Source organism: Novipirellula herctigrandis (assembly GCA_007859835.1).
Classification (GTDB): domain Bacteria; phylum Planctomycetota; class Planctomycetia; order Pirellulales; family Pirellulaceae; genus Novipirellula_A; species Novipirellula_A herctigrandis.
Genome location: SJPJ01000001.1, coordinates 7,514,147 through 7,571,817, shown reverse-complemented (window position 1 = coordinate 7,571,817; position 57,671 = coordinate 7,514,147). Strand labels below are relative to the sequence as shown.

Below are 57,671 nucleotides of genomic sequence, written 5' to 3'. Positions count from 1 at the left end.
AAAATACCAAACAAAGAGAGAGCAAGGGTGTGTTAGCGGATGACCTAGACACTGTTTCCATGAAACGACTCTGGCATCCAAACTAACGGACCACTTCAATGATCGTTTCGATATAAACCAGACGCCCCAAAAAAATTCGCAACTCAGGGAGAGGAAATGGGACAAGTGAGCTCACTCAACTTCAACGTCCGGGATTCAATTGGCTGATTGTCGATGTTGACGATGGTAAAGGCGACAAACGGATCCTCTGATGTCGTATCGAATTCCATTTGCCCAAACGAACATTGGTCATTATAGCCAATGATGAATTCCGAGCCTTTGGCATCCTGCAATAGATTGTGGGTATGCACATTGGTGAGCCGCGAGCTCATGACCTCATAGAGAGCGTATCCATTCGGACGTGGTATCCTGCGCATATCCGAGCGATGTCTGTCCGCAGCCATCAGGATTACGCCGTTGATTTGATGCTCTTCAATGAAGGCGAAAATCGATTCTCGTTCCGATGGAAAACCATCCCAAGTATCTTTGCTTCCTGGTTTTACGCCCGGAGAAAAAGGAACCGGGGAAGCCAGCACCTTGAACTTTCCGGTTGATGATTTCAACGTTTCCTGAAGCCATTTCTTTTGAACGGGCCCTAGCATCGAACCGCCTTTGAGGTCGCGGTAATAACGGCCGTCTAACATGATGAAGTGAATGTCTCCGATGTAAAAGTCATACCAGCAGCCCGGCTGTTCAACACCATTGCCGTAGGCGGGATTGACCCAGTTCTGAGTGAACGTATTCCAAACCTCGCGTTTCCATTCTGGCTTTTCAACATGCGGCCCCGGAACGCAATCGTTTTCGGCAAAATCATGATCATCATAAATCGAAAACACGCCGACCGAGGCAACAAGACGCCTCCAATCGGGCTGGCTTTGACGTCGGTAGTAGCAGTAATGCCAAGTGCCCGAATGCGTGGGATCATCGACATAAACATTGTCGCCCAACAACAACATCGCATTCACGTCACGGCTCTTCAACGTCTTCCACATCGATTCATATTGCGGTGTAAATCCGGCGCCACCACCAAACGCAATCTTCACGCGACAAGGATTTCCCTGCTGAGGAAAGGTACGGAACTTGGCCGACGGGCAAACGTTTTGGCCGTCTATCAGCACCTCGTATTGGTACTGCGTATCCGGCGATAATCCTGATACCGAAATTGTCGTGGTGAAGTCCGATGCTTTTGACGTTTGCCCCGTCCCCTTAAATTCTTTTGTCTCAGACACCGTTTGCACGACAACATCGACATTCAGCTCGTCCGCCGTGCGAACCCAAAACTTTGCGGACGTATCTGTGATCGATCCCAACATCGGTCCATGCAGCAATCGTTTCTTTTTAGAGGCAATCCATTCGATATAGGGAGGGTGCGAAGCAAGAGGTTCAAGAAATTCTCGTGGCCCTGCAAGCAATCGTTCCATAGGCAACCCTTGGTTGATGGCCTGTTGCACTAAATCAAAAGCTTCGTCGAGATCACCTTGTCGACAGGCAATCATTGCCAGTACGAAACAGCGATCACTCTCGCTGATCGGGCTGTTCTGTTTGCGGGGCTCTTTGCCAACAAGTTCGATTGCCTCATCGAATTGATCTTCCGCCAATAGTCGTACTGCATTGCGTCCTGGGTCGTGTTGCGCAAACGCGTGCCCAGACAAAGCGACAAAGATAAGTAATGTGTTTAGTCTTGTAGTCATTCTTGTTTCTTCAAAGGCAGTTTCGTTGCGACTTGAATCTTCATTGAATTCTAAATGATAACGCATGAGAACCGGGGTAAGGACTGCGGTCAAGAGAGGCCGAGGTTGTCAACGAGACTAACCGCGAAGTACAGGATATGCACATCTAGGATTCTCTTGACGGATTGAGCATCCAAACAGCTTCGATTTGGCTTAACGCCCAAGTATTCCGCTGTCGCGCCATTGCCAAGTCGCGAGACACGTTAACGAGCCTCGGCCTGTACTGGAAAATCCCGAAAGTCTCGATGACGTACGCCACCACTCCGAGTTTGTAATCGAAGGCGAGAAGGAAGACTAAAAATCGTCGATCATCCTATCTCAGTGACTGCAGGGATTCTCGACAGGCCTAACTGAGTGCTAGTCTAGTGTCCGTCCAAAAATTGAATGGCCGCATAAACTGCGATGTTTTTTGAGAAAAAGCTCCCCGAAGATCGAACCCGCAAGCAGGTTCGGGCGTTGGAATTGTTGACTAAAAGCAATTTCAAACGCAAATCTTCGAGGAGTGAACGTGGTCCGAAAGCACTATCAATCTCAGCATCGCTTCGATTGCAGCCCTGTCGCACAAGTACAACTCAACTTGGAATGCCGCGACGAAATCGTTCCGATCCTCGCGGGTCTGCAGTTCCTTTATACCAACAACAAGCTTCGTCACAAAGCTGTCAAGTTAGTCGCAGCCGATCTCAACGAAGACTCTCGTCGAGATATCGGCAGGCCCGGCATGGATGACTGGCACGTCGTTGTTTTGGCGGCTGTTCGGTTGGGGTGCAACTTCGATTACGACAAACTCCAAGACCAAGTCGAGAACCATCGCTCGCTCAGAGGCATCATGGGAATTGGCGATTGGCAGGACGCCGACGAATTCACCTTCAGACGCATTCGCGACACGTTGTGCAAACTCAAGCCTGCAACGATCGAGAAGCTTAATCAAGTCATCGTCACCTCCGGACAGGAGATTGCACCTGAGGCTGCCGCTTCGGTTCGTGCCGATTCGTTCGTTGTCGAAACCAACATTCATCATCCGACCGAAAGTAGTTTGATCTTCGATGGGGTACGCAAGTTTGTTCCGCTCTGCGCTGACTTGGCTGGCATGCTTGAGATTGATGGCTGGCGTCAGTCCGATCACTTGACGAGGAAGATCAAGAAGCTCAAACAGAACATGGGACGCATCGCCGCGAGCAAGAGTCAGGTCAAGAAAGACGCATTGCAATCGCTCTACATGGATCTGCTTGTCCGAACCGAGCAGTTGCTCACGCGAGCCGACGAGTTGGTAAAAACGGCGAAATCGGAGTTGTTCTCGACGGCGATTGTCTCCAAAATCGCGGCAATCGAGCGATGGATCCAACTAACTCGGCAGGTCTGCGACACCGCTCGTCGTCGCGTGCTCCTTGGCGAAAGAGTTCCCAATAGCGAGAAGCTGTTCAGTCTTTTTGAAACTCACACGCAGTTGTACCGTCGCGGTAAAGCTGGGCAACCGAATCAGTATGGACGCTTGGTCTTGGTCTACGAAGACGCCGCAGGATTCATCAGTCACTATCATTTGATGGACCGCACCAGCAAAGACCAAGATGTTGTCGTTGAGCAGACACGAATTGCTCAGCGAAAACATTCGGGTCAGATCGAAACGGCGTCGTTTGACCGAGGCTTTCACAGCGATGAAAATGAGACGGCATTGCAAGAGATCGTTGATGACGTTTGTGTTTTACCACGTGCTCCCGATCAGTACGCCGAACGATTGAAAAACGGAAGCGTGAAGTTTCATCAAACACGTCTACGTCACAGCGGTGTGGAATCAGCGATCGGTGCTTTACAGCGAGGCAACGGGCTGAAACGTTGTCGTGATCGTAGTGAGATCGGCTTTGAGCGCTACTTTGGTTTGGCGGTACTTGGTCGCAACCTACATACGCTTGGCAAGTTGTTACTTGCCAAGCATCATGCCATTAGCGCCTCGGCACAGAGTGATCGCCAAGCGGCGTAGGCAAATACTCCTTTGGAATCGGAGCAACGGAAGGCTATCGGTCTGCGCGCCAGGCGAAAACGGCGTAGAAAACGAGCGTTGTTCGCCACTAAAACCGCCCCAGAGCTAAATCTTCGAAGTACTCAGCGGACGTGAAATCCGCTAAAATCAGCCACTCGAGCAATTTCCGGACGGACACTAGTCTAAACGCATTGTTGTGATGTTGAAACGCGCAGAGAGCTGAAACGACCGGAGAACCGCGACCGCAACAGAAGCGATGCGATCCCCCCCCTAAGCGTATCTCCAAAATCATGGCTGGTATCGAAAACGGTGTCGTCCTGTACGTGTCTGACTAATACCTCTGGCGCGAAAGCTGGGCAAGGCTCATAATATAGGGAAAGTTCAATTCTCTTTTTGTGAGGTACCGGTTCGATGGAAAGTTCAAAAATTGATCGCGATGCTTTGAGAGCGAAGTTGCAGGTGGAGTTTGAAGCAACGCTCAACGCAGTCGCCGATTCCGTTGACAATGCGCGCGATGGCGTTTGGATCGAAGACAGCGAAGGCATCAGTCGTCAAGTACTTGATCGCTTCAGACAACAGGTTTACGAAGCAACCATGCAAGCGAAAATCGATGCGGCGGAAGCCGCTTTTTCCCCCTCCGAAGAGCACGACGGGAGTTCGCGCTCGGAATAAGGGTAGGCAACTTCGCAGCGTGTTGACCGAAAACGGTCGTGTACAATTCAAGCGAGTCCGATGGGCAATAGAAGATCAAGGATGTTCCGTTCCGATCGATGCTTTGCTTGATGAAGCTGAGAAAAGTTTTACACGCGGTGTGCGTGAGATGCTCTGTCGGTTGAATCAAAGTTCGTCAAGCTTTGCCAAGACGGCGGAGAATATGTTTCGTTTAGCATCGATCGACATCAGCGGAGAAAGTGTGCGTCAGATCGTGGAGTACGAGGGACGTATGATTACCAATCAACTGACCAGTGGCCGCATCGATCCTGGTTGGTCCTCGGCAGATTGTGTGATTGACGACAAGCCACTTTCTGACTTGGCCGTCGACGCATCAGAACGGGCAGAACAATCGGAAGCCCCCGGAAAACCTCGGAAAACTCGCGTCTATATTGGATGTGATGGTGTTAAAGTCCCCGTCGTGACTGACGCGGAAAAGAGAAAACGACGTGCAACAATCAAATTCAAACGAAAACGCAGTGGCAAGAAATGCCGCCCGCTACCAAAGCTTCGTAACGGATCGGATCAACAATACAAAGAAGCAAGAATTGTTGTTGCGTACGACGAACAACAGACGCATCGTCTTGTAATCTCGACGCGAGGTGACTGCGAAGTCACCGGGCGATTGCTGCAAACGTTGTCGACGACGATCGGACTGAATCAGGCCACTGAATCGATTGCCAATATCGATGGAGCTCCTTGGATACGCAATCAACTTGAGTTTCATCACCTTGTCGACGAGATCAACCTGGACTACTACCACTTGAAGGATAACGCCCAGAAGGCGCGTCGTGAAATGTACGGCGACGACGAGGCAGGAGCGAAGTGGCTTGACTCGTTGATGGACGTATTGATGAATCGAGGGATCGACTCGCTGCTGAGTGAGTTAGTCGCTCAGAAAGGTGACTGCCGCGGTCGCAAGCTCGAAGCGTTGGAACACCTAATCGGCTACGCTGCGGAGCGTCGAGCCATCATTCGTTACCGAGAGTTTCGCGAGCGGGGGATCCAAATTGGAAGTGGTCCTACTGAGGCACAGTGCAAAACGACGACTCAGCGAATCAAAGGTCGCGGTCGCCGCTGGGACTTTGCGAATGCCGAGTATCTGATGAACATTGCCGCCCTCGATGCGAGTGACCTATGGGAAAAGTATTGGGAAATACCTGCAAAAATCGCTGCTTAGAATCGTCCAGAAAGTTTGGTCAGACACTCCTGTACCGAATGCTTGAAACTTCACAGTTCAGCGACTCTAATGGTTACGATAGCCATGCGACTACTTCGCGTGGTTCCCACCAAAATGTTCTTTCAACGCGTCCAAGCGAATAATCCCCTCCGTTGATCGGCCGCTTCCGAAGAAGCTCTTGCCCGATCCCCCGCCAATTCTCTCGAAGGACAAACACAATGCCACAAAAGTCGCCTCTTTCGCGCCGCCAATTCCTCAAGACGACAACTGGCGTAAGCGCCGCGGTGGCCGCGCCCTATTTCGTTCCCGCTTCCGCGCTGGGCAATGGAGGCGCGGTGCCGCCGAGCGACCGAATTGTTGTTGGCGCTATCGGTATCCAACATCGTGGCATGCACGATCTGCGATGGCTGATGCGGCAACCAGCCGTTCAATTTGTCGCTATCTGTGACCTGCAAAAGAAACAGCGATTGGCAATCAAGGATCATGTTGACAATGAATATGGCACAAAGGATTGTGCGATGTACCCGGAAATCAATGGTTTTCTTGATTCGCGTCCCGACATCGAAGCCGTGCTTATTGCCACGGGCGATCGCTGGCACGCGTTGGCTTCGATTTTAGCGATGCGCAGCGGTAAAGACGTCTATACCGAAAAGCCCTCGTGCATGACGGTCGCAGAAGGACGATCCGTCGTGGAAACGGCCCGCCGCTACGGTCGCGTCTATCAAACGGGCACGCAGCGATTGAGTGAACCGAACCACGTGTTCTGTATCGAAATGGCCCGGAGCGGTCGTTTGGGCGAGATTCATACGGCCTACGCCCATATTGCTCCTTGGGATGCGGCCGAGATGCGTCACGATTGGCTGCCAGCCGTCGCCCAGCCCCCCAAAGAAGAAGTCGATTGGAATGCTTGGTTAGGCGCATGCCCCTGGCGTCCCTACAACCCCGAGTATGTTGCGGGCGGTTGGCGAGGCCATTACGATTTCCACACCAGTTGCATCGGAGAATGGGGAGCACATACGTTCGCTCAGGCGCAGGCTGGACTCGGATGCAGCGAATTGTCGCCGATCGAGTACGAATATGTCGCCAATGACAGCGGCGATGGAATGGTAACTCACTTTGCCAATGGCGTGCGTATGATCCTTTCTCGCGGGAACAAGTATTGGCACGGTTCCTGTGGCGAACGGTTTGATGGAACCGAAGGATGGGCCGCAGCCGCCGACGGCTATTCGCAGCCCGACGTCTCCTCGCCGGGCCTACTTGGTGAGTACAATCGCGTCATTGGCGAGTACGTTGGCCGGACAGGGCGTTCCCTCGACCATATGCAAAATTTCCTTGACTGTGTCCGTAGCCGCGAACGCACCGTTGCCAATCCCGAAGTCATGCACCATAGCATGACGACCGTGCACGCCGCCAATATTTGCATGTGGCTCAAACGTAGCCTTAAGTTCGATCCCATCAAAGAAGAATTCGTTGGTGACGACGAAGCCAATCGCCTTCGCTCACGAGCCATGCGGGAACCGTATGTGATTTAGCCCTGGCCCAAACTAAACGTGGGATAGGTCCAAGTCGGTTCAATCGAACTCACCCGCCTGTTGTCCGATCCCATGTGTTGACTGCCATTGCTCCTGCCTCTTTCCTTCCCCCCACCCGTCATTCGGAATTCCCCCAATGTGGAACAGCACTCTAAACAAATTTTTGCTTCTCACCGCCATTCTCTTGGCCAACGCCTCGACTTTATCCTTCGCGCAACAAGATAAATTGCTCGCCGTGCTCGACTCCAACGCGACGCTGCAAGAAAAGTCTGCTACGTGCCGCGAATTAGCACGCGTCGCGACGAAGGATGCGGTTCCCACATTGGCGAAGATGCTGGGAGACGAGAAGCTCTCACACATGGCACGATACGCCCTGGAAAACATCCGCGATTCATCGGTTGACGATGCGTTGCGAAATGCACTTGGCGAGGTCACGGGCCAACCGCTACTTGGCGTGATCGGCAGCCTCGGTGCCAGGCGTGATACGGAATCGGTAGTCGCTTTGGCCGCCTTGCTCAACGAGCCCGGCGTCAATCAGGCCGTCAATCAGGCCGCCGCCCGAGCGTTGGGTAACATCGGTACTCTCAAAGCCAGCGAAGCTTTGGAAAAGGCATTACCGGAGGCCTCCGATTCCAACCAACGTGCCATCTGCGAAGGGCTTCTTCGTTGTGCCGAGGCATTGCAAGCAACCGAACAAAGTGAGGCAGCAAGATCCATCTACGATCGTTTGAGGGATCTATCGAACGCACCGGTCCAGGTCCGTGCGGCGGCGTTACGAGGCGCGATCCTCTCACCCGACAGCGATGGTATTGCACTACTGACCGAGGCAATCAAAGGGTCGGACGAAGCACTCGCTGCGGCGGCCGTACGTGCTGCGATGGAATCAAAAAATGCAGGGGTAACCGATGCAATCTTGGCAGAACTTTCCAACGCGTCGCCAAAGCGTCAGGGACTGCTGATCATGGCACTCGCCAATCGTGGCGAAGCTCGATTGTTGCCAGCCGTGCTCCAGGCAATGCAAAGCGATGACGAGCAACTTCGCATCGTCGCATTCCGAGTCTTAAAGCGTGTCGGCGACGAGTCGTGTGTTCCCGCGCTGCTAAATGCAGCAGTGGAGGGAAATGCTGAAATATCTCAAGCCGCGATTGAATCACTGGAAATCCTGCAAGGCAATTCCGTTGACGATCAAGTCGCCGGTCGATTGTCCGAGGCCCAAGGAAAAATGCGGATCGTGCTGATCGATTTGGCCGGCCGTCGGCGCACTGCTGCTGCAATCCCGGCGCTTTGGAAGGCTGTGGACGATGACGATTCTTCGGTCCGTACTGCTGCCTTGGCCAGTCTGGGTGCTACAATCGACACGGCTAATTTGCCAAAGTTGATCGCGCGGCTGGGACCTGTCAAAGACGACAAGGAAGCCGCTGCTTTAGACAATGCACTTCGTGATGTTTGCCTGCGTTCGGTCGATCGAGAAGCCGCCGCCGCACAACTTGCCACGGCGCTACGTACAGCCGACGGGGACGTGAAGGGTAGAATCCTTGATACGCTGAATGTCGTCGGCGGGGCATCGTCGTTAAAAGCGGTCACCGCCGCAGCCCGATCCAACGACACGCAACTCCGCAACGAAGGATTCCGCGTCTTGGGACAATGGAAATCGGTGGACGCCGCACCGATCCTTCTCGATCTTCATAACTCCACCGACGATGGACGACTCAAGATCCGATCGATCCGAGCCTACATCCGGATCGCTCGACAATTTGACATGCCCGCTGAACAACGGACTGAGATGTGCCGCACGGCGTTGAAAACCGCCACTCGCGACACAGACAAACAGTTGGTTCTCGAAGTGCTGCTTCGTTATCCCAGTGAGGAGATGCAAGCGATCGCCTTGGAGGCATCCAAGGTCCCGGCTCTAAAAGACCAAGCCATGTTGGTCGTGTTGGCAATGGCCAGCAAAGACATCAACCGAGCGGACCTTGGTAAAGCACTGGCGCAAGCTGGACAAAAGCCAGTCAAGCTTGAGATTGTCGAGGCTGTTTATGGCGCTGGCACCAAAACCAAGGACGTCACAGCGACCCTAAGCAAATACGCCAAAAACTATCGCATCATCTTCCTGCCCAGCACCAGCTACAACGAAAGTTTTGGCGGCGACCCAGCTGATGGAATCGTGAAGCAGTTGAAGATCAAGTATCGCATCGACGGCAAACAAGGCGAAGTTTCGCTAGCTGAGAACGCTACGATTGTGCTGCCTGTGCCGAAATAAAACGGACGCATTCGAGACGCCGGTTGACTCTTTCCGTCCACCGGCGTCCTTGGCAATCATGCCCAATGCGTGTGTGCCCGATGGGAAAAGACTGGAAATGCACCGAGCCGTTCGTTACCGATTTGCCAACAATATCCGCATAATCCTACCAATTCCCCGATTGGCAGGCACCTCCAATGCCGATGATTCTCAATGAGTCGTTTGACAATTGGAGAGAAAATTGCAGTGCAAATCCGTGATCAGCCCACCAGCGTGATGACGCTCCAGCAAACTCGTCGTGCACAGGACAAGAACGTCCAAAATGTTTTTAGTGAGGTACTGCGAAATGCGGGACGGCAAGGCTATGCGTCTGCCGACATTACTGCGTCCGCCGAGATCACTGACACGTCCGAGCCATTGAACATCCGTGTTCAAGAGTCGTGGAACCGTTGGTATCAAACGGAGCAACTTGGACGATACGCCAGCGACGAAGCCCCCCGCGACCTTGGAGAAAATTTTGGCAATGTCTTGAAGAAGGCATACGACGAAGGCGCGTACGTTGATCCAAAATCGTTCCTCAGCGGCATCTCCGAAGACGAACTCAAAGCAGTTCAAAACGCACATTGGCTTGCCGACCCTATCCGAGTTGACTCACTCACCGAAGAGGGTGCGTTGAATCTATTGATTCCGCCCGCAGCTCAAGTTGACCTTAACAAGGATGGTTTGACCCAGTCGGGTATTTCCTATGGACTGCGTTTCCCGGATAGCACGACGCCTACGGAGGTTGCATTGGCATGGGAACAGGCGACCGACGGAATGCCAATACAAGAGCGGATGATCTACGAACTTGAAATGAAACTACCCGTTCTGACGTCGAACATGGTTTTCGATGCCGATGGTAGATTCTCGCACGCACGCTCGCCAGGCGATCCGGATTTCGTCAACCCGATGAACGCCGAGGACTACTCGTTCGTGGAAGTGACCCAAAACTGGATGGACTATTTGGACTACTTCAAGAACCAAATGGATCCCGATCGGTATACGAAAGACATGGAATTTTGGAGTACGTTCCAAGAGAAACTCCGCGATAATGGCGCTGCCTAATCCCTTTCCGGTACAGATGCGGTCGGCCGGTTCCTGCTAGATACTGCCCTGCAAATCAATAAAGAATCCGGACGCGAACAACGATTTCGACGTGCCGCTATCGATCGCGTGTAACCACGTTCTTTACCATCCACTCGCGGATTTCCCCGTGATACTCCGCCGGCATTTTGTGACCCGTGTCTTTAAACAGCAAAAGTTGGAAGTCAATCTCCGCTGCACGGGCCTCCTCTTCGAGCTTCTTGAAGTTCGGGAGTCGTTTGTCGTTCTCTCCCATTAGGGCCAGCATCGGTCGGCCCTTGATCGTCGCCAACCCACCCATCGGCCAACCTGCTCCACCTGGCATAAACGCAAAAAAGTAGTCTTGAAATGACTCTTCGGAGTTTCCGATTTGGTACATGATCGCGGCACCGCCTGACGAGTGACCGCCGCAAACGCGTCGCTGGGAATCGATGTTTGGGACAATCGATTCAAGTTTGTCAAAAATGGTTTTGTAAAACGACCATGGCGTCTGCCAACCGCCACTTTCCCCATCATCATCGCTCCTATACGGAACGGCTAAGCACACAAAACCACTACCACCTGTGATCGCAATTGCCTTTTTTGGATCATCTGTTCCTGCTCCACCGCCAAACCAGACGAACAAGGGAAACTTTTTTTCAGAAATATAATCGTCGGGGATGTAAACGCCCGCCTTCGTGGACTCCCCTCGCCACGTCTTGCCGAGTTTTGGGAAATCCAACGAGAACGTCGCACCAGGATCTAAGCTTGGTTTGTCATGGTTCGTTTCAGCCGGGGTCTCCACATTCGCATCCAATGCATCTGCGAGTGTTTTTTCAAATGCTTCATCGTTTGGCAATCCTTCCCAAACCAGCTTTCCATCGCGACCGATCAAGAACAGATGCGGAAGTCCCTTCACTCCGAATTCAGCACCTAGTTCGCTGCCGACTCCTACGGGGTAGTCCATTTTCACGTTCTTCTGGAACTCTTCGATGCCTTTTCGGCTTTGATCGGTAAATCCGATAATTTGAAGTCCCTCATCTTTGTGCTTCTCGTAAAGTTCATTCAGATGCGGAATACCTGCAACACAGGGAACACACCAAGTCGCCCAAAAGTCGATCAAGACTACCTTTCCCTTCAGACTTTTTAGCGTCGGTGCGCTGTCTGTATTGAGCCACTGCTCCGCGGTAAGCGCGCCAGGAACGGCACCGATCTTCAATAGCGGTTTCACCTTTGGCTTCTCGGCTCTCTTCTGGTCTTTGCGACCTGAGGGGACCTTGCTCACATCGATTGACTCTGCACCTGAGACCAAGGTCACTACGTCAAAGTCTTTGTACGGAAGATTGAACGCATAGTATCGCTGCCGATCAGTCGTAAAGTCGATTGAGTTCACGATGAATTCAGGAGACGCCGAAGTGGCCATGAAGGCGATGCCGATAGGCTTTCCCGTTTCGGCTTTGATTTCGGCGAGCGGAATCACGTAGGAATCGACCCGGACCTTTTTGCCATCCGAAACGGTGACATAGCGAATCGATCCATGTCCTTTTGAATCGCCGAGAATATGAGACGAGCCTTGCTTGTAGGGAATCGTGTATTGAAGGCCGGGCCTTACAGGCCACGGATTAAGAGAATAGGTTCGATCAAGCTCCGCGGTTTGCTTTTCATCGAAATCGACATCGATCAATAGGCTAGAGCGATCACCGATCGCGCGTCCGTCACTTGTTTCACCCAATGCGTCACTACTGTCTTTCCAAACGATGGCCTGAACCACCAAACTCTGCTCATCGTTGCAAACCTGAACGCGTAGATCGTCGGAATCGCAAAGTGTCGTTGCCAAATTCGCTGGAAAACCAAACGCTCCTTCCGTCCGAAGGTTTTCAATACTTGCCGTTTGCGCATTTGCACGTTTGCCAGTCATAGCAACACAGGACATCCAACATGCCAATGTGACTGACAACCACACACCGAACCTTTGATTCCGATTTCGCATTCGCTTATTTCAATTTCAAGGTGACTTCAATTTCAAGGTGACTTCAATTTCAAGGTGACTTCAATGACCACAAACCGCTGCGGTCACTTCGTTGAATTGACGGTGTAAATTTCGCCGACGTTGGTTTTTGGTTGCCGCATCTTGAACTCATTTGCCTCGCGCACGCACAGCGGATTGCCTAGCAAGGATTTGATTTCTGCACGAATGAGTTTTCCATTTTCCCAGTCGATGGAAACTTCGAAACCGCCGCGTGCCCGTAAGCCAGAAATGGAACCCTCCGTCCACGCCGATGGAAGGGCGGGTAGTAGGTCGATAACAAAGTTCCCTTGTTCGTCACGCATGTGCGATTGCAGCAGCGCCTCACTAATCCCGGATGTCAGGCCAAAGTTACCATCAATTTGAAACGGCGGATGAGCATCAAACAGGTTGTTATAAAAGCCCGCTTTCCCGTTCACGCTAGTGTTCTGAAAGAAACCGGTTAGAACGCGATTCATGTGGTCGCCATCGCGCAGTCGAGCCCAAAAATTGACCTTCCAAGCACGCGACCAACCGGTGCCTTCGTCGCCTCGAAATTGGAGAGTTTTCTTACAAGCCTCAAACAACTCAGGTGTATCGGGAGTGATTTGCGTTCCTGGATGAAGTCCCCAAAGGTGAGAAACGTGGCGATGGTTCGTCTTGGGCTCTTCTTTGTAAAGCCATTCCCTCAACTGTCCTTCAGAACCCACTTGGTTAGGTGCGATTCGACTAACCTGTGTACGAAGTTTTGCTGCCCATTGTGCATCGCAGCTAAGAACGTCAGCCGCATCAGCCGTTGCCTGAAGCAAATGGCGGATGATTTGGTGATCCATCGTCGGCCCCATTACCATTCCACCTCGCTCGGGCGAATTACTCGGGCCACTCACAAGCCATCCGTTTCCATTCACCGGGTCTTCCATCAAATAATCAAGAAAGAATTCCGAAGCACCCTTCATGAGTGGGTACGCCTGCTCTTGAAGAAACCGTTTGTCGCCGGAGAACAGATAATGTTCCCATAGATGAGTCGTTAACCACGCGCCACCAACCGGCCATACTCCGTGGTTCGAATGATTAATGGGCGCAGCACCGCGCCATGCATCGGTGTTGTGATGGGTTACCCATCCATTCGCAGCATAATGGTCTCGCGCCACTTCCGTTCCCGTAATGGATAGGTCACTAACAAGATCAAACAACGGTTCATGGCATTCGGATAGGTTGGTCAATTCTGCCAGCCAATAATTCATTTCAGTATTGATATTGATCGTGTACTTCGAGTCCCATGACGGAATCTTTTTGTCATTCCAAAGTCCCTGCAGATTGGCCGCTTGCGAGCCCGGTCGGGATGACGCAATCAGCATGTAGCGACCATATTGGTACAGCAGGGTAACAAAATCGGGATCAGGATTGGCCTGGTATTGACTCAACCGTTCGTTGGTAGGCAAGTCGCGTGAATCGCCGCCACCCAAGTCGAACGTCACTCGCCTAAACAACCGACGATGGTCCGCTTGATGGGCGGACAGAATCTCTTCATAAGACTTGTTCTTAATCTGCTTAAGTGTATTGCCGCATTGTGCTGCGGGGTCGGCATCTAAGGATTGAAAGTTTTCGTAACTTGTAGCCGCCGCTAAATAGAGGACGACGGAATCCGCTGCTACCACTTCGATACCTGCATCCGTTACCTCGACGGAACCCCCATCGGCCGAAGCACAAAGCCTGGATTCGAACTTCACTTTGCCTTCATAGCGGGTTTCTCTATTCTGCTTGGTGACATGGAAATCATCGACCACACCGGACATTCCGAGTGTGCGGTCATCGACCTTTTTGATCATTGGTGATTTTTCATGCGGGGTGGTGAGCTTCGCAGTGAAGTTCACCTTCCCGGGTTGATTCGCCACGATCCGAACGGCAATGACCCCATCCGGGAAACTAGCGATGACCGAACGCGAGTAAACGACACCGGCGGATGTGTATTGAGTCGTCGCCAAGGCTCCATCCAAATCCAAATCACGGTGATAATTGGAGACTTCTTCAACATCAGGAAACTCAAGAACAACATCTCCGAATGGTTGGTACGGAGCTTGGCGAAGCGGAATCGACATGAAGTGTTCCATGGCCAAATCGTGTGCTTCGTTTTGCTTTCCATCGAACAGCAACTGTCGAATGCTCGATAGGTAGTCAGAAGCTCCTTGATGCGAATAGGATTGCGGTTGGCCTACCCACAACGTGTCATGGTTATACTGAATTCGCTCTTCGCTTGTGCCCCCGAAAACCATCGCTCCCAAAGATCCATTTCCAACCGGTAGCGCATCGGTCCATCTTTCCGCAGGTTTGTCATAGCTTAACCGCAGATGGTTTTGTTCCGGTGCAGCCGCCTGCACTTTCGCAGTCGCCATCGATAGCATCCATAATGCCAGGCAACTGCCGACCAACAATTTAAGAGTGAAATTTCGCATCCGAATTGGGCTCATTAAAGAGAGGGATTTTGAGATTTGTGGGTAGTGGGACTTGGTGTTTTTGATGCCCTTATGCCTTTCCGATAGTTGTAGCCAACTAACGATAAGCGCGGCAAGCAAATCTTTGGCTGACCCTCCGTAGCAAAACGACCAACACCAAAATGCAGCTTTCAGATTTAAATCGTAGTTGGGACGCCGGTTTAAAGGGCTTCGAGGGCGGCTTGTGATCGAGGTAGGGTTGGCTGCTTGATTCCCTAATCAGGCGAAATTGACAATCGGTGGAAAATTTTTGGTTCCGAAGGGACGCTCACACGTCGCACGCTACGATCCAAATTGATTTCACAAACATAGTCTAACGAAATGAAAGACCTGTGTGGGCAAACAGCTTGAAATCATTCATCGGAACGCATTTCCAGAGAGAAACAAGCGATCCGAGAGAACGGGAACAACACGCGCGCGATACGGGGTTGTAAAATAGCGCCGCCGATGGAACGGGGCCGTATTCAATCTAAACCCTCAGAACGGATCGCTCGCATCGGGATTCCGCCAATCTACGATGCACTGTTTTCGTTCGTTGATGCAACGCTCTCCGTTCTCTCTCCCCAAAAATGCTGCGGATGAACGGGTGGTGGTCACAATGTTGGATTACGGCAAGAGAAAGTCTGGAAATACCAAACAAATTGCGAGGTAGCCCTTTTGCACCGAACCCGATGCAAAGTGGAATCGACCGACAAAGCGATGGCTGGCGAGTTACAAAAACGGCGATGACGAAAGTCGTTAGGGCCAACGAATTACGAAAGATTCAATCAACCAACAGGTACAATGAGACATGAAACCTCCAGCCGTTCGGACTTTGCTGTCGATCATAGTCGTGATTCTTTTTGTGGTCTTCATGACGTCCGTTGAAACGACTCTCGCAGGCGAAGATGACAACCGGAGTGTTGCGAACATCCAGCGGACGTTTGCCAAAATGGCCGCGTCCACTCCAGAGAATTCTGTCACCGTGCGATGGCAATTCTATGGGCAATCGATTACGGCACAACCTTGGACCAAGCTAGTTGAGAAGGACCTCGTCGAACGTTTTCCGTCGGTCAACTTTGTTTTCCAGAACCCTGCGATCGGTGGGTTCCAATCACCATCGTTGATGCGCACCGCTGAGCATGATCTTTATCCTTGGTATCCCGATGTCCTTGTCTTTCACGTTTATGGTCCAGTCAACCAATACGAGGAAATCATCCGTAATGTCCGCTCCCGAACCACGGCTGAGATCGTTCTTTGGACAAGCCATCTAAGCGCCGATGAACTTCTCGATACGAATCCCAACGCAGACCCACGGACAATCGCGATCCGTGATATTGCCAAGCGATATGACTGTATGCTGATTGACGTGCGAGAAAAATGGATAGCATACCTTGAAGAAAACAAACTTGATCCATCTGCATTGCTAAACGATAGCGTGCACCTCAACAACGATGGTGTCAAATTGCTGGCAGAATTTATCGCCGAGGAATTGATTTATGCATCCTCGCTACAAACCAGTTTGCTTTCCGGCGAGGTCACGGAAATCCCGCTCGATTCGCAATCCCTCTTGAAAGACGGCGATGAGACAACACTCAATTTCACCGGCAATCGCGTTGTCGCAATTTCCGATGGAACGGAAACCGGCAATCTCGACGTAATACTCGATGGAATTGACATGTCTGGGCAAACAGAACTTTGGGCTGCAAGCCGACCAAGTAAGGCTCCGCAAATGTGGATGCCCGCAATCAAACAGGTCTCCTGTGAAAATGCTCCTGTGATCGAGGACTGGACTCTTACCTGCTTGCCCGACTCGACACCCAATGCTAGCCGCGTGCATTTTCGAGTCACCGGTTCGATCACGGGTGACGACGGCGAAGGTTTTAGCGATGAGCGATTTGTTTCCAACTCGGGCCGCGTCCTGATTGAACCATCCGACTGGCATTTGGCATGGTGTCTTTCATACAAAAAGATCGCATTGCCCGAAGGATTTCAGATCACCTGGAAGACTTACCCGTTGTTTACAGCCAAGTATGAATCACAGCCCACCGGATCGGAAACCGTTTTGATCCAAAATTGCTCCAACGGAAAGCACCGCCTGACACTGCGTGGCTCCGTCGTCGGATCTGGCATTACGTCGTTCCGCGTTTATACTCCTAGCTCACGCAGTGAGCAAATCAAGTAACGTGCTAGCCCCATTCCCTATCCGAGGATTTCGCTGAGATGCAACTCCGAATTTTTTGTGCGTGTATTTTCACCTTCTGTATATTTGCGAACTCGCTGCGATCCGAGGATGTGACGAGGCCGAACATCGTCTACATCATGGCAGACGATCTAGGATGGGCCGATGTTGGCTACAACGGAGCCGAATTCTACGAGACCCCAAATATCGATGCGCTTTGTGCTTCGGGAATGAGGTTTACATCCGCCTATCCAGGGGCGTCAAACTGCATGCCGTCTCGGTCATGCATCATGTCGGGGATGTATACACCTCGCACCCAAATGTGGACCCCGGGCAGAATGGCCAAGGGCAACAAGGCAAAAATGAAATTCCTCGTGCCACGAAATAGCGACCGCCAAGGCGACAAGGTATTTCCATCCTTAGGGGCCCTCGATCCATCGGTCGTGTCGGTAGCCGAGGTGCTAAAGGAAGCCGGCTACAAAAGCGCCCACTTCGGGAAATGGCACCTTGGACCTAATGGACAGGGATTCGATATCAACAACACCAACGGTCTCGGCGCCGGCACCGACAAGCGATTTTACGGTAATGTCGATGTTGCAGAAAACCTAACGACGGCTGCCTGCGAATTCATTGATGATCATAGGGACTCACCCTTTTTCGTCTACCTTTGTCATTGGGATGTGCACACTCCCATCCGCGCTCGCAAGGAGATAGTTTCGAAATATTCAGACAAACTTTCCAACGAAAATTGGACGCGGGATTGGAACCCTACGTACGCTGCGATGATTGAAGCGGTGGACACCAGCGTGGGACGAGTGCGTGAGTCGCTTGAGAAGAACGGGCTTACTGAAAATACGCTGATCATGTTCACGTCGGACAACGGTGGTTTTTCGGGTGCAACATGGTGCGAACCACTTAAAGGCGCGAAGGGTGCATTCTACGAAGGCGGCATCCGTGTTCCAGCCTGTGTGAGTTGGCCCAAAGTGGTCAAGCCTGGCACCGTATGTGACGTGCCAATCACCGGTGTTGATATCATGCCAACATTCGCAGAATTGGCCGGAGCGAAATTACCAACCACGCAACCGGTTGACGGTAAATCGTGGGCGCCCCTGCTTTCGGGAAATGACGTACTTTCGAAACGGGCGATCTTTTGGCACTATCCGCTCTATCTTGCTGGAGCCAAATACAACAAAGTCGTTCCGATTTACGGTACCGATGAAATGTATTGGCGAGCGACCCCGTGCAGCGTGATTCGCGAAGGCGACTGGAAATTGATTCAGTTTTTTGAGAGCGATTCGGTGCAACTCTATAACTTGAACGATGATATTGGCGAAAAGAACGATCTCGCTCAGTCGAATCCTGAAAAAGCAACCGCGCTGCTGAACCAATTGAAAAGCTGGCAGTCAAAGACGAAAGCAACGATCCCCACTACGTTAAATCCTGATTTCGGCTCGGTGAATGGCGATCGCAAATCGCAACGCAAACCGAAGTCGGCAGCGAAGTGATTTTGCATTCGCCGATGACAACTCTTTAAGATCAAGACGATATAACAGACAGAAAACCAGAGAAACTTAAACATGATCAACTTCCGCTTTTTCTCGATTGCCTTTCTCTTCACTGCGTTGGGAATGGTTCCCAATATCGCAAACGCGGCGGAATCACCTCGCCCAAATGTCATTGTCATTTTCATTGACGATATGGGATACGGCGATGTTGGATTCAACGGCGCGACGGTTCCCAAAACGCCAAACCTTGATCAGATGGCGACCGAGGGAATGAAGTTCACCGATTTTTACGTCGGGTGCGCGGTTTGCTCAGGTTCACGAACTTCGCTGATGACTGGATGTCATTACCAGCGGTTAAGTATGAACCCAGTGCTGTTTCCTAACAGTGACCGGGGACTCCATCCGGATGAGGTCACGCTTGCCGACATGTTCAAAGCGGCTGGCTATCGGACGGCTTGTGTCGGTAAGTGGCACCTTGGTCATCTGCCACCATGTTTGCCAACGTATCAAGGATTCGATTCGTATTGGGGCATTCCCTACAGCAACGATATGTGGATCGATCCTGCCAACCGCATTGCCGATGACGTAGTAATCCGAGAAGGGTTGACGCTAGCGGATATGAAAGCAGGTCACAAAGCGAAGAATGTTGTACCGATTCTGCGAAACGAGGAAGTGATTGAATATCCAGCGGATCAAACCACGATCACGCGGCGCTACACCGAAGAAGCAATCCGATTCATCCATCAAGAGAAAGAGGCTCCGTTCTTTCTGTATTTGCCACACACCATGGTGCACTTGCCACTTGCGGTTTCAGAAGCTTTTGACAATCCCAATAAAACACTCATCACGAATGCCATTGAAGAAGTGGATTGGTCGGTAGGCGAAATATTAAAATCGGTTAAAGCTGCGGGAATCGACAACAACACCCTGATTGTGTTTACCAGCGACAATGGAGCAGCCGTCGGCTCGTCGTTGCCACTAAGAGCGAGAAAATCGAGCGTCTATGACGGCGGGATTCGCGAGCCAACCTTAATGTGGTGGCCCGGAAAAATCCCCGCTGGTTCGGTCTGTGCCGAAGTGGCGGCATCGATCGACATGATGCCGACATTCAGCAAACTTTGCGGAGGAACATTGCCCAAACGAAAGATCGACGGGAAAGACATCTGGCCTTTGATGAGCGGGGCAAAAGACGCAACAAGTCCTCATGATGCATATGTGCTAATGCACGGCCCAGGCACCGTTCGCAGCGGAAAATGGAAGTTTTATCCCTGGCAAGAAGGGAAAGGGAAACAGAATCGTGACACTGCAAAGTGGAAGCCTTCGCCAGATCCCGTCCAACTCTATGACACCATTGAGGACATTGGCGAAACGACCAACATCGCATCGAAACATCCAGAAGTCGTCAAGCGTCTCCATGCGATTTACGATGCCCACGTTGCTGAGATCAATGCAAACCAACGGCCAACTTGTGAAATGGAAAGACCCGCCAATGCACTGTCCCCCGAGCGACCCGGCGGGCCAAAGAAGAGGGCAGTCAAAAAGAAATAATGGTCAAGTGATTGATCCGTCCTGATTCACAACCAGTGTTCTCTTCCTTCACTGAATTTGGCAGGCGATAAGGGATAGAATACCAATACAGATCATCGCACGACCCCATTAAATTGATTCCAAAAATCAAAAAGGTGAGTACCAGTGCGAGTTCAAGAAAGAACTACAAGTCCCGCCAAGTGATCACCTCTCTCTTCACGATTTTCGAATCATCGAGTTCGATTCCGAACCCCGCTCGGTCGGGCAAAGTGAGTGTGCCATTTACCGGTTGAGGAGGCGACTTTTCGAAGTAGTAATAGTGGCCGTTCATCTTGTTGATGAGATACTCGACCAAAGGACAAACGTTCGAATCCTGACTTGCAACGACATGCATCGCGGCATGAACACTGTGTCCATGTGGAATAACCTGCGCCCCATGTACCGAAGCGATGTTGCAGATTTTCACAAGCTCGGAGACGCCGCCACACCATTCGGGATCAGCCTGCACGACCCGAATTGCATCGTTGCGTAAAAACTTCTGTACGTCATAACGGGTATAGAAGTGCTCGCCCGTTGCTAACGGAACGGAGGTTTCGTTGCTCAGTTCAATAAAGGCATCGAGGTTAGCCGAGGGCACGGCTTCTTCCAACCAACGCAAGTTGAATTTTTCGACCTGCTTGCACCACGACGCGGCGTAGTTGAGATTCCAGCTGTAGAGTACATCGATCATCAAGTCGGCGTCTTCACCCAAAGCCTCACGCAACAATCGCACCTGCTCGACGTTTTTTGCCAAACCACTCGGACCATCGTCGGGTGTAATGCTGTTTAGGAACCACTTCTGATGAACATAACCTTCCGATTTCAGCTTCCTAGCTGCGGATTGCATTGCTTTCGGTTCATGAGAGAACCCAAGGCAACTTCCATAAACCGGCACCGTATTACGATCACCACCGAGCAACACATAAACGGGCTGATTGAAAATCTTGCCTTTCAGGTCCCAAAGAACGTTATCGATGGCACTCATACCCATCAAGTAATGGCTGCCTCGAGAATGCCGGTTCGATTTGAAAAGATTGTTCCAAATCGCTTCATGGGCCAACGCGTTTTTGCCAACCACGCGTTTCTTCATCATTTTGTCGGCGATAAGTGCTGCGTCACTATCAATCGGCCCATAGATTCCTTCCTGCCCACCCTTGGTCGTCACCGTCAAGTAGATGGATGACCTTCCGGATTCGGCCGTTAAGCGAATGAAATCGAGATTGGCAATCGCGAAAGCTTCCGTTAATGGTTGTTGCGCCGAGAGCGTAGTTATGCTGATCGGCATGATGCAAAGCAATGCAGTCAACACGGCGAGAAGCTTGCAGCGTGCTGCCAAGGAAAGATTTGACATGGTTCTATTTTCACTCAATCGCGTATTGGTTCTGGAAGTGCCTGCATAAATGAGTCCGACGGCCGGCACTCCCTCGAAAGCCTATCGTGTTTCTTGGAGTTCGAATCCGTTGAGCCAAATGCCGTTCGCGCCGTCAGCGTCTTGGAAACGGACCGCCACCGGCGCATCACCTCTGACCTCGAACTCGATAACCGCCGTCCCAGGCCCCGAGTCTGGCAGTTGTTTTCCGTTGGTCATTTCAACGGAGGTATCCACATCGACTGTGTGCACTGCAACCGAGTGGGCAACCGGAATTTGGTAAATATTTAGCGTCTTCAGACGCTCTCGGTTTGGATCCATGGAGTTGGTGTTAGAACTCGGGGCATGGTGGAAGGTCTTTAGCGAATAGCGTCCCTTGGCGAGCCCCTCAAATTCCAGCTTGAAGCCTGCCGGATCGACCACGCAAACCCCTTCACCCATGACGAAACCGTGATACCCCTTGACGTTCATTTCCCCAAGCCAGCGCGTGATGCCTTCCTCTGATCCGCAACGAAGTGTGACATTGAATCCGCCCATGTTCGGCAAGTCAATCGATGCGTCTTTGTTGCTCTCGCCAAACCATGGCGTCCAATCGAACTGAACAAGTTGGCCCACTTCGCCCATATCGACCCGGACTCTTTCCAAGTCATAGATCGGTCTTGCCGTGGCCAATATTCGATTGGGATTGAAACGAACGCTCTTTACGGATGCTTCCACCGGTTTAAAACCGGGGCATTCAGCGCGCACGGTGATCGTCCCCGGCGTCAAACTCGCACGTATCAGCGCCGCAGCAGCGCCACGAGAGAGACTTACTGGGTTTGCACCTTTGAGCGTTTTGTCGCCAACGATACTCGCCGGACCCGCAACGGTATATTGCACTTTCAAATCGGACTTGGGGACAATGTTACCATCACCGTCGACAAACCGAGTGTAGGCCATGACAATGTCCGAACCGTCGGCCTGGAGCGAGCGGCCGTCCATATCGAGATTCAATTTCATCTCTACGGGATCTCCCGATGTCGCATCGCGCGGAGGCCCTTGGTTACGGAATCCATCCATCGATCCACTTCGCATTCGGTTCCAGTTATCAGCGTCGATGTGGAACGTATAGTACGCATGCGCTGTCCAGCTAATCAGGCCTAGACGCAACGGATCACTCGCATACTTCTCTATGCTGCTTGGATTTGCCTTTCCTTCCATCGCAATCAAATATTCGTTGCCTGACCAGTCGTTGATCCCGCCGTAGTCCATATTCGTAAACAGGTCGCAGACGCCCGAATTTTGAATTCCCGTCCATTCCGAATTGTTCGAACCGGTCCATCGCGTCGGGTCTTCTTGTTTCACCGCGTAATGCAGTCGCGGCACATAACCACGGTGGTTAATTCCACCTCCCCATACAATCACCGACGGGTGGTTTCGATGATTTCGAACCATGCGGCGGGCCGCTTTCTCGAGATTATCAAACCAAGCGTCATTGCCGATACTGATCCAAGTCGGTGCCTCTTCATAGACGAGGATTCCGAGTTCGTCGCAGGCATCCAGTAGAGCATTATCTTGTGGGTAATGGGCCGTTCGGACGATGTTCTTGCCCTGTTGTTTGAACTGCAACATATCTTTGAAATGCAGAGAGTTCGGCACCGCGTCGCCGATGTAGGGATAGTGCTGATGACGATTGGCGCCAAGCATTTGCACCGGCTTTCCATTCAGAAGAAAACCCTCTTCTTTGCTTAACGCAATCGATCGCACACCCAGCGGGTTTTCGACGCAGTCCACGACGGCATCACCATCAAGAACCGTCGTGTTGACGCGATAGAGATAGGGATCGTCGCACGACCAAAGATGCAGGTTTTCCTCGATGCCACCACATTGATTGAATGTATGATCGGCACCCGGTTTGATACTTGCTTGGTCAAGCAAACGCAGGACCACAATGCCTGCACGATCGATCACTCGTGTCAGCAGGCTGCACTGTTTCGGCTGTTGGTCCTCATTGCGAACGGTCGTTCGAACCGCGATGGTTGCGTTGCCATTGAGCGGGTCCACCGTTGGCGTCGTGACAAAGACACCTGCATAGAAGTCTTCCCAAGGAAACGTCACATGCAAGGGAGCGGTTTCGACTAAATAGACATCGCGATACAGTCCGCTGAACTTCACATAGTCAAACGGCCCTGGGTCGGGTGGGACGTCGTCGTGGCGTCGGTTGTCAACTCGCAACGCAACTTGGTTTTCACCCGGCTCAACAAAGCCCGTGATATCAAAATGGAATGGTGTGTAACCGCCGATCGAGTGTTGTCCGACATGCTTTCCATTGACCCAAAGGTCGGTCACCTGATGGGCACCTTCGAATTCCAGGAAAACCTTATCAGGGTTTTGTGACACCTCGATTGTCCGGCGATACCAGCCGACGTCGCGATGGAATGTCGGTTGCGTCTTATCGTCGTCACATCCGTCGAGGTTGAGGTCGGTGAGTTTCAAGGTATGGGGAATGCTCACCTCTTCCCACACCGAGTCATCCAGGTCCGCGATGTGAAACGCCGCGTTAGGGTCACCCAGGTGAAACATCCAGCTTGTCGTTAAGCTCGTCTTACTTCGGTCCGATTCTGGGAAACCATCGGGCAAGTTCGAGTCGCCAAATGCGAGGTTGACCGAACAGAAAGCAAAAAGGGAAAGCAAGTAAAAATGGGAGGGACGTCTCATCGAAGGAACTTTTGGCTGAGGGCTGAGAACTTCAAACATTGGAGCATTTCGGGCTACGGTTGGGAATCCTTGCCGTTGCGTACCCAGCAGCGAACGTAGTCTACCTTCATTTCACTGGGGAAGCCTTCGGCGGTGATGTTGTCGGCATCGGGCAAACGTCCATCGTCACCTGCCCATTTGATTAGCGGTGGTCGCGCTTCAACCGTAAGTGTCACGTTCATGGCAAGATGCCAATAGAGATTGGGTTTGCGCGCCACTTCTTTGCCATCGATATACCAAACAATCCACTCCTTCGAATTCTCGACGGCATAGAGGTGAAAGTCATCGCGTGGGTCCCAAGGGGCATCCCAGTGATTCTGGCAAATCTCTGGATATCCGTTGGGGCGAACCCATTCCTCCTTGCCGTTTTTCAGCAGCCGAGTGTGTAGGTTACAATCAATCCGACTGACCGAGGCATTCCCTTCAAGATCCTTCGTCCAAAGTCCCTGTTGCATCTCAACGATATCGATCTCGCTGTAGCAGACCGTTTCGCCGTTGACCTTGAATCGCACATTCCGGTTTGGACTGTACAGCCAAAAGCCAGGGCATAGACCGGGGAATTTACTACAACCTTTGATACGCGCCTCGAAATAGCCGTACGTGGTCGGCGCATTTGAACGCAGGATGCCCATCGTATAGAAGTACTTCTTGCCCCTCACCGTGTGTGGGTCGTACTCTGCCTTGATAATCAGTGAGCCATCTTTCTGAAAAACATTTTCCGGACGCCAGGCCCGCTCACCCCACGGGGACATATCTTTTGTCCATTTTTTGACATCGACCTCGGTTGTGTTGAACTCGTCCGAGAGCTCCCGGACAAACGCCCAGTCGCCAGGAACACCAACAGGCTGCTTTCCATCGGCGAGGGCCATCGATGTAGCGAGGGTGCAGGAAACCCAAACGATTTGCTTAATCACATTGCCCATGAAACGTCCTCATTTATCCGTTATCAGACCTCAATTGATGATGATGTGTCAGTATATATCCTGCTTCCTGACAGGATAGTGTCATTACCGCCGCTTTTGACACGACGGTTCGTCCACTGCGCATCGTAATCGTACTTCGTAGATGGACATCCCCACCGTTGCCTATTACTAGGCGTGCTTATTTTACGAGCCGTGTTTGTTCGGTGTTTTGACAAACAAAAAGTTTCAGTCGCTTGGCCGCAGTGCGAACCAAGGCAACAAAATAAAATTAACAGACGTTTCACATCGGTATTGCACGCATTGTTAAGCTGATAGGCACGAGAAGTCTGGATCCGTTCCAGGCTAAGCTCAACGGAAAACAGTACTTAATCATGGAGCCCCATCGTATGTCCCGCCCACTCAGCTGCTTGTTTTTGTTGTTGATGCTAACAGCAACGGGGCGGGCTGACCCCCTCGTTCTGCACGTCCGAACGGGAGGCGTCGATGGGGCGTGCGCTACGCTTGAAGAAGCAAGAGATACGATCCGCGCGGCGCGACGAATGGGCAATCTCTCGGAGGGTGCGGAGGTACATATCCACGGCGGCGATCATATTCGCAACACGCCCTTTGAGCTAACGGTGGAAGACTCGGGTACGGCGGCAGCGCCGATCCGCTACGTTGGCGACTCCACGAAACCTGCAAGACTTTTGGGTGGACGGATTGTTGATGGTTTTGTGCCAATCACTGATCAGGCGGTGCTTCGTCGACTCGCTCCTGAGTCGCGATCCCATATCGTTCAAATTGATCTGAACACGATTGGCGTAGCCGATTTTGGTTCGCCCGGCGCGGGCATCGAACTCTTCTTCGGTGGCGAGCGGATGACGCTCGCTCGATGGCCCAACGAAGGTTTTTCGAAAATCGTCGATGTCGTCGATTATGACGGGCACGAAGTACGAGGCACAAAAGGAAGCCACGTAGGCAAGTTTCACTATAAGGACGAACGTCCGGATGGTTGGACCGATGAAACCGCGCCGTGGGTTCACGGCTATTGGTTCTGGGATTGGGCCGAGCAACGCCATCCGGTTGAAGCCATCGATACGAAATCCAAGTCAATCACGGTGAAGCAACCGTACCACAATTACGGTTACCGAAAGGGGCAGTGGTATTACGCGTACAACTTGTTGTGCGAACTTGATGCGCCCGGGGAATGGTATCTCGATCGTGACTGCGGCGTGCTTTACTTCTGGCCTCCGGGCGATCTCGCTTCGACGGAGGTAATGGTAACGCTTGCGCCAAGTCTACTGACACTTCGTGGAGCATCGCACGTCACGGTCGAGCGGCTTACACTTGAGGGAGGCCGCGGCACCGCGGTGGAGGTGACCGAAGGCGCCAACGTGCAGCTCTTTGGGCTAACGGTCTGCAACGGCGGCGGTGCGGCGATCCATGTTCGCGGCGGTAATCATCACAGCGTCGAAGGATGCGATATTTACGGAATGGGCAGCAGCGGGATCAGCATCAACGGAGGCGACCGCAAAACTCTCACTGCGGCCGGTCACCGCGCAGTGAACAATCACATCCATCACTACGCACAGGTAAAACGCGTTTATGCTGCGGGTATTCATGTCAACGGCGTGGGCAATCTGGTCGCTAACAACTCCATCCACGATGCGCCCCACATGGCGATCGGCTTCGGTGGCAACGACCACATTATCGAACTCAATGAGATCCACGATGTGTGCCTTGAGACAAACGATGCCGGTGCGATGTACGCTGGGCGAAATTGGACCATGCGCGGCCACATCATTCGCTACAATTCCCTGTACGATATTACTGGCTTCCATGACCGCGGAAGCGTTGGCGTCTACCTTGACGATATGTTTTCGTCCGCGACGATCTATGGCAACCTCTTTCGAAACGTGACCCGCGCAGCTTTTATTGGAGGCGGCCGCGACAACACGATTGAGAACAACGTGTTCATCGATTGCAAACTAGCGCTACACATCGATGCTCGGGCTCTTGGCTGGGCTCATGGGCATGCCGACAAATGGCTTGCGGAACAGCAGGAAGAGCGGACCATTTCCGGGATCGCATACAATCGCCCACCCTTCTCAGAACGTTATCCAGATTTGATTGACATCGTTGACAACAATCCCAAGGCCCCCGTAGGTAACCTGGTTACGCGAAACATCTTCGTTGGCGAAAACTGGAATGATGTTCACAAAGACGCAAAACCCTATATCGCGTCTTCTGATAACCTAACCGGTGTCGATCCGCAGTTTGTCGATCGTGCCTCCTGTGACTACCGCCTACGTCCGGAGTCGCCAGCCATCGATCTTGGCTTTCAACCGATTCCACTGGAACGAATCGGGCTGTTTGCCAGTAAGCTCCGTGCCAGCCAACCTTCGGAGTGAATTCCAATCGAACCATGCGCGTCTGGGAAGTCCCTCACGCGCACTGCACGATACAGTAATGCCGCTCGTTCCGCTCACGCTATCACTCGACACTTCACTAGGGTCTCGCAAGTGTCATGCCGGTCTTCGACCTGAGCGGATTTCCATCAACAAGATTGTTAGCTTCACCACATGACTCGACGGAATCTCGAACACCCTGTCGATGTTGCCAACCAACCGCATTGCGAGCATAAATTTCTGAGAAACAAAGACCGAGACGAAGAGCACACCGATTGGCTATACTATCAAAGTGGCAAAACGAACCTGACGTTTTGTCGCAGCTTATTGTTGCCAGGACCGAATGTCGCCCTACATTACTCCATCATTTCAGTACTCATGAATCCCGTTGGCACCATTTTGTTTCGTTTTAAATCGGTAGCACAACTGTTGTACCCACTTTGTGTTGCTGTTTGCGTGCTTTCATCGCAATTGGTTTTTGCTGAGGCGTTCGGCATTGAATCGAAGTCAACTCAACCGCCTAGCGATGGCACGATCCTCGCTTTCGCCGCTGGCGATCGATGGCCTGTGGCCCTCGAACCTCACACCGAATTGCTTGAAGAAGTTCTCAAGGCGGGACCACCAAGCAAACCGGATGCGTTTGCTCAGGCGATGGTGAACCTTGCCGCAATCCTAAAGGCCGATCTTGCGGTTGCGTCGAATCATCAGCGAATGAGAACTGCGGTCGCCGTGGCGATGGAATTCACACGAAAGTATGTCAGCCGTGACGAGAATGACGCGGTAGCTCGATTTCAATGGTACAGCAAAGCCCAGGCGGAGGGCCAATTACATCCCTCATTTGACGAACTGGAAACCTGGGAGCGCCGTTTTGTCGTCAACATTCCTTGGCATCACGGCAACGGGGATACCGACGAACTTGATTGGCTTAATCGCGAAGCAAAATTGCCACCGCATGAATACTGTCGTGCCTGCTGGCAGGCTCCCTATCGAGGACACAATCCGTTCGGTGAGACGGTCCAAGGGCCACTGTATTATGTTCCATTCGAGAACGAGCTGAAAGCTTTTGAAATGCGTCGCGAAGTTGGGGCGGTTTGTGGTGGGTTGTCTCACTTCGGTGCCGCCGCTGCTCGGGCAAACGGCATCGGCGCTACCACGATGGGTGAACCGGGGCATTGTGCTTATGCCATCCGTATTGATGGTGAGTGGTTGCCGAGCTATTCGTTATCGAGTGACCGAACAGCTCATCAAACCTTACTGCGTCCCAAGTGGCCGTACGTGGTTTTGCAGGACAAAGTATTTGCCGATCCAAATCGAACACTCGCTGCGACACGATTGGCTTTGTGGGCTGCGATGCTAAAAGAACGTGATCCCCGCCGCGCAGCGAGTCTCTTGATCCGAGCTTGCGAGATCCAGCCAAACAACCCGTTGTTGTGGGAGTCTCGGTTTGAAGTTTTACAGCGGGCGGGTTTAAACGAACCTGCGAAGTGGTGGGATCAGGCCCGACGCCTTGGTCAAGGATTGAAAGGCTACCCATCAGTCGTCGTCGACACAATCAATCGACTCGACAAAAAGAACGGTGTCTTTTCCGATCCGGCGCAGCGAGGGCGAATGCTCGCAGCAGGACTAACACAAGCGATCGGCGTGGATGCTCCGGCGTCACCCGCGATGAATTGGACCAAGATGTACGACCAGGTCTATGCTTTGTCAGGCGAACAGCAGACCGATCAAGCGAACGTATGCCGAGCCATTGCCGCGAATATTATTCGCGGGCCTGACGCTCAGCGGTTTGTCGAAGACGCGTTGCAACGCTTCGGGCACAGTGATGACATCGTCAATTTTGTGATGGACGCCACGTTGGAATCTCTAAAGTCACGCAAGAGTCTGCAGGGCGACAAACGCCAACAACTAATCGAGGCCTGTATGATTTCCGCGGCCAACCGACGCGACCCACTCGCCTTTCAGCGTCTCGCAGCAATGCACCCAGCACCGTTCACGGAAAACTTGGACTATCCGAAAGATCCGTTCTCGGCTGAGCTTGTTTCACTCCGCGGATCCATCCGCACGAGCAGCACGTCGTCGTGGGATCGTATCAATGGTCACGCTAGCGTACTGGGAATCAAAGGTGGTCAATTTCATACCGGCAAGGCAACGGACGAGTGGTGCGAAATCACGTTGCCTGGTGTCGCAAAACTGGATGGTATGATCATCGAAAACACGACGGGTAATCGTCCACGTGCAGTTCCTTTTACGATCGAAATTTCCGCCGATGGGGAAAAGTGGGAAGAAGTAAAGCGGGTCGAAGAAACGGCCGCGCGGTGGCGAATTGATTTAGAAGACGGTTCACCGAGCGCGCGTTTCATTCGCATTAATGGCTCGGTCGGTCGTGAGGATTTTCTTCATTTCCGTCGGATTCTTATTTACGGAAAACCTCAGTCGTAAAATGGATACTTCATGCTAACCAACGTTACCAAACTTCTCGCACGGTGGCCCAGGGTTTGGACCAGCGTTGCTGCGATTTTTTTTGCAGTGAACATCAGCGTTGCCGCCGGCACTCGCGCTAGTACCGTCCAGCGGGCAGTTTCCTTGGCGCCCGACGATGGCGGGATGGTCGCAATTCTGCTGTACGGGTCCGATTGGAATCAAACAAGCGAGTTCTACAAGTCGCAAGTATTCGACGAGCCAAAGGTTCTTTCCTCGCTTTCGAGGGGTGCCGTTTTGACGAACGTCGACTGCAAGGAATCGCCAACCCCCAGGGACAAAGTCGCTCGAGAAAGCGTCAACGCGTTCCCAGATATCAGCATCCGCACTTATCCAAGCATCATGATTCTCGATGGCGTCGGGCGTGCAGTGATCGTGCTGCAACCGATCCAACAGCTAACCGATCCGTCGGAGCTTGGCAAATTGCTTGAGCAGTGGCATCAGAAGTTGATCGCGCGCGACGTAATCCTAGCAAAAGCACGAACCGCATCTGGTTTCGACCAAGCTCGCCAGATCGGAGAAGCAATACGCGTCCTGGGCGTTGGACTAGGTCCGCATGTCAAAGACATCCGCAAACACTCCTTCCATGAAGCTCTTACACTAATGAAAGCAGCTGATCCAAATGACGATACCGGTTGGGTGTTCGCGACCGAGTTCCCCTTGGATAAAGTAACCGCATTGACGAATAAGGTTCGCGAAACATCAGGACTCGAAGCCGCCGAGGCGGAACTCGACCAACGACTACAAAATCAATACCTGTTGCCCGAGCAACGCCAAGAGCTACAGCGTCAACGATTCTTGCTCTATAAGGCGGACGATCAACCAATGGAAAAACAGACGGAGATTTTGGAACTTGTTTCGTCGGAAGCCCCCGACACGATCATCGGCCGCGGCGCGAAACACTGGGCACAATACCTTCGTGAGCATTCTGCAAAAGAATAGTATTGCGATTTACGGCAACACCATGAAACCCGTTGATCCTACTGAGATCCCACAATCGCTAAGCGTTTTTGACATGTTCAAAATCGGCGTTGGCCCGTCGAGTTCGCACACGATGGGGCCTTGGTTAGCCGCTCGCAGGTTTCTCGAAGAACGCACACCACAGCAGATCGTAAAGTTCACACGAATCCAAGTCGAGTTGTATGGCTCCTTGGCGAAAACCGGCGAAGGACACGGTACCGATATCGCCGTTCAACTTGGACTTTCAGGGCAACATCCCGAAACGATCGATATTAGTACGCTGCATCAACGCGTACGGGCGATCGCGGATTCACATGAACTTCGCTTACTCGACCAGATTCCGATTTCGTTCAACCCAACGTCCGACATCCTCTATCATCGCGACGAGTCGCTGCCCGAACATCCCAACGGAATGAAATTCACCGGATGGACCGAGGACGGCAACCAACATGAAGAAGTCTTCTGTTCCATCGGCGGAGGCTTCATCATCAAACGCGGTGAATTAACGACGCCGTCAACGGTCTTGGTCCCGTTTCCAATCAATTGCGCCGATGAACTGCTTAACCATTGTGCGTCGCAGTCAGTGCCGATTTCGAGCATTGTGCTTAAAAACGAATTGAGTTGGCGGCCGGAATCAGAGGTTCTCGAAAAGCTCACAAAGATTCGTGACACGATGATTGATACGATCCATCGTGGTTGCCGAGTAGACGGCATTCTACCAGGCGGTCTAGGCGTCCAGCGTCGTGCGGCACGAATGGCACGTAAACTGATTGGCAGCGAAGTGCCGGCCGATCGTGAAAAATGGATTGCGACCCTTAAGATGCAACGGGATAGTTTCCCGAGAGTGTTGGATTGGATCAGCTGTTTTGCGTTAGCCACGAACGAAGAAAATGCTGCGTTTGGTCGTGTGGTTACTGCGCCAACCAACGGTTCGGCAGGCGTGATCCCCGCAGTGATGCTATACCATATGTGCTTCTGCGACTCAGCCGATGACGATTGGATTAAGTTTCTGCTTACAGCAGCAGAGATTGGTTGTGTTTTCAAAAAAGGAGCGACCATCTCGGCGGCTCAAGGCGGTTGCCAGGCCGAGATAGGTGTGTCATCGGCAATGGCTGCAGCCGCATTAACCGAGGTCTTAGGAGGCACTCCGATGCATGCGACGGAAGCTGCCGAGATTGCGATGGAGCATCATTTGGGACTCACCTGTGATCCGATTCGCGGCTTGGTTCAGATCCCGTGTATCGAACGAAACGCGTTCGGCGCGGTTAAGGCGATCACGGCGGCACGATTGGCAATCTCGCGTGAACCCAGCGAAGCACGCGTGTCGCTCGATGCCGTCGTGAACACGATGTGGGAAACCGCACTGGACATGAACGCCAAGTACAAAGAAACGTCCGAAGGCGGACTGGCGATTCAAATCGCAGTGAACCTCAGTGAGTGCTAAGCCTTGAAGAGATTGCTTGCTAACGATCAAAGACACTCGACACAACGAATCCACCGAAAGTATCCATAGTCGTTGTTGACTTGTACGCCGAGTACCGGATCATCACCAGCGACCTCGATTTGAAACGTCTTCACCGGATCATCCTTCTGCACGTCAATCGTTAGTGGTCCTCCGACAACGCCGGTGACGTTCAGCTGTCCCCTATCACTAAACGGGACAACTTTCATCGTCAGATCATATCGACCGGGTGCAATACTAAATTGAAAGACATGGTCACGGACTCGCGTCCCGTCTCGATCTAATTTCGCATTCCCCATCCACGGTTGGTCGTCATCCCGCAGGGCGGGCTTGTCAAAGCCAAAGGCGTTTTCCTCGTCCCTGACATTGGTAGAGAGCACCGGCACGTAATCCGACGGATGCCCTTCATAACTGTCTCGCCCCACGCGTTCGGTCGATCCAAAGTCGAACAAATACTTTCTCAACTTCGCAATCTTATCAAGTCGAATCGCCTGTGCTGCCTCTCGTCGGTCATATTCAGCTCGTAGTTCTCCGAGACGATCAAGGCCGGCGAAGTCCGTAAGATACAACGGATAAGGAGTGATCTCGATTTCGCCCGTTCCGTCCACCGCGGCCGTTCCGCCAAACGAATCAGTCACAGTACATGCGCCCAACTCATTGCCAAGCCGCGTCGTGCCGTTGACGGTCCACGCCGTCAACAACGGTTTGCCACTTGCATCCCACTCCATCAACCAAACGTTCTCGTCGGGATGTGGTAACCGTCGGGCGCCGCCGTTGACGCCATGCATTTGCCGGATCGCCGTACCCAACGTGTACCACGAGGGTTTGCGAGAGAAATCGTTTCGAAGGACCCCCGAACAAGCATGCTGAGAAGGGGTGCTGCCAGTCTCTCGATACACAAATACTTTTTCGATACCGTTCGCCAGACAAAGCATTACCACACGAGGCAACCTGGCTGCCTGGATCGCTTCGGTCGTTCCAAAGGGGCCTGCCGAATCATAACCCGTCTCCGTCATCCAAATGGGCATCTCCGGTGCGTAACGATCCCGCCACTTTGAAAGCTGCCTCAAGTTCTCCGGAAATGTAGTAGAGCTAGTGACTTTGGCGTTGCCATCCGTCCGGCACGTCTCAGGTGGCTCGTGCCCCGAATAGAAATGGACATTGATTAGATCAATCAAATCCAAGGGGTGCGTGCCATCGGGATACTCATAAAGTCGTAACGGATCGACAACATCGGTTGACATGCCCGCGTAACCCGCACTCGTTACCAGAGCGTTTGGATCGGCTCGCTTGACCGCTTCGGCTCCAAATTTCATCATCTCGTAATAGGTGTCCACCGGGGCCGCCCAGCCGCCCCAGGTCGCCTCTGGACTTGGGTTCAAGTTTGGCTCGTTCCACATCTCGTAATACTTCACCAAATCCATACCTGATCGCTTGTCGGTTGTCAGCAGGACATCCTCCGGATGCTTAACACTTCCATAACGCGCAGCCATTTGAAAACAGAATTCGCCATACAACGAGAGATCCTGCGGAGGAAACGACGCTCGCATCCGTTCCAATGCGTCGGCGGGTGCGGAACTGGCCCACTGAGGCGTCAGGAACATATAAGTCAAGACGCCTATACCTGCTTCGTGGTAACTCTGAAAAATGTTATCGAGACTTAAGTGCCATGGAGCGACCTCACCGTTAAACGCATATTGATGCGGATTTGCCGAGACAAAGGGCCACTTCCCATTCTCGAATCGCACGAAACCCACTCCGAGTTCACGCAGTTTTGGAACAAGATCGACGTCCGCCGAGTTGAGGGCAATTCGCGAATCCTTCGTGATCAACTCCGGCTGTTCTTCCAGATTACAAAAGACATGGCGGTAAAAGTGTTCACGAGATCCTTCATGCTCAAGGGACAGTCCCAACAGGTAGGCACCAGAATCCAGTGGCCGCGAAAAGCTCAACACTCGCGTCGAAAATGAGCGCGCCGGCACATCAAATTCGACCGTCCCCTCTTCGACGACCGGACCAACTTGAGGCAGCGCAATTACCTCGTCATCGGCACCATCATAAATCCCCAACTCGGCCGGAAATGCAATAAGATTCTCGCGTCCGCCAGCGGTTCGATAACGAAACTTTAGCACTCGTGCCCTAAACGGTTCCTCCATCGGGAACTCATTCCACCCCCATTTCTTATGATGATCCACACCCTTCAAGCTAGGCACCGCATTGAACGTCTCGCCATCTTCCGATGCAAACACGTCCACAAACCATGTGTGATTCGCATCACCACTCGACCAAGTCATCTTGCGAATGTCACGCACTTGGCCCAAATCAACGAACTGCAGGGCCTCCGTATAATGTTCCTTCTGATAGTTGGTCGTCGGTGATGTCCAAAGCTTTCCATCCGTGCTACCAGTGTCCTCAACGATCTTTCCATCGAAAACCAACCAGCTATGGGCACCCGCCGCGTGGTCGGAACCGAATACGGGATCGGGAAGTGGCTGTGAATAGAACGCCGGATCTCTCTGAAGCGAATAGCGAACGGTATAGCGAAATGGCTGATCGCTGAAATTTGTAGCGTATACCGATGCCGATAACGTGTTGCCGGCGTCGACCCTTTCAGGCACTGACCACTTGGCCGTGTTTGAGGATTCGGTTGTATCCTCTAATCGCGTCAGCGCGACGATCGAATCCACGGTTAAAAAAGCTGGCCCAGCAGCCTTTGCGAACCAAGCAACATGGACATTTTGAATCGGATAGTCCACCACGCGGTTTTTGTCAGTTTGAGGATAAGCCTGAACGACATCAGCCAGATCCACTTCGACCCATTTCCAACCGGTCCAATCCGCGGGAACCAAGAAGACCAGCGATTCCCCTTCTTCGTCGGCAAGTTGCACGCCAACTTGGGCGACGTTGGCTTCCTTGGTCAAATGCACCCACAAACCAATCGTCTGCGTTTCGCCAGCAACACTGCCACTTACGGTAAAATCACCTTTCGCCCCAGGTTGCTCTGCGTCTCCACCAAGCGTCAAGGCTGTGCAACCTAGTTTCGCAGCCACATCGTTAGCTGCTGACACGTAGGCATCGTTCATTTTCCAAGCGCCGGTATTGACCGAAACAACATCATCCATTGGATTCAAGAGCAGTCGTTGCAAACCATCCAACGATTCCCCTATTGCACTGTCTTGGGGCACACCGATTTCGTCTGCGCACACCGCTGCATCTGCGAACACCGCTGCAACCACCAGCAATGGAACCACCACTAGCCCAATCCGCCACAAAGATTTCATTTCGTTTTTTATCACCGTATTTGCCTTCGAAAAAAAAGAGCGTCAAAGTTAAAGCAAATTGATACTTGCACCACCGCAATCCAATAGAAACGATCAACAAGAGATCACCGCATATTCCTTCTGAACGAACAGCCCCGACGTCACATGTTCATGTTCACGTTGAGCCTATCAAGACGCATTACAACTGCGAAATGAGAAGATCTACAATACTCGCTGGCGTCAGCGTTTCGTCGGTCCAATCAGTATCCTGCATTACGTTGCGCTGAGCTGCTGTCATAGGCATGCGCCAACGGTCTGCAAAAATGGACGTTAAGTCCTTGTTTGCGGCAGCCGATGCACAAACTAGCCAATTGAAACACTGGGGCATTGCCGTTGCAGCATCTTTCGCCGGATACGGCTTGCATTTTCGCAGCAGGTGATAAAACCGGCGTACCCACGGGTCACCGAGATCTTTGCGAAGTTTCAACATTGCCGTTGCGTACATCACTGGCTGATCACTCGGAACAACCGTGACACCGCCTTCTTGGATTCGATTGCTTTTCTCGCCCGACGCAAGATTCGTAAAAGCATCGAGAAAAGGCAGCTCGGAATCAGCAAACAACTGCTCACACTTTTCAATCGTCGCTCGAGTCTTCAAATCCGCATCTTCACACTTCAATTCGTCCATGCAAACGTATCGCATGAAGACTGCATAACCGGTCGTGAACAAGGAATGGCGGTCGCCGAACACAAAATGGTTTCGCCCCATCTCGTAGAAGTAGTAATGCGCAAATGAGTTTGGATTCTCGGTATATCCCGGCAAATCTTTTCGATAGAAAGCGGAAACCTCGATCCCGGTATAACCGACAAATCCAAGAGCATACGCGCCTAGGATCTCCGGGCCTTTGACCGCACAAATGGTTGCCTTTTCTTGGTACTGTTTGTAGGGCCGAGGGGCCACACCAATGATGTCTTGATAGACTCGATAGCCGTCGTCTAGTCGACTCACGAAACCGGCGATCACTTTGGAATCGTATTCTCCAGGGGATGTCAAAAGGGCGACATTCTCTCCCTCCCAAACAAGCATATCGAACTCTTGCCCGTGCTCTTTCCATCGCTTCGGATAGAAAGCCAAATTGGATGCATCAAATTGCACTGGGACGACAAGTTGGTTTGATGAACTCTCACTGGCTTGTTCACTTTCTGCGCCGTACGACGTGATGGCAAAAAATGAAATAGCGAAACAAACACTCTTTAGACAGACTGGCACAGCAAATGACTCCGAATGTGGGATGAGTCAAATTCGCACCTCGCCACACTCGTTGCCAGTGACAAAACATCACCGAGCGAGGGTTCGAAATTGACATGCCGCCGTTTGGGTAGGGTTAAACATACATGTCGTTCTCTCCGGTGGCTCAGGGAACGACGCCAGTGGGTTCGGCTATGCGGTATGGTCTCGCAGAAGCCTCCATGCACGATGGTGAAACAATTATACTCGTTCCGATACTTGTTTGCTGCACCGGTTTCGCTTTTGCTCATAACGAATTTCGATGGCGCAAGGTCGATGGGCGTTGTTGCCCCCCGACCTTGCATAGAATCCGAATCGATCGTTTTGGTCCCTGGTGCGTACGATTCATGGTCTCATGAAGGAAGTGGCGCCATAAAGGAACTTGCTGCGAATCCTCTAACGAGTCGGGCGGGGGCTGGATCCTCTAAGGCATCCCGACTCCGATAGCGATCGGCGCTCATTGAGAAAGGCAGTTACAAGGACATCGACCGTGCATTCAAAACAGGGCAAGAACGCGGCCGCTACACAACGACATACTCACAAATGCGGATATTGATTCTGGTGCAAAAACGCGCCCCGTTGAAGTTCCGATGCGTGGCGTCCCATACTCTCCGGCAAAGAGGCTATACTATCTTTCCTGAGATATGTTCTCACCCAAGCATTGCCCCCAATTCGACCCCGCCCGTAAATGGACACCAAAATGAATCGTGCCCTTGGATATGTACTACTGCTTTCGTTCTCACTTGGCTTCCAAGGGCTCTACGCTCAAACACCGACCTATGAGCGGACATGGGACTCATTGACTCAGCATCCAATCCCCGAGTGGTTTGAGGATGCAAAATTTGGCATCTATGCACACCTCGGCCCCTACTGTGTGCCAGCGCATGGTTCCGAGTGGTATCCCCGAAACATGTACCGCAAATCAAAGGACGCCAGCAAGGAAGGGCTGTTTGAACGACATCAACGAGTCTATGGCGATCAGTCGAAGTTTGGTTACAAAGACTTCATTCCCATGTTCACGATGGAAAATTTTGATGCGGCTGCCTGGGCGCAACTTTACAAGGACGCAGGGGCACGTTTTGCAGGGCCCGTCGCAGAACACCATGACGGCTTTTCGATGTGGCCCAGCAAAGTCAATCGCTGGAATGCCAGTGATATGGGACCAAAACGTGACATCGTTGGTGAACTGGTAAGCGAAATCCGCAAGCGAGACATGAAGGTCATCACCTCATTTCATCATTCCCACAATCATAACGGTGACTACTTCCAGCCGATCGATGTGGATGAGGCGAAAGCGAAGAGATGGGATGTATTCCAACCCGAGTACGCTGATCTCTATGGACATTATCCCGATAGAAAACAATCGCTGGACATCTGGTGGGGGAAGCTAAGAGAGGTCATTGATGCCTACAAACCCGATCAAATTTGGTTTGACTTTGGCCTGAAAAAAATCCCAGATGACTACAAACAACGGTTTGCCGCCTACTACTATAACAAGGAAGGCGAGTGGGACAAACCTGTGATCATTACCCGCAAAGGAGACCACCTTCCCGATGGCGTCGGCGTCCTTGATATCGAACGAGGTCGCATGAAGGGCATGGGCGAGCAACTTTGGCAAACCGACGACTCGACGGCTTACAATAGTTGGTCTGGAGTAGAAGGATTGCAAGTCAAACCGACCGAAGAAGTACTTCAAGTTCTGATTGATATTGTCAGCAAGAACGGAGTCCTACTGCTTAACGTCTGCCCCAGCGCAGATGGCACGATTTCCAACGATCAACAGGCGATGCTGCGAGGGATCGGCGATTGGCTCAAGATCAACGGTGAAGCGATTTACGCGACGCGTCCTTGGGAAGTCTTTGGCGAAGGCCCGACGCGACTGCAAAAGGGAGGCGGTTTTCTAAAAACGTTGATGTACACCGGCCAAGACATTCGATACACACGCAGCAAAGATGGAAAGTCGCTCTATGCAATCTGCATGGGGTGGCCCGACGCAAAACTGCTTCTGCAAAGCCCTTTGGTCACAGGCAAAAAAGCAGACGCGGAAGTCACCCTGCTTGGTCATGGCAAGATTCCCCATCGCATCGTCGACGATCAAATCGCGTTGCATGTCCCTGAGTTAAAGGAACAAGATCGTCCGTGCCAACATGCCTATGCCTTTAAGCTTTCCGGATTCGAATTCGCTTTGAACCCAATGACCGTTTTGCCCACCATCACCCTTCAAGCAGATACAGCCGTTCTGGATGGCGAAAAAGTACAGCAACAGGAAAAGGCGGGGCGAACGAATATCGGCTACTGGGATAACGCCACCGAGTCCGCGCATTGGCTGATGCGTGTCAACGAACCCGGCTACTATCAAGTTCGAGCAGAAGCAGCCTCGGCTAACGGCACGACGGCGCTTCGCGTATCGGTGAACCATCAAAACGCGAGTATCTCCATCGCCAAAAGTAGAAGCTGGGACAACCCACAATGGAATGATGGTGAGGCAATTGAGTTCACTGAACCAGGCATCTACCACGTCATGCTAAAACCAGAGGATCCCAGTACTTGGAAAGCGGTGAACGTGTGGCAATTGCAGTTCCAACCAACCAAGCAATGACCATAACACGCCACAACTCAAAACGACAAACAAACCCGTTACATCATTTTGATATGAACTAGAAGAAGGGCCACAATGGATCGTCGTGATTTTGCGAAGCAAGCAATGCTTTTCGGTGTGGGTGCTCAAGTCACTTTTGAGGACACCAAAGCACAGGCACAAATTCCGGTGGATGATACGGTCTACGAAGAACCACCAAAGAAATTACCGGTGCGAAAAGTCGATGTCGTGATTGCCGGTGGTGGAACCGCGGGAGTGTTTGCTGCGCTCGCAGCAGCAAGGACTGGGGCAAAAACAATGTTGATCGAGTCCAAAGGCTATTGTGGTGGCGTTGCGGTGGAAGGCGGCACAGCTATCCATAGCTTCTACAACCTTTGGAAGGCCTTCGAGAATTGCGAGAAACGCCAGGTCGTGCAGGGAATTCCTTCGGAGTTCATGGATCGCCTCACCGGCATGGGCGGTGCGAGTGGCTACCCTGAGACCGAGACTGGCTTCAATTACGATTCGGTTTGTACCAACGTGGACACCGAAATGTACAAACTGCTTGCCTTCACCATGTTGGAAGAGGCCGGTGTTTTTGTTGCTGTTAACACTTTGCTGTCGAGTGCCATTGTTGATAACGGCCGTATTAAGGGTGTGATCACCGAAAGCCGTTCCGGCCGCGAGGCAGTGATGGCCAAGAGTTTCATTGATTGCACAGGCTATGGCGACTTGAGTGCTCGCGCGGGCGCCCCATTCAGTGAACCGAACGACTACGCCTCCTGCAATAGCTTCGGCATGGCAAATGCCGACATTGGCGATTACTACCGTTTTCTAAAGTCACATGGCTCCGCCGGCCAAATTTGTCGTGACACGCGTACGGACGAAGAAGACCGCTTCTTCCGAATGGGAGCCGAGAAACTTGATATCCCTGGGTTGACCGACGAAGCCAAAAAGATCGGCATGTCGATGGTCACTACAACCGTACATGACAATTACCTCATGTACATCAAGTGCAACTACAAAGTTCCCGGTAGCGTGCTGAATCGTGACGATGCAGCAAAAGCCGAAATCGAAATCCGAAAACGCATGGGTAAGGCCGTCGAACTTTATCGCAAACACGTTCCAGGTTTTGAAAATGCCTTCATCGCGCGGACAAGTCCGTCGTTCTGTATCCGCCGTGGACGCTGCATCGAATGTGACTATGACATCTCTAATGAAGAAATCAGGGATGCGACTCACTTCGATGATGACATCTATTCCTACAGTTTCCACGATATGGGTTGGGGCCAACATGTGAAGGACGGCGGTTCGTATGGCATGCCATACCGAGCGATTTGCGTGACGGGCATCGAAAACCTTTACGCGGCCGGCATGCTGGTCACGTCCGATCACAAAGCACATATGTCAACTCGCAACACGGTGAGCTGCATGGCAATGGGCCAAGCCGCAGGAACCGCTGCAGCGCTCTGCGCGAAACAAAACGTTGGCTCACGAGAACTGAGTTACGTTGACCTGCGTTTATCCCTCGAAAAAGCAAACGTGTACTTTGCCTTTTAACGGCAATCCAAGGTCAAGCTCGCATACCGGCATCCGCACAAAACCTCTTTCGGCCGTGCCCCAATCAACAAATGCGCGGACACCGGCGCGTGCAATTAGGTCGCGCGCCGATCGAGCAACCCGATGCAATTGCAGGATTCGCCATCCGTTTCCGCGCGGTCATGGGAGTGCGAAACGGGCAACCAAATTCGCAGCAGGAAGTCGCGTCTCGCAATCGCAGCCCCCAAAAACAACCAAACCGATGCGCCAGGCTACAGGAAGCCTCGCATTCCACTAAAACGTCAATAACGTGACAGTTGACGCCAAACCCACAGGATATACATTGTTAACAGTCAACGATTTGCGGCGTTGCTCTGACCTTATCGCTGACCCTATGTCCACGCGACTGTATCCGTCAACGAAGTTCGAGCCCCATTTCGCTCGGAAATTCGCTGGGAAGAATGCGCCACGAAAGACAATCGATAACGTCGGTGACTTGAAAACACATCCAATTTTGCGAGAACAACAATGAAACCGACCGCGTTTGCACTCTTGTTTCTGGCGGCAACCCACTCCTTCGCTCAAGACTCGATCATGCCAACTCCCGAACAAGTCGACTTTCTTGGAATCACGAACCCAGACAAACTCAGTGCCGCATCCAAGCGTGCCTTGAAATGGCCCAACGTCGGCAATGAATGGTTTGTCGAGTTTCAAACCCAAGACCTCAAGGGTGACCTAGCGTACGAAGAAGGGGTGGTGCGTCGTGATCCGAGCGCCATGATCAAAGAGAACGGCAAGTATTACGTCTGGTATTCCCGCAGCACCGGCCCCAGCCAGGGATTCGGTGGCGATGTTGAAAAGGACAAAGTGTTTCCATGGGACCGATGCGACCTTTGGTATGCAACCTCGCCCGACGGCATTACTTGGAAGGAAGAAGGGCTCGCGGTTCAGCGAGGTGAAAAAGGGGCATACGACGATCGTTCGGTTTTCACTTGCGAAATCATGAAGCATGACGGAACCTACTATCTCTGTTACCAAACGGTGAAGTCACCCTATGCCGTTCGCGTGAAGAATCAGGTTGGGTTGGCGTGGGCTAATTCTCCTGAGGGCCCATGGACCAAAAGCAAAGAACCAATCCTCAGCCCGGCTGACAACGGCATCTGGGAAGGTGAAGAACAAAACCGTTTCCGAGTTTTGAAGAAGGGCGACTTCGACAGCCACAAAGTTCACGACCCCTGCATCCTTCCGTTCAAAGGCAAGTTTTACCTTTACTACAAAGGCGAACAAATGGGCGAAGCAATCACGTTCGGTGGACGCCAAATCCGCCACGGCGTTGCGATCGCAGACCATCCCAAAGGCCCTTATGTCAAGAGCCCCTACAATCCTGTCAGCAACAGCGGGCACGAGGTTTGTGTGTGGCCCTATAATGGTGGCATCGCATCGCTGATTACGACCGACGGTCCTGAAAAGAACACTATCCAGTGGTCGCCCGACGGGATCAACTTCGAAATCATGTCGGTAATCAAAGACGCACCGCACGCGATTGGACTGAACCGTACAGCGGACAACGAAAAGGAGCCGACTGAGATTCTTCGTCGTGGACTGACACACCAATACAAGTCGTGGAACTACCAGTACATTCGCCGCTTCACATCGAGACGCGTGGTGAACCATACCGCCAAAGGTGAAAAAGCAGAGTAGGACGTAGTGGAATAGTGCGTTAAAAACGCCCTGTGATTATGGCATTCAAAGCCGATTGGCAGCCTGGGGTGGACGTCACCTTTCGAGATGCCCCCATGATCGATACCGCAAACAACCGCCAATCCCATTCCTATCCTGAAATCGATTGCAATGACATCTTGGCGATTAAAATCCTCACTAGGTGCGGTCATTTTCCTGACGCTCGCGCACTCGGCCGCGGGTGACGACATTTCGTTTAATCGTGACATACGCCCGATCCTCTCGGATCGCTGCTTCAAGTGCCACGGCCCGGATGCGACCAATCAAGATTCGGATTTTCGACTTGATTCCTTCAAAAGTGCCACGGCCGATTTGGGTGGCTATTTTGCGGTCGTCCCTGGAAAAGTTGACGAAAGTGAGTTGCACAATCGCATCCATGACGATGATGATCCAATGCCGCCGGCCGACGCATTGAAACCGCTGACCGACACGGAGAAGGAACTGCTCGACCGTTGGATCGCCGAAGGTGCTAGGTTCGAATCCCATTGGGCTTTCGTCCCATTACCCAAAGCGGTTGCCGTGCCCGATCCTCAGGCCTCGAGTGAATTTGCGGATTGGCCGCGAGGACCGATTGACCAGTTCATCGCGAAAACGTTCGTCAAACAGAATTTCCAGCCCGCCAGCGAAGCTCCCAAGAACAAGTGGCTGCGCCGTGTCACTTTTGACTTGACCGGGTTGCCGCCCACCCGACAAGAAATAGCTGATTTCCTTTCGGACGCCTCGGCGAGTGCCAAAGCGAAAGTCGTCGACAGGTTACTTGCCAGCGACGCCTACGCCGAACGCATGACAAGCGAGTGGCTTGACGTCGCTCGCTACGCCGATTCGTACGGATACCAACAAGATGTCGAGCGATTTGTTTGGCCCTATCGCGACTGGGTGATCAATGCGTTTAAACAGCGAATGCCTTACGACGATTTCATCACATGGCAATTGGCAGGGGATCTTTTACCCAACCCAACACGTGAACAACTGCTTGCCACAGCGTTCAACCGTTTGCATTCTCACAAACGAGAAGGTGGCGTCGCGGTTGAAGAATTTCGAGTAGAAAACGTAGCGGACCGAACGCATACCGTCAGCACAGCAATGATGGGGTTGACGATGGAATGCTGTCGCTGCCACGATCACAAATATGATCCAATCACCATGAAGGATTACTATTCACTCAGCGCGTTCTTCGACAACATCGACGAGAACGGATTGATTTCCTACTTCACCGATGCCGTGCCGACGCCCGCAATGCCGCTGCCGGATTCCCAACAGCAGCAAACACTCGATGCTCTGAAAGCGAAATTGGCAAAAGCGGAAGCCGAGTGGAAAGTCCAAGTGGATCAACAGAGCGATCCCGCCTTCGGAGAATGGCTACAAACACTCCGAACAAAAGAAATGATGCCAGGCAAGGTAGCCGAAATTTTCTTTGACGAGACGAAGGAAATCATCAACGAGGAAAATGAGGAATCGGTCGATCCCAACAACTTTGCTTTGGTGAACCGATTCGGCAAAGATGCATCCAGCCCCATTGCCAACCACTTAGTCGATGGCCACTTGGGAAAGGCAATAAAGCTAACGGGGGACGATGCCGTCGAGATTCCTGGTGTGGGGCATTTTAAACGACACGACCCGTTCTCGTTTTCACTTTGGATTTGGTCACCAGAGGTGCAAACGCGAGGCGTGATCTATCGGCGTTCGCGGGGTTGGGACGACGCAGGATCGATCGGCTATGAATTGACGCGTGAAGGTTCCAAACTCAGTGCAAAGCTTTGTCACTTTTGGCCGGGCGATGCCATCGCCATCGAAACGACCGTGCCATTGGAAGCTAAGCAATGGTATCACGTCGTCGTCACCTATGACGGGTCGAGTCGGGCCGCAGGACTGAAAATATTTCTAGATGGCAAGCTCTCTGAGACCACGGTTGTCAAAGATCACCTGACGCGAAACATTAGCGAGTGGGGCGATAGTTACGAGAAGAACGATCAATTTGACCTAGCCATCGGATCACGCTACCGCGACCGTGGTTTCGTTGGTGGCAAGGTAGATACGTTTGAGGTTTTTGATCGCCAAATAAGTGCTATCGAAGTGGCACAGCTATTTGACGGTCATTCACTTGAAGAGCTACTTAGGGCACCGGAAAGTGAATTAACGCAGCACAAGCGTGCGTGCTTGCGAGAGTACTATCTTTCCGCCATTGACAACGATGCCAGGCACTCACGCAAATCGCTACGTGCAGCTCGCGCAGCCGTGAACACACACATGGACACGATCCCGGCGATCATGGTGATGCGGGAAACAGCCGAACCGCATCAAACGCATGTACTCAAGCGAGGTGTCTACGACGCCAAGGGCGAACGGGTTACCCCGCGACCACCATCGTTCCTACCATCGATGCCTGATGAACTTCCGCGTGACCGGCTTGGATTAGCTCGATGGCTAACATCCCCGGATCATCCGCTGACCGCCCGCGTCGCCGTCAACCGTTATTGGCAATTGATGCTCGGACAAGGGCTGGTGCGAACCCCCGAGGACTTTGGTAACCAGGGTGAAATCCCGACGCATCCCGAACTTTTGGATTGGCTGGCCCGTGACTTCGTCGCGTCGGGATGGGATGTTCGCGGTCTATTGCGACAAATTGCTTTGTCCGCCACCTACGGCCAAACTTCGGTGGTATCCAAGCAGCAACGCGACAAGGATCCTACGAACCGTTATTTGGCTCGTGGTACGAATGTGCGATTGTCGGCCGAGATGATTCGCGACAACATACTCGCGACCAGCGGGTTGCTGGTTCGTGATGTGGGTGGACCACCGGTCAAACCTTACGACCTTGCGTTGGCCTACACACCCCTGGACGTTGACAAAGGGGACAAGCTGTATCGCCGCAGCCTGTACACCTTTTGGAAGCGTTCTTCACCGGCACCGGTCATGATGACGCTCAACACCCCCACTCGCGCAGTGTGTCGAATGAGACGGGAGATCACCGACACGCCGCTGCAAGCACTCGTCCTGCTCAATGGGCCTCAATTCATTGAAGCATCACGTGTCATGGCGGCGGAGCTACTCAGCCAATACGGCGAGAGTCCTTTTGAGGTGACACGAGACGCCTTTCTGCGACTGACATCACGAGAACCAACGAAACAAGAGTCCGAAATCCTTGTTGAAATGTATCAGCAACAGTACCAAGCGTTTGCTAAGACTCCGAAATTGGCAACGGAATATTTGAACAACGGCGATGCGTCCGTCAAGTCCGACGCGGCCCCGTCCCACTTGGCTGCGGCAGCTGTGTTGGTCAATTCCATCATGAACCTTGACGAATGTGTGAGGCACCAATGAGCGATTTGAAACAACCCCTATGCACTGGCAACGACCTGCATCCCTATTCACGGCGACAATGGCTCGGCCGGTTCGGTTACGGTATCGGCTCGATGGCTTTGTCGAGTTTGTTGCAACAAGATATGGCCCGAGCGGCACCATCGCCATCCGCAACCGATGAACCAACTCGCCTGCATCATGCCCCCAAAGCAAAGCGGATCATTTTCTTGTTCCAATCGGGCGCTCCGTCCCAAATGGACATGTTTGATTACAAGCCGGTGCTCAACGAGCGTCACGGGCAAGAGTTGCCTGAGTCGGTTCGCAAAGGGCAACGGCTGACGGGTATGAGCGCACACCAAGCGAGTTTGCCAGTCGTTGGTTCACCGTTCAAATTCTCGCAGCATGGCGAGAGCGGTTTGTGGATGAGTGACCTGTTACCACATACTGCGAAGATCGCGGATGAACTATGCGTGATCAAGTCAATGAATACCGAGGCGATCAACCACGGTCCGGGCGTCACCATGATGCAGACCGGTTCGCAGTTCCCAGGACGTCCAAGCATGGGAGCTTGGTCATGGTACGGCCTAGGCAGTGAGAACGAAGACTTGCCCGCTTTCGTCGTCATGGTGTCCAAGCATCAGGGCGGTCAACCGCTGTTTGCAAGGCTTTGGGGCAGCGGTTTTTTGCCAGGCAAATTCGACGGTGTGGAATTGCGAGCCGATAAAGATGCAGTATTGTATCTAAATTCGCCTGCGGGCATTCAGCAATCCACACGGCGCCAGGCACTTGACGGACTAGCCAAACTACATCAATTGCAATTCGAGTCCACGGGGGATCCGGCAATCGAAAACCGCATAGCGCAGTACGAGATGGCTTTCCGAATGCAAACATCGATCCCCGAAGTGACAAACATTTCGCGCGAAAGCGACGAAACATTGGCACTCTATGGCGACGATGTCAAAACGCCCGGTTCGTATGCGGCCAATTGTTTGCGAGCGAGACGTTTGGCGGAGCGTGGCGTACGCTTTATTCAGCTCTATCAACCGGGATGGGATCACCACGGCAATCTGCCTAGCGCGATCAAACGTCAGTGCAAAAAAACGGACCAACCAACCGCTGGATTGATACAAGATTTGAAGAATCGTGGACTGCTTGAAGACACGCTCGTCGTTTGGGGCGGCGAGTTTGGACGAACCAGTTATTGCCAAGGCAAAATCACACCAGGCAATTTCGGCCGCGATCATCATCCGCGTTGCTTTACAATGTGGATGGCCGGTGGCGGCGTCAAAGCAGGCTACACGCATGGCGAAACGGATGAGTTTAGTTACAACCTCGTTAGCGATGGAGTTCACATCCATGATCTCCATGCCACGATTTTGCAACTGATGGGGATCGACCACGAACGGTTAACCTACCGCTACCAAGGTCGTGACTTTCGCCTCACCGATGTCCACGGAGACGTCGTCAAACCGTTGCTCGGCTAGCCCCCTAGGGACCAGCGAAAAGATATCGCAGTACAACCCACATTGAACCAATTTGCCATTCAAGGCGGGTCCCAAACGGTGATACCCAACACCACGTCCCCAGACGTTTACTAGCCCAGACGTTTACTAGCCCAGACGTTTACTAGCCCAGACGGTTTCTAGCGGCCTTCTTCGATCGGAAACCGGTTTTCCAATTGTTCTTTCAGCTTCTCAACCTCCGCCGCATGCTGCTTTTCTCCAAAAACATTGACGTCGTTCTGAGGATCATTCTGTTGATCGTAGAGTTCGTACTGCGTTGGCTTTCCCTTCTTCGTCCAGCGAACAAAACGCCATCGATCGCTACGCATCGCAACGCCAAGGTATCCTCGCTTTGGATACCAGCTAAACGCCGCATCATTGACTGATTCCATCGGGTCTTCGATCAGTGGTTTCAAACTGCGTCCTTCAAAGTTGGCGTTTGTAGGCAAACCACACAGATCAACCAATGTAGGACCAATGTCAACGCTTTGCACCAAAGCATCCGTCATCTGTCCTGAAGCTTCTTGGTTTGGCAAAGCAATGATCATCGCATTGCGAGTGGCTCCTTCGTAGTTGTTGTGTTTCGCCCCCCACCATGTATGCTCGCCCATGTAGTATCCGTGGTCTGTCCAAAACACGACGATAGTGTTCTCGGCAAGCCCGGTGTTATCGAGAGCGTCAAGCAAACGTCCGACTTGCGCATCAACATAGCTGATCGCTGCTAGGTACCCTTGCAGGCATTCACGCTTGAATGTTTCAGTGAGCGGCCCAGATTGCACGTTGCCATACCAAAGAAAGTCTGCACCCGAGGTTGCTGCGAAAGGGGGTGCCCCCTTTGGCAAAAATTCATTTTTTGCAAGCGACAATGATCCACAATCGTACATATCAAAGTACTTTTTCGGTGCCACCCATGGCACGTGCGGATTCGAAAATCCGACTGCCAAAAAAAACGGCTGCTCTGGAATCTTGGCATACTCGCGAAGTTGTTCGATTCCATGGACAGTAGTGTCGCCATCGAGTAGCTCATCGTCGCCAAGCTTCGTTGCCTCGAACGCTGGTCCCGCGTAAAAGATCGCGCCTTTTCCTTTCGGGGGCGGAGTGATCCCCTTTTGAGCGTATTCTTTTCGCCGAGCAACCAAGGCACGTTGACCTGCGGCACCATATCGAGGCTTTTTACTATGCCAAGCCGGTACACTCCATGACGCATCGTCGTCAATTCCAACGTGGTAGACCTTGCCAAAGCTACGACAATCATAGCCATGAGTTTTGAAGTACTGTGGCACGGTCGTAATATCAGGCATCGTCGATCGCAGAGTTGGGCCAATGTTGAGAATTTGCGTCGTGGTGGGGTAGCGACCGCTGAGCATCGAGATTCGCGATGGCGAGCACAAAGCTTGCTGAACATAGCTGCGGTTGAAAAGCGTTCCTCGCGCTGCGAGCCGATCAATGTTGGGTGACTGGACTGTCGGGTCACCGTAGCAATGCAGTTGCGGTCGCATATCGTCGGAACAAATGAGCAACACATTTGGCCTATCGTTCGCAGCGTTTAAGGCTCCGCACATCAAACCGGTTACGACGACCGCGATCCATCGAGTAGCAAGCTGATTTTTCATGACAAATCTCTTTGATCGTGTGTAAAATTTAGTCACTAATATCGATTCACCGCAACGGCTGATCGTTTCAGAACATGACGACACGTTTCTATCGCTATTCCGTTTTCCGGTCACGTTCTAGATAACGTTTTGCTCTTTCGGACGCCGCTTCGATCAGGATGTCGGTCTTGTCCGTAGCCGTTTCAGAGAGACGTTCGGCGTCCATCTTTTGAATCGTCTCGATCGCTTTGCCAGCGCCGCTCGACAACACAGGCTGCACCTCATCGGCAAACGATTGAAAACGCTCCTCGACACGCTCGGTCGCCTCCACCGCTCGCTCTACCTTCGGTAACAGACCTACCATCAAAGCCGCAGCACCAATCGTCAACATGACTAGATTTGCCGAAAGGAGCCAAACAATACGTGTCAATTTCTTCGAAGCTTCTGTGTCGTTCATGCCAAGACAATCTCAATGAAAATTTCCACGGTACAGCGATTCCCACATCGAGGAACAATTTGAAAGTTGACAAATGTGGTGAGCAGCTATTTCCCCGAAGGTGTGGACGCTTCGTCCGGCACCAACACATACGCCCGCACCCAATCGTAGTAGGTCGTGTTGCGTGAATCATCTGCCAATTCTTCTGGCGTGGGCGGTGTTTCCCAGTCGTAGGTTTCGGTGACCATATTCAGTTGCATGGGTCGTTCAAATGGCGTTGGATGATAGTCGGTGTTGGGACGAAGTTCGAATTTGAATTCGTCATTGTGATAGAAACGCACTACGTTGGGATCGACCCACCACGCACCATACACATGATACGCCTCATCAACGGGCGGGCTAATTTCAGCATCGCCAGGCATCGCCTTGCTGAAACGTTTTCCTCTCCCACGTTCTTGCACCCAAACGTGCGTGTTGGACTTCATATAGTGGCGCCGATCAGGCTGCAATTTGCCGCCACCGACCGCTTCCTGAACGTCAAGTTCCTGACCAATCGACCGATCGCCGTAGCGCTTTGACTCATTGGAAAACCAAAACGTCGACGACATCGAAATCTTCGACGCCTTCATGCGAACCTCGTAGTAGCCAAAGTGAGCCTCACTCGTCTTGGATACCACTGCGCCACCGGCAATGGTGAATCGGCCTTGGGGCGGGCTCAATACACTGTTCTTGATTTGCAGTTGACCGTCTTTCACCGCCAAACTTTTCGGCATGAACTTCGCCGGCGGTCGCCCTTGCCAACGCGGATGATGGTCGTACCACTTAGAGGCATCAAGAGTCGTCCCATCGAATTCATCCGTGAACGTCGGGTTCACCACCCATATGTAGCCCGCCGGCGCTGGGGGCGGAGCAGCGTCCGCGGTCAAGGAATTCAATAGAAAGCAGCCGAGCAGCAGGAAGCGGGGAAGCGGGGAGAGTCGTACGTTCATGGAGGCGGGCCATTTGGTTCTGGGAGGCGGGAAACGCAAACCAATAGAATAGCCGATTCGGACAGATCCCGCATGCGAATAGGTTTTCAACGCAGGCCAACTCTGTTTTACGAAATGATTTGGTCACTCTTTTGGGAACACCCCCAATTTACGATCGAGAAACGGAACCATTTGAGGCCAGAAAGTGGGAGTAGACTTTGGCCGTCGTTGCACAGGAGAAGACGAACATGAGCGAGGTCAAAGTTCACCGACCAGCAAATCATAGGTGCGCTGAAGCAGGCCCAGACGGGAACGCCGATTAATACAAGAAATCGTGGCCGCTAACCACTTGCACGGTCGATCATTCGCTGGCGAGAGCGAACACGGCTTGAAACGATTAACCACGTTGGACGCCAGGAAGCGGAAGCGGAAGCGGAGGCGGAAGGCGGAAGGCGGAAGGCGGTAGCGGGTAACGCCTGGGAATTCTTGGGGTTTCGGCGATCGCGTTAAATTAGCTACCGTCACGCCGCAAAGCCGTAACCGATAGCAGCGCAGTAACTGAACCACTCGCCTTCAAGCTTGAGCTGATGAATCTCGAACGCCCCCGAAATCGTGGTGCTGCGCCGATTGACGGTGGATCCGTTGCTGCCCCTGCTTTGCCAGATCCTTGATCACGTAGTCCCCATGCGAATCCCGATACCGATAAAGGATCGCGCTCGCGTCGTGAGTTCGGATAAACGGAAAACTGGGTAATTGAGGGAACCGAGAGGGCCACTAACCATGACTCGAAACTATTTTCGCTCCTACGCCTCGGCCTTCGCAATCGTGATCGCCCTCGGCTGCTCGGGTTGCACACCAGGAAGGGCTCCGACAGGTTTCGCAACCAGAGCGTTATCTTCGCTAGCGGCAGTTTCCTCACCGTGGCGAGATGACACCAAGGGTTTCGACCGCGACGCGCTCTCCGTTTTGGCAAGCGACGATCGGTTTGCCGAAACTGCCCGAGTCGCCCGCGAAGCGGAGCTAGCCAGACGCGCTGCCGATCCGAAATGCGTTGCGTTGTACGCCCGAGTCGCCCTCGATTGTTGGCCCGCACTGCAGGCCGCAAATGACACTACCGAGCCCAACGAAATTAACGAGGCAGCTTGGGACGTCTATCACCACAGCGTCGCCCAATTCGTTCAGCAAGGAACGGTCCACAACCGACTTGATCCCAGTGGTCGAGTTTCACTTGTTTTCGAGGACAGAGAACCGGTCGTCGTCCCAATCTCGCACCACGGGTTTCCATGGGAAAAAGCCGATTTTTCTGAACTGCACGGCGTATTGCGAAAAGACCAGGACATTGTTCAGCGGTATTGGTCCCAGCAGGGCTTGGGAGTCCCGATGGTAGCCGTTTGCCGACGCGCGGCCAGCGACGGATACATGGGCAAGGACGTGCCGTTTGCGGCGACCTGCATTCTGCGACCCCAAGAGGAGACGCCCACGCCCAGTGGCATGTCGAAGCACGTTACCGGCGAGGATGCCGGCGAGATCGCGGCGGTGTTGGAGATTCACGATCCCCTGCGTGTGAATCAGGTTTCCTACCAGCAACGCCAATGGGATCTTGCTAGCGACGTCACGGCGCCTTTGGTGTTGGCTAGCCGCGACACGGATCGAAACACCTTCTCGAATTTTCTTAACCCGGCGCGAACCGACGAACTAGGTGGCCTGCGAATGCTTGAGCCGTATCAACCGGGCAAGATTCCGATTGTGGTGGTCCACGGGTTGTTGTCGGACAAATTCACGTGGGTCGATCTGGTGAACGACCTGCGATTCGTCGAGGACGTCAATGAACACTATCAAATCTGGACTTTCCAATATCGTACGGGACAACCATTCGTTCGCTCGGCGGCCGAGATGCGACGGGATCTCAGTGAGGCCGTTGATTACCTCGATCCCAACAGTGATGACGAGGCGATTGCCAATATGGTGCTCGTCGGCCACAGCATGGGAGGTTTGGTCTCGAAACTGCTCGTCTCGTATAGCGACACATCACTGTGGGACAGCGTGGCCAGTCGTCGTGTCGAAGAAATCAAGACTTCGCCCGAGATCCGTGACGAGATTGAGGAATTATTCTTCTTCGAGCCGCTACCGTACGTCAAACGAGTGGTCTTTATCGGTTCACCGCATCGGGGAGCGGCAATGGCCAAAGGCGTGATTGGCAGACTGGGCTCGGCGCTGGTCATGACTCCCGATGAGAGGGAATCAAGATTCAAGGAGTTTGTGCGATCCAATCCCGACGTGTTCACCGGCGATCTGGCGAACCGGTTGCCTTCCAGCATCGATCTGCTACGTCCCGATAACCCGCTATTGCTTGCGGCCTACAAGCTACGGGTGAACTCCGAGGTCGGGCTGCACACGATCATCGGTACGGGTCGCGAATTTTCCGATGGCACGCCAAGTGACGGCGTTGTCGCGGTTCAGAGTGCTCGTCATCCCGGTACTCTCAGCGAACTTCAGATCAACGCGACCCACACAAAGCTGACGAGCCATCCGAAAACAACGGAGGAACTCGTCAGGATTCTTGGCGAGCACGTGAACCAAAACCACACCGCCGCAGCCAAGCTGGCCCGCTCGTCACGGTCACCACGGTTAGCTTTGACGAGCGGCGAGTGAAATTGTCGATCACATCAAAATCGTGTAGTCAAGCCGACGTTGACAGGCTTGGACGTTGGCGAATGCTCCCTCTCGCGTAAATCTGGATCGGAGCCCTCTCGCGTAAATCTGCCCCGGAGCCCTCTCGCGTAAATCTGCCCCGGAGCCCTCTCGCGTAAATCTGAACCGGAGCCCTCTCGCGTAAATCTGAACCGGCGCAGTGCCGTTGCAAGTCCCCTGCGCGGACTGCAGGTTGTTAGCAAACCCGCTTGATAGCGATTTCTCTTTCGGTGGATCGCATTGTCCTCTACAAGCCTTGAAGCTTGGCCGGCTTTTGTCTCGGCCGATTCAATGGATGGATGAGATTGACCGGCCAATGAGTTCCCAAATTTCCGACAATCGTTCAACCCGTTGGTGGCCACAAGCGAGGTTGGGAATCCTGGGGTTTGTGCCATTGTCTCCCGCCGTTTCAGCGCAGGGCCCGCGTTTTTATCGCAGCGAGCCGTCAGCAATTTCGGTGTCCGACACCTTTGATCTGACCCAAGCTGCTTGCTAAACAACTTTGAGTGGCCCCTTCTTGCTTCTTGCGTTCTTGCGCCTCCCTATTACGGTGCACCGCATTACGCTCGTATTGCGTTTTTCATTCGATCACGGTTCGGTAAGCCGATTGTCTGAGCTCCTCCGACACGGCTATCGGTGTTTGGTTTGCCTCGACATCGTTTCCCTTTAGCACAAAACTCTGGACCACGTGACCGTCGCCAATTTTGCCATCGTACCGCGGCATTGGCTCGCTAAGGTCGATGCCAATACGTTGCCCAGAAATATAATTCCCACTTATGAATAGCTCGTTTGACGCACCACGTTGATGGTCACTGAAATAACGAATGCCTGGCTTGCGAGTTTTGGATTCGCCCGTGATTCGATTGCCAAGCACCTTTCCAGAGGAGCGTACTGAAATTGCATTGCCATCGCGTGCACCCGAGATAACATTCCCGATGATCTCGAAGTCGCGAGCCTGAACGTAGATCGAATGCGACTTTCCGTCACCTCGAGATTGACCAGTATCGACGATTTGGTTTCCTTCAATCAACAGTCTTCGGTGGTCAACACCTAAATGGGATCGTTGGCCAAAGGTGATTCCGTTCTCCGCACAATTTCGAATCGAATTGCCGAGGATGCGAACATCCTGAGTGCCACCCGCAACACTACCCCGAATTGCAGCTTGTCCGTTAATGTTGTCGAAAATGCAATCGGCGATCGTTACATTACAGACATCCCTTAAAAGCACGCCGTCACCATCGATTCTAAAGAATCGGCAATTGCGGACAAGAGTATGACTGTGGTCGTCATCGGTTAGTCGTAGCGTCTTGTTAAACGTTTTGTTTTCGATGATTCGTCGAAAGGAATGCGTTTCAATCTCGCGATGACCAAGATTCACTTTTTCTGCGGTTTTGACTTTGGCGATTTGCGGCTCGTTACTCTTACGTGACTTTGAACAGCCGAAAGTCATTCCGAGAACGATCAAAATCGCAACGCACTTGGAACTCTTGAGCTGACGAGCAATTGGCCGAAAGATGGAACACGAGCCCGACATACAAATAAGCCTCAAGAGCATGTACAAGTAATACAAGTAACAAAAAAGACAAGTGAGAAGACAAGTGAGTGCCACCCATTTTTCCACAGCAAGGAAGAACCGAAGGGGCCATCGGAACCGAAGAACCGAAGGGGCCATCCAAATGTTTAACCTAACGAACCGTTGCTAGCAACGAACAGGAGAGAGGATGAGTTGTGCAGCATGCTTTTCTAGCAACGGATCAAAACTTGGATGGCCCATTCTTGCCGCTAGGCAGCCAAAAAGAAAGCGTGAGACAAGAATCCTGTCTCACACTATGGAATGATCGAATGATGTTACATAAGGGTGGACGGGCTCGTCGGAGTTTTTTGACAGGACGACGCGCGCAAAGTTAGTTTGTTTCGACAACATTGATACCTGTTTTCGATTCAAAACGATCAATTACCTCGCTTGGGTAGCGGTTAGAATCAATCAGCAAGATCGACAACTTTGGTAAATGTTCAACAACTCCAAAATCTGGAAGTGTTTGAACATTCGTGGCAACAATTGATAGACGTGTCAAGCTTGGCATGTTCAGTGAATTAAGACCGTCAATGCTGAAATTAGTCCCTTTTAAGCTTAGTTCCGCTACTTTTGAGGCGGAGCAGAGCCGGACAATGCACCTATCGCCAATGTCGACTGATTGAAAACGCAATGTAGTTAGACTTCGCGGCAAAGTGATGTCTTCCGCACTACATTTGTCAAACACACAGTTCTCAAACCATAGTTCTTTAAGTGAACCGAGGCCACAAATTAGCAACAAGGTAAAATTGTCAATTCTAGCACCCTTTATTGATAGTCTGCGAACCGAATTGAGCTGTGAAATATCCGCAAGTACCTCAGGCGAAAGATGAATACCCCGAACTTCAATACGTTGAACTGGGTAGGCAGCATGTGGGCCGAACAAATCTGAGCACAACTTGCGTATCATGCCTCCATCGCGGTCAAAAGTAACCTCTCCACCATTACTCCTAATATCATCAACTGAGTGCCGGAGCGTCCAAGCGTTGGCACACCACATTAGTAACAATGCACAGATAGCGGTGAGGGCTAATAGGAAACGCGATGAATAGCGAAGTTTCATTTCTTAGTAGGGCCGAGAAAGCGAGAAAGAACGACCGAACGCGACCGAAGGACCGAAGGGACCATCCAAATGTTTAACCTAACAAGAAAGAAAAAGAAAGAAAGAAAGAAAGAAAGGGCCACCCACTTTCTTTTAGGAAAGAGCTTGTCCAGAGTCTTTGCTTCGGACATGTTCCCCCTTTGGACGCGATCGGAGTGGGAACCCTCCCTTCCTGCGAGCGCTCATGCATCTTTACAGCACCGACCGCGCAGCACACAACGGGAAAGAAAAGGGGAAGGGGGGCATTTTTCGCACTTTCCCATTTTTCGCATTGCCCCGGTTAAGGGCATGATAGATGCAGCCTGCTTCATCGGCACGTTTGATTCTTGGCATACCATCAGTTGGCTAAAGAAAGATTGATCGTATTCGCTAGAGAATATCAAACCAAGTCCCGAAAACCGACCCCCTTCCCCTTTTCCTCTCTTGAGCGAGAATTCTAGCAAATCCCAAGCAGTAAGGCAATAGAGTTTGGATGGCCCCTTATTTTGGTGCATTGAGCAAGAAAGAACCAAGAAAGAACCAAGAAAGAACGAGAGCAAGAAAGGGCCACCCACTTTCCTTTAGGAAAGAGCTTGTCCAGAGTCTTTGCTTCGGACATGTTCCCCCTTTGGACGCGATCGGAGTGGGAACCCTCCCTTCCTGCGAGCGCTCATGCATCTTTACAGCACCGACCGCGCAGCACACAACGTCAATCGCAAAATCCGTTGCAGGTTCTAGCGTGCGGAACAGAATCTGCGCAAGAAAGGCGCAAGAAAGGGCCACCCACTTTCTTTTAGGAAAGAGCTTGTCCAGAGTCTTTGCTTCGGACATGTTCCCCCATTGGACGCGATCGGAGTGGGAACCCTCCTCTCCAGCGAGTTCACATGCATCTTTACAGCATCGACCGCGCAGCACACAACGCTAATCGCAAAATCAGTTGCAGGTTCGAGCGTGCGGAACAGAATCCGCTACACCGAAGATAGTCCCAGTGGGTTCTCGGGAGCACACAGCCAGCCTTGACCACACCGGACTGCCTCACGAGCAAGGCTCTCAGGAGTTCCTGCCGCCCGCTTAAAGACGCGACCAAACTTCTTCACAATGTCGCACCAACCATGAGTATCGAGTCCAATGCGACTCAAGATAGGAGCCAAGTGATCGGGTATCTTGCCGACCTTGTTGCGGTGCAACTGCCGGCCCGTCCAATCCAAGAGTTCCAAATAGCGAGACATCGAGACCGCCAAGAACCCCTTGGTACTTGCCCGCCGACCGGATGGATCGACACACGGTCCGACCGCATCGTTCTTTTCGTCAATCTCGATCGGACTCATCCAACCGCTCTTCCGCCGACGTCGACTCCGCTCCCAATCATGAGTACTCGGCCGAGTCCGATCTTGTCGCTCCGACAAATCATCGATTCGATCTTTAGCACCGGTGTATTCGCTCGTTTCCGGAGTTTCAGCAATCGCCGCACGAATCGGGTTCAAATCCACATAGGCTGCGCAAGCCAGCAAGCTCGCTTCGTCCAACAGGGCTTGCAATTTGAATCGGCCTTCCCAAAAACGCCCGGTACAA

General features: G+C 52.3%; 33 protein-coding genes and 1 pseudogene. 20 read left to right on the top strand and 14 right to left on the bottom strand.

The annotated features are described in order from the left end of the window. Nucleotides 1-143 precede the first annotated feature (143 nt). The gene (locus tag CA13_RS27485; RefSeq protein ID WP_419194903.1) at nt 144-1,730 is read right to left on the bottom strand and encodes an alkaline phosphatase D family protein; all 1,587 of its coding nucleotides are present in this window, start codon (nt 1,728-1,730) and stop codon (nt 144-146) included. A gap of 547 nt (nt 1,731-2,277) precedes the next feature. Between CA13_RS27485 and CA13_RS27480 the strand changes: the two genes are divergently transcribed. From CA13_RS27480 to CA13_RS27455, 6 genes are all read left to right on the top strand, one after another. Then, entirely contained in the window at nt 2,278-3,744 is a 1,467-nt protein-coding gene (locus CA13_RS27480; RefSeq protein ID WP_146393859.1) for an ISNCY family transposase, read from the top strand. Nucleotides 3,745-4,155: 411 nt separating this feature from the next. Next, entirely contained in the window at nt 4,156-4,416 is a 261-nt protein-coding gene (locus CA13_RS27475) for a hypothetical protein (RefSeq protein WP_146396676.1), read from the top strand. 202 nt (nt 4,417-4,618) lie between these two features. Continuing rightward, a complete protein-coding gene (locus CA13_RS27470; protein ID WP_146396673.1) occupies nt 4,619-5,635 on the top strand; it encodes a hypothetical protein in 1,017 nt (338 codons plus the stop codon). Between the two features lie 218 nt (nt 5,636-5,853). After that, nucleotides 5,854-7,167, top strand: a complete 1,314-nt coding sequence (locus tag CA13_RS27465; RefSeq protein WP_146402162.1) for a Gfo/Idh/MocA family oxidoreductase — start codon at nt 5,854-5,856, stop codon at nt 7,165-7,167. Nucleotides 7,168-7,303: 136 nt separating this feature from the next. Continuing rightward, on the top strand, nt 7,304-9,427 hold the full coding sequence (locus tag CA13_RS27460; RefSeq protein WP_146402156.1) for a HEAT repeat domain-containing protein: 2,124 nt from the start codon (nt 7,304-7,306) through the stop codon (nt 9,425-9,427). 192 nt (nt 9,428-9,619) lie between these two features. Beyond that, complete coding sequence (locus CA13_RS27455; RefSeq protein WP_419194902.1) at nt 9,620-10,510, top strand: hypothetical protein; 891 nt, start codon at nt 9,620-9,622, stop codon at nt 10,508-10,510. Between the two features lie 97 nt (nt 10,511-10,607). Here the strand turns inward: CA13_RS27455 and CA13_RS27450 are convergent, their stop codons facing one another. Beyond that, on the bottom strand, nt 10,608-12,440 hold the full coding sequence (locus CA13_RS27450; protein WP_419194901.1) for a redoxin family protein: 1,833 nt from the start codon (nt 12,438-12,440) through the stop codon (nt 10,608-10,610). 140 nt (nt 12,441-12,580) lie between these two features. Continuing rightward, nucleotides 12,581-14,965 carry a glycoside hydrolase family 95 protein gene (locus tag CA13_RS27445; protein ID WP_419194900.1) on the bottom strand — a complete coding sequence of 795 codons (2,385 nt, stop codon included), beginning with the start codon at nt 14,963-14,965 and terminating at the stop codon, nt 12,581-12,583. A gap of 829 nt (nt 14,966-15,794) precedes the next feature. Here CA13_RS27445 and CA13_RS27440 point away from each other — a divergent pair. The 3 genes from CA13_RS27440 to CA13_RS27430 all read left to right on the top strand — a co-directional run bounded on the left by CA13_RS27440 (nt 15,795) and on the right by CA13_RS27430 (nt 20,218). Beyond that, on the top strand, nt 15,795-17,168 hold the full coding sequence (locus CA13_RS27440) for an SGNH/GDSL hydrolase family protein (protein ID WP_146402152.1): 1,374 nt from the start codon (nt 15,795-15,797) through the stop codon (nt 17,166-17,168). Nucleotides 17,169-17,305: 137 nt separating this feature from the next. Further along, a complete protein-coding gene (locus tag CA13_RS27435; RefSeq protein ID WP_473087494.1) occupies nt 17,306-18,670 on the top strand; it encodes a sulfatase in 1,365 nt (454 codons plus the stop codon). Between the two features lie 72 nt (nt 18,671-18,742). After that, on the top strand, nt 18,743-20,218 hold the full coding sequence (locus CA13_RS27430) for a sulfatase family protein (protein WP_146402149.1): 1,476 nt from the start codon (nt 18,743-18,745) through the stop codon (nt 20,216-20,218). Between the two features lie 163 nt (nt 20,219-20,381). Here the strand turns inward: CA13_RS27430 and CA13_RS27425 are convergent, their stop codons facing one another. From CA13_RS27425 to CA13_RS27415, 3 genes are all read right to left on the bottom strand, one after another. After that, complete coding sequence (locus CA13_RS27425) at nt 20,382-21,587, bottom strand: enolase C-terminal domain-like protein (RefSeq protein ID WP_146402147.1); 1,206 nt, start codon at nt 21,585-21,587, stop codon at nt 20,382-20,384. A gap of 81 nt (nt 21,588-21,668) precedes the next feature. Continuing rightward, a complete protein-coding gene (locus CA13_RS27420) occupies nt 21,669-24,302 on the bottom strand; it encodes a glycoside hydrolase family 2 protein (protein ID WP_146402145.1) in 2,634 nt (877 codons plus the stop codon). Between the two features lie 53 nt (nt 24,303-24,355). Next, nucleotides 24,356-25,264 carry a kappa-carrageenase gene (locus CA13_RS27415; protein ID WP_146402143.1) on the bottom strand — a complete coding sequence of 303 codons (909 nt, stop codon included), beginning with the start codon at nt 25,262-25,264 and terminating at the stop codon, nt 24,356-24,358. Between the two features lie 386 nt (nt 25,265-25,650). Between CA13_RS27415 and CA13_RS27410 the strand changes: the two genes are divergently transcribed. The 4 genes from CA13_RS27410 to CA13_RS27395 all read left to right on the top strand — a co-directional run bounded on the left by CA13_RS27410 (nt 25,651) and on the right by CA13_RS27395 (nt 32,533). Then, complete coding sequence (locus CA13_RS27410; protein WP_419194899.1) at nt 25,651-27,654, top strand: right-handed parallel beta-helix repeat-containing protein; 2,004 nt, start codon at nt 25,651-25,653, stop codon at nt 27,652-27,654. Nucleotides 27,655-27,825: 171 nt separating this feature from the next. Continuing rightward, the gene (locus CA13_RS27405) at nt 27,826-30,090 is read left to right on the top strand and encodes a discoidin domain-containing protein (RefSeq protein WP_146402139.1); all 2,265 of its coding nucleotides are present in this window, start codon (nt 27,826-27,828) and stop codon (nt 30,088-30,090) included. Nucleotides 30,091-30,102: 12 nt separating this feature from the next. Beyond that, a complete protein-coding gene (locus tag CA13_RS27400; RefSeq protein ID WP_146402137.1) occupies nt 30,103-31,071 on the top strand; it encodes a hypothetical protein in 969 nt (322 codons plus the stop codon). A gap of 22 nt (nt 31,072-31,093) precedes the next feature. After that, a complete protein-coding gene (locus CA13_RS27395) occupies nt 31,094-32,533 on the top strand; it encodes an L-serine ammonia-lyase (RefSeq protein ID WP_419194898.1) in 1,440 nt (479 codons plus the stop codon). Nucleotides 32,534-32,559: 26 nt separating this feature from the next. On the opposite strand, the gene CA13_RS27390 is transcribed toward CA13_RS27395, so the two are convergent. Next, nucleotides 32,560-35,832 carry a glycoside hydrolase family protein gene (locus CA13_RS27390; RefSeq protein ID WP_146402135.1) on the bottom strand — a complete coding sequence of 1,091 codons (3,273 nt, stop codon included), beginning with the start codon at nt 35,830-35,832 and terminating at the stop codon, nt 32,560-32,562. Between the two features lie 178 nt (nt 35,833-36,010). Next, a complete protein-coding gene (locus tag CA13_RS27385) occupies nt 36,011-37,081 on the bottom strand; it encodes a calcium-binding protein (protein WP_146402133.1) in 1,071 nt (356 codons plus the stop codon). Nucleotides 37,082-37,799: 718 nt separating this feature from the next. Between CA13_RS27385 and CA13_RS27380 the strand changes: the two genes are divergently transcribed. From CA13_RS27380 to CA13_RS27360, 5 genes are all read left to right on the top strand, one after another. Continuing rightward, the gene (locus CA13_RS27380) at nt 37,800-39,698 is read left to right on the top strand and encodes an alpha-L-fucosidase (protein WP_419194897.1); all 1,899 of its coding nucleotides are present in this window, start codon (nt 37,800-37,802) and stop codon (nt 39,696-39,698) included. A 75-nt stretch (nt 39,699-39,773) separates the two neighbouring features. Continuing rightward, on the top strand, nt 39,774-41,237 hold the full coding sequence (locus CA13_RS27375; protein WP_146402129.1) for an FAD-dependent oxidoreductase: 1,464 nt from the start codon (nt 39,774-39,776) through the stop codon (nt 41,235-41,237). A 507-nt stretch (nt 41,238-41,744) separates the two neighbouring features. After that, entirely contained in the window at nt 41,745-42,917 is a 1,173-nt protein-coding gene (locus CA13_RS27370) for a glycoside hydrolase family 117 protein (RefSeq protein ID WP_146402127.1), read from the top strand. A gap of 150 nt (nt 42,918-43,067) precedes the next feature. Further along, nucleotides 43,068-46,277 (top strand): DUF1553 domain-containing protein, encoded by a 3,210-nt coding sequence (locus CA13_RS27365; RefSeq protein WP_146402125.1) that lies wholly within the window; start codon nt 43,068-43,070, stop codon nt 46,275-46,277. Then, the gene (locus tag CA13_RS27360) at nt 46,274-47,740 is read left to right on the top strand and encodes a DUF1501 domain-containing protein (RefSeq protein ID WP_146402123.1); all 1,467 of its coding nucleotides are present in this window, start codon (nt 46,274-46,276) and stop codon (nt 47,738-47,740) included. Before CA13_RS27365 ends, CA13_RS27360 begins: the two co-directional genes overlap by 4 nt. 158 nt (nt 47,741-47,898) lie before the next feature. On the opposite strand, the gene CA13_RS27355 is transcribed toward CA13_RS27360, so the two are convergent. The 3 genes from CA13_RS27355 to CA13_RS27345 form a co-directional block, all read right to left on the bottom strand. After that, nucleotides 47,899-49,371 carry a sulfatase gene (locus CA13_RS27355; protein ID WP_146402121.1) on the bottom strand — a complete coding sequence of 491 codons (1,473 nt, stop codon included), beginning with the start codon at nt 49,369-49,371 and terminating at the stop codon, nt 47,899-47,901. Nucleotides 49,372-49,465: 94 nt separating this feature from the next. Beyond that, nucleotides 49,466-49,807 (bottom strand): 6TM ABC transporter family protein, encoded by a 342-nt coding sequence (locus CA13_RS27350; protein WP_146402119.1) that lies wholly within the window; start codon nt 49,805-49,807, stop codon nt 49,466-49,468. An 86-nt stretch (nt 49,808-49,893) separates the two neighbouring features. Further along, nucleotides 49,894-50,775, bottom strand: coding sequence for a family 16 glycosylhydrolase (locus CA13_RS27345; RefSeq protein ID WP_146402117.1), 882 nt, complete (start codon nt 50,773-50,775; stop codon nt 49,894-49,896). A 759-nt stretch (nt 50,776-51,534) separates the two neighbouring features. On the opposite strand from CA13_RS27345, the gene CA13_RS27340 reads away from it, so the two are divergent. Further along, complete coding sequence (locus CA13_RS27340; protein ID WP_146402115.1) at nt 51,535-53,406, top strand: esterase/lipase family protein; 1,872 nt, start codon at nt 51,535-51,537, stop codon at nt 53,404-53,406. 619 nt (nt 53,407-54,025) lie between these two features. Here the strand turns inward: CA13_RS27340 and CA13_RS27335 are convergent. Together CA13_RS27335 and CA13_RS27330 are read right to left on the bottom strand one after the other, a co-directional pair. After that, nucleotides 54,026-54,895 (bottom strand): right-handed parallel beta-helix repeat-containing protein, encoded by an 870-nt coding sequence (locus tag CA13_RS27335; RefSeq protein ID WP_419194896.1) that lies wholly within the window; start codon nt 54,893-54,895, stop codon nt 54,026-54,028. 454 nt (nt 54,896-55,349) lie between these two features. Beyond that, the gene (locus CA13_RS27330) at nt 55,350-56,081 is read right to left on the bottom strand and encodes a hypothetical protein (protein ID WP_146402111.1); all 732 of its coding nucleotides are present in this window, start codon (nt 56,079-56,081) and stop codon (nt 55,350-55,352) included. A 69-nt stretch (nt 56,082-56,150) separates the two neighbouring features. On the opposite strand from CA13_RS27330, the gene CA13_RS27325 reads away from it, so the two are divergent. After that, complete coding sequence (locus CA13_RS27325) at nt 56,151-56,480, top strand: hypothetical protein (protein WP_146402109.1); 330 nt, start codon at nt 56,151-56,153, stop codon at nt 56,478-56,480. A gap of 587 nt (nt 56,481-57,067) precedes the next feature. Here CA13_RS27325 and CA13_RS27320 read toward each other — a convergent pair. Further along, nucleotides 57,068-57,671, bottom strand: a pseudogene (locus tag CA13_RS27320) (hypothetical protein); the annotation flags it as partial.

Excerpts from the sequence above, each read along its gene's own strand:
- CA13_RS27485 (WP_419194903.1), bottom strand. The coding sequence starts at position 1,730 with ATGACTACAAGACTAAACACATTACTTATCTTTGTCGCTTTGTCTGGG.
- CA13_RS27475 (WP_146396676.1), top strand. The coding sequence starts at position 4,156 with ATGGAAAGTTCAAAAATTGATCGCGATGCTTTGAGAGCGAAGTTGCAG.
- CA13_RS27470 (WP_146396673.1), top strand. The coding sequence starts at position 4,619 with ATGTTTCGTTTAGCATCGATCGACATCAGCGGAGAAAGTGTGCGTCAG.
- CA13_RS27465 (WP_146402162.1), top strand. The coding sequence starts at position 5,854 with ATGCCACAAAAGTCGCCTCTTTCGCGCCGCCAATTCCTCAAGACGACA.
- CA13_RS27460 (WP_146402156.1), top strand. The coding sequence starts at position 7,304 with ATGTGGAACAGCACTCTAAACAAATTTTTGCTTCTCACCGCCATTCTC.
- CA13_RS27455 (WP_419194902.1), top strand. The coding sequence starts at position 9,620 with ATGAGTCGTTTGACAATTGGAGAGAAAATTGCAGTGCAAATCCGTGAT.
- CA13_RS27450 (WP_419194901.1), bottom strand. The coding sequence starts at position 12,440 with ATGTCCTGTGTTGCTATGACTGGCAAACGTGCAAATGCGCAAACGGCA.
- CA13_RS27445 (WP_419194900.1), bottom strand. The coding sequence starts at position 14,965 with ATGCGAAATTTCACTCTTAAATTGTTGGTCGGCAGTTGCCTGGCATTA.
- CA13_RS27440 (WP_146402152.1), top strand. The coding sequence starts at position 15,795 with ATGAAACCTCCAGCCGTTCGGACTTTGCTGTCGATCATAGTCGTGATT.
- CA13_RS27435 (WP_473087494.1), top strand. The coding sequence starts at position 17,306 with ATGGCAGACGATCTAGGATGGGCCGATGTTGGCTACAACGGAGCCGAA.
- CA13_RS27430 (WP_146402149.1), top strand. The coding sequence starts at position 18,743 with ATGATCAACTTCCGCTTTTTCTCGATTGCCTTTCTCTTCACTGCGTTG.
- CA13_RS27425 (WP_146402147.1), bottom strand. The coding sequence starts at position 21,587 with ATGTCAAATCTTTCCTTGGCAGCACGCTGCAAGCTTCTCGCCGTGTTG.
- CA13_RS27420 (WP_146402145.1), bottom strand. The coding sequence starts at position 24,302 with ATGAGACGTCCCTCCCATTTTTACTTGCTTTCCCTTTTTGCTTTCTGT.
- CA13_RS27415 (WP_146402143.1), bottom strand. The coding sequence starts at position 25,264 with ATGGGCAATGTGATTAAGCAAATCGTTTGGGTTTCCTGCACCCTCGCT.
- CA13_RS27410 (WP_419194899.1), top strand. The coding sequence starts at position 25,651 with ATGTCCCGCCCACTCAGCTGCTTGTTTTTGTTGTTGATGCTAACAGCA.
- CA13_RS27405 (WP_146402139.1), top strand. The coding sequence starts at position 27,826 with ATGACTCGACGGAATCTCGAACACCCTGTCGATGTTGCCAACCAACCG.
- CA13_RS27400 (WP_146402137.1), top strand. The coding sequence starts at position 30,103 with ATGCTAACCAACGTTACCAAACTTCTCGCACGGTGGCCCAGGGTTTGG.
- CA13_RS27395 (WP_419194898.1), top strand. The coding sequence starts at position 31,094 with ATGAAACCCGTTGATCCTACTGAGATCCCACAATCGCTAAGCGTTTTT.
- CA13_RS27390 (WP_146402135.1), bottom strand. The coding sequence starts at position 35,832 with ATGAAATCTTTGTGGCGGATTGGGCTAGTGGTGGTTCCATTGCTGGTG.
- CA13_RS27380 (WP_419194897.1), top strand. The coding sequence starts at position 37,800 with ATGAATCGTGCCCTTGGATATGTACTACTGCTTTCGTTCTCACTTGGC.
- CA13_RS27375 (WP_146402129.1), top strand. The coding sequence starts at position 39,774 with ATGGATCGTCGTGATTTTGCGAAGCAAGCAATGCTTTTCGGTGTGGGT.
- CA13_RS27370 (WP_146402127.1), top strand. The coding sequence starts at position 41,745 with ATGAAACCGACCGCGTTTGCACTCTTGTTTCTGGCGGCAACCCACTCC.
- CA13_RS27365 (WP_146402125.1), top strand. The coding sequence starts at position 43,068 with ATGACATCTTGGCGATTAAAATCCTCACTAGGTGCGGTCATTTTCCTG.
- CA13_RS27360 (WP_146402123.1), top strand. The coding sequence starts at position 46,274 with ATGAGCGATTTGAAACAACCCCTATGCACTGGCAACGACCTGCATCCC.
- CA13_RS27355 (WP_146402121.1), bottom strand. The coding sequence starts at position 49,371 with ATGAAAAATCAGCTTGCTACTCGATGGATCGCGGTCGTCGTAACCGGT.
- CA13_RS27350 (WP_146402119.1), bottom strand. The coding sequence starts at position 49,807 with ATGAACGACACAGAAGCTTCGAAGAAATTGACACGTATTGTTTGGCTC.
- CA13_RS27345 (WP_146402117.1), bottom strand. The coding sequence starts at position 50,775 with ATGAACGTACGACTCTCCCCGCTTCCCCGCTTCCTGCTGCTCGGCTGC.
- CA13_RS27340 (WP_146402115.1), top strand. The coding sequence starts at position 51,535 with ATGACTCGAAACTATTTTCGCTCCTACGCCTCGGCCTTCGCAATCGTG.
- CA13_RS27335 (WP_419194896.1), bottom strand. The coding sequence starts at position 54,895 with ATGACTTTCGGCTGTTCAAAGTCACGTAAGAGTAACGAGCCGCAAATC.
- CA13_RS27330 (WP_146402111.1), bottom strand. The coding sequence starts at position 56,081 with ATGAAACTTCGCTATTCATCGCGTTTCCTATTAGCCCTCACCGCTATC.
- CA13_RS27325 (WP_146402109.1), top strand. The coding sequence starts at position 56,151 with ATGTTTAACCTAACAAGAAAGAAAAAGAAAGAAAGAAAGAAAGAAAGG.